We start from the raw sequence: 54755 nt of genomic DNA, 5'->3' as shown, positions 1-54755 counted from the left end.
GAGTGGTCGTAGGTTCAAGTCCTACAAGGTCCATTTTAGGGAGGATTACCCAAGTCCGGCTGAAGGGAACGGTCTTGAAAACCGTCAGGCGTGTAAAAGCGTGCGTGGGTTCGAATCCCACATCCTCCTTTTAAGATAATATTGACGCGGGATGGAGCAGCTAGGTAGCTCGTCGGGCTCATAACCCGAAGGTCGTAGGTTCAAATCCTGCTCCCGCAATAGAGATTTGGCTCGGTAGCTCAGTTGGTAGAGCAATGGATTGAAGCTCCATGTGTCGGCGGTTCGATTCCGTCTCGCGCCATTGGTATATTGATTTTTTGTCCAAGTTTTACTTGGGCGCGTAGCTCAGATGGTTAGAGCGCACGCCTGATAAGCGTGAGGTCGGTGGTTCGATTCCACTCGTGCCCATTCTATAAGGAGATGGAGAATTACTCAAGNGGCTGAAGAGGACGGTTTGCTAAATCGTTAGGTCGGGTAACTGGCGCAAGGGTTCGAATCCCTTATTCTCCGTGGTTAACGAGATTATCTTATGATATTCTCGTTTTATTGTATCTAAATGCGTGAGGAATTATTATGAATCGATACAAAAAGTCTAGATTAATTATGACAATCTCTTTCCTATTATTAATTTCTTTGTCTAGTTTGTTTTTTACTGTTTACCAAGGAGTACAGATTCCATATGTAACAAGTGGTGTAAGACAAATTTTTGCTGCTGTTGACTCAGTTATTGCAAAGCCTGTTCAATTTGTATCTGGTGAAAAAGATGAACTGTTACACTTGATTTCTGCTTATAAAGAGAATAAAGAACTAAAAGAAACAATTGCCCAACTTGAAAGTAAAGTTGCTGAAAACGAGGCTTTAATTGCCGAAAATGAAAGTTTACGCCAAGCTTTGCAAATAGATTCAATGGATGTGAATCAAGATATTGTATCTGCTCTTGTTGCTGTGCGAACTCCTAATGCTTGGAATCAAAAATTGATAGTAGATGCTGGTACAAATTCAGGTGTAAAAGAAAATATGTTTGCGGTTGCTAATGGTGGGTTGATTGGTGTAGTGAGTTCAGTAAATGATGATGCAACTACAGTTCGCTTACTTACCAATTCTGATGATTTTTCTAAGATTGCTGTAAAGATTTCAATGGATTCTGGGAATATCTATGGTATTTTGAATGGTTATGATACAGATAGTCATTCTTTTATCGTTAGTCAGTTAAATGAAAATGTGGAAGTTAAGCCTGGTAGTGCTGTTGTAACGAGCGATTTGGCTGGAAATTATCCTGCAAATATTCAAGTGGGAACAGTTTCTTCTGTTAAAAATCGTTCAAATAATTTAGACAGGGAATTGTTTGTTAAACCAGCAGCTAATTTTTCTAATATTTATGTTGTATCAATGATTGGAAAGTAGCTATGTTAAGAAAATCTATCAACTATTTGGCACCACTGCTTCTTCTAATTGCATTTTCATTAGATGGGCAGCTTACGACGTTGCTGATAAATTTGTCGCCGGGTGTCATTTCAATTTCTAGCCATCTCCTATTGATGGTGGGAATTTTTTGTTCATTTTATTTACCATTGTCTTATAGTCTCTTTCTATTTGCGATGTTAGGTTTCTTTTATGATATTTATTATATTGATGTGATTGGAATGGGAGTTACTTTATTTCCGTTGGTCATTTACCTTGTGTATTATTTTTATCAGTATTTAAAAATGAGACGGGTTACGAATCTGATTATTTTAATTGTCGTCATATTTGTGCTTAAATTTTCAATGTTTTTATTGGCAAGATTATTTCATATTTCAAATTTGTCAATGTTTCTCTTTGTTTTTTATGATTTAGCTCCTAGTTTGGTCTTTAATAGCATCCTGCTATTTTTATTACATCCAATGTTTGAAGCTCTTTTTGGATTTACAAATAAGACATAGAAATGTAACAAACGCGTAACATATTGGCGCGTTTTTTTTGTTAGAATAATATAGTCATAAAGAATAGAGGAGTTACACCTAGTTATGAAGAAAAAAATATTAGCAACACTATTATTAAGTAGCATTGTTTTATCAAATTTTGGAAATGTTGTAATAGTGAAAGCTGATGATACAGATAGCCAAATTGCTGTACAAGAAAATAAAATCAGTGAAATCTCTGCAAAACAAGCGACAGCTCAAGCAGAAGTAGATAAATTACAATCTCAAGTAGATACAATTCGTGCAGAACAAGATAAATTGACTGCTGAAAATGAAAAATTAGAAGCAGAGTCAAAAGCATTGAGTGCAGAAATTGAACAATTAGCTGCAGATATTGTTTCACGTGATGGTGCTTTAAAAGAGCAAGCACGTAGCGCACAAACAGATGCTTCAGCAACTAGCTATATCAACACTATCCTAGATTCTAAATCAATTGTTGATGCCATTTCTCGTGTTAATGCGATGCGTGAAATTGTTTCTGCTAATAACCGTATGTTAGAAAAACAAAAAGCTGATAAAGAAGTGATTGCAAAAAAACAACAAGAAAACCAAAAAGCAATCAATACTGTTTGGGATAACCAAAAGAAATTAGCTGATGATGCAGAAGCTTTGAAAGCACAAGAAGCAGCGCTTAAAGCAGCTCAATTGTCATTGGCTGCTGAAAAAGAAACAGCAGAAGGTAAAAAGGCAGAATTGCTTGAGCAAAAGGCAGCAGCGGAAGCAGCAGCTAAGGCAGCAGCAGCAGCGCAGGCTGCTTACCAAGCCAAGCAAGCTGCAGTAGCTCAACAACAACAGCAACAGCCTGTTGTCACAGCAGTAGCAGCTACACCAGTAGCTTCAACACCTGCACCTGCGCCTGCACAAACTAATACAGTAGCAACTCCAGTTCCAACACCTGCACCTGCACCGATTACATATAGTAGTGCTGGCAACACATATCCAGTTGGTGAATGCACTTGGGGTGCAAAACAAGCAGCTGGTTGGGTTGGTAACTATTGGGGGAACGCGAATATGTGGCCTGCTTCAGCTCGTGCAGCTGGATTTAGAGTAGGAAGTACTCCTGCAGTTGGTGCTGTTGCGGTTTGGCCATACGATGGTGGTGGTTACGGACACGTTGCAGTTGTCACAGCAGTGAATGGAGCACAAATTCAGGTTGTTGAATCTAACTATGCTGGTAATCGCTATGTAAGTAACTTCCGTGGATGGTTTAATCCAACTGCTGGTACATGGGGCGGAAGTGTTATGTACATCTATCCAAATTAAGAATAAGCTAAAAAATGTGGGAAACCACATTTTTTTTTGATTGAAAATTGTTACAAAAAGCGTTAAAATGGTATAGAAGAAAAAATAGGAGGCTATCATGGCGTTTTCTGACTTAAAGTTGTTTGCACTTTCGTCAAATCAGGAACTAGCAAAACAGGTTGCAGAACATATCGGACTTTCTCTTGGAAAATCTACTGTTCGTCAATTTTCAGATGGTGAAATTCAGGTGAATATCGAGGAATCCATTCGTGGAAGTCACGTTTATATTCTCCAATCAACAAGTTCACCAGTGAATGATAACTTAATGGAAATTTTAATTATGGTGGATGCTTTAAAGCGTGCATCCGCTGAGTCAGTGAATGTCGTTATTCCATATTATGGGTATGCACGTCAAGACCGTAAGGCACGTGCTCGTGAACCGATTACTTCTAAATTGGTGGCGAATATGTTAGAAACTGCTGGTGTGGATCGTTTGTTAACGATTGATTTGCATGCGGCACAGATTCAAGGATTCTTTGATATTCCAGTGGATCACTTGATGGGGGCTCCATTGATTGCGGATTATTTTGAACGCCGTGGGATGACTGGTGATGGTTATGTAGTCGTTTCTCCAGACCATGGTGGTGTCACTCGAGCTCGTAAGTTAGCCCAATTCTTAAAAACACCAATTGCGATTATTGACAAGCGCCGTAGTGTGGATAAGATGAATACATCAGAAGTCATGAATATCATCGGAAATATTGAAGGTAAAACTTGTATTTTGATTGATGATATGATTGATACGGCTGGAACTATTTGTCATGCAGCCGATGCCTTGGCTGAGGCAGGAGCTGTGGAAGTATATGCTTCTTGTACGCACCCTGTTCTTTCTGGACCAGCTATGGGAAATATTTCAAAATCTGCCATCAAGAAATTGGTAGTTTTGGATACGATTGAGATTTCTGAAGATCGTTTAATTGATAAGATTGAAACCATATCAACTGCAGAATTGTTAGCAGATGCGATTGTACGAATTCATGAAAAACGCCCATTATCACCACTATTTGAAACAGATAAATTTAAATAACAGCAAGAGTCATTGGGAAGCCAATGACTTTTTGTTGTGTTAATTTTTGAAAATACGTTATAATAAAACAGAAATGAGAAGTGTGTGAGGTGATAGTATGAATTTGAGCCAGCGTTTTAATAAGCAATTAGACCGAATTGAGGTATCAATGATTCGCCAATTTGATCAGTCCATATCAAATATCCCTGGGATTTTGAAATTAACCTTAGGTGAGCCTGATTTTGCGACAACGGATCATGTGAAGGAGGCTGCGAAAGCAGCAATTGATGCCAATCAAAGTCATTACACTGGGATGGCGGGTTTGTTGGAGTTGCGAGAAGCTGTTTCTGATTTTGTGAGAGAAAAATATCAGCTTGCTTATGCAGCAGAAAATCAGATTTTGATAACAATTGGTGCAACAGAAGCCCTATCTGCTTCCCTAGTTGCTATTTTGGAGGCAGGAGACCGTGTTTTGCTGCCAGCTCCTGCTTATCCAGGTTACGAGCCCATTGTGAAACTGATGGGAGCAGATGTGGTTGAGATTGATACAACTGCAAATAATTTTGTCCTGACACCAGAGATGTTAGAGAAAGCAATCATTGAACAGGGTGAGAAACTGAAGGCTGTGATTTTGAATTACCCAACAAATCCGACAGGTGTCACCTACTCTCGCAAGGAGATTCAGGCTTTAGCAGAGGTATTGAAAAAATATCCAATTTTTGTCCTGTCCGATGAAGTGTATGCAGAGTTGAACTACACGGGTCAACCCCATGTCTCTATTGCGGAGTATTTGCCGGAGCAGACAATCTTGATTCAGGGTCTGTCTAAATCTCATGCAATGACAGGTTGGCGGATTGGCATGATTTTATCTTCGCCAGAAATTATATCTCAAGTGATTAAGAGCCATCAATATTTAGTAACTGCAGCAGCTACATCGATGCAATATGGTGCGATTGAAGCGCTCAAAAATGGAAAAGATGATGCAGTACCGATGCGTGACGAATATAGGGTTCGTCGAGATTATCTGATGGAGAAAATGTCGGAATTAGGTTTTCAAATTATTCGGCCTGATGGGGCCTTCTATATCTTTGCCAAGATTCCAGAGGGCTATTCTCAAGATTCCTTTGCTTTCCTGCAGGATTTTGCGCGAAAAAAAGCAGTAGCTCTTATCCCAGGTGTGGCTTTTGGTCAATATGGGGAAGGCTATGTTCGAGTATCCTATGCAGCTAGTATGGAAGTCATTCAAGAAGCAATGAAACGGTTGAAGGAATATATGGAAGAATGCAAAGAGTAGAGACAAGGGGCCTGGTTTTATACAATCGAAATTATCGAGAAGATGATAAGTTGGTAAAAATATTTACAGAGCAGGCAGGGAAACGAATGTTTTTCGTGAAACATGCTTCGCACTCGAAATTGACCGCTGGGATTCAACAGTTGGTTGTGGCAGATTATATTGTTAAGTTGAATGAAGAAGGGCTTGGTTATATAGATGATGTGTCACAGATGAAGATGTTTAAACGGATACAGGCTGATATTTTTACACTTGCTTATGCTTCTTACGTGGTTTCATTGGCAGATGCCTGCATGCAGGATGGAATTATCGATGCAGCGTTGTTTTCTTTTGTTGAGAAAACGTTGGATTTGATGGAAGAGGGAATGGATGCAGAAATTCTCACCAACATTTTTGAAATTCAATTGTTGGGGCGATTCGGTGTATCATTGAATTTTCATGAGTGTGTATTTTGCCATCGTGTGGGTTTGCCATTTGATTATTCTTACAAGTATTCGGGAGTTTTATGCCCTCAGCATTATCAGGAGGATGAAAGGCGAAGCCATGTGGATCCTAATGTCCTCTATTTGTTGGATCAATTTCAGGCTATTTCCTTTGCAGAATTAGAAACTATTTCAATTAAACCTGAAATGAAGCGGAAGTTACGTCTGTTTATCGACCAGTTGTATGAAGAATATGTAGGCATTCACTTGAAGAGTAAGAAATTTATTGATAATCTGACAGATTGGGGTCAGATTATGAAAAAATAATGGTTATAAAAAGATTGGGAAAAATCTATTTTAGATATTCTTTCCAATCTTTTTTTGATAATTTTAGAATTTTTTTCGAATAGATAAAATGAGAGAGAAATCTTAATGATAATTTTAGGAGGAATCTTATGACAACACTATCAGAAATGTTTCAAGGTTATGTATTGGATTTGGAGAGAAAATATCAACATGTCATTGAAAATCGTTGGATGTGGTTTGTTTTTGGCTTAGTTGTCTTGGCGGGAATTGGTTTGTATGCTTGGTATTGTACTAGTCGAGGTAGAAGTTTTGCTTTTAATGTCAAATTCCATTGGCCAAAATCTGGACAAATGGGGATTGCATGTAACTAATTAAAAGAATAAGGGTGAGGTAGAAGTTGGTATTTGGAGGAAATTGATTTCTAAGCAAGTCTTCATTGTAAAATAAATACTCACTTAGACTAACTCCCTACTAAATGATTACATCAACCCTTTAAAACCATACGAGTTAGGAGATGGAGGTGCTTTTTCCAACCTCCTCTCTTTTTAGGAGGAAAATTTATGATTACTGTTACCAATTTATCTAAATCCTTTCAAAAAAAGACAGTTTTAGCTAATCTTTCCATACAATTTAAGCCTAAGGAAATTTATGTTATTGTAGGAATGAATGGTTGCGGAAAAACAACTTTCATGAATACAATGATGAATTTATTAAAAGCAGATAGTGGCACTATAATGTGCCATGGAGAGGTTGTAGGTACGAAGGATTACAAAAAATCAATCTTTTATATCCCATCTGATTTTTATCTGCCTGATTATCTTACTGCAGATGAATATTTAAAGTTAACCTTGAGGCATTATCCAAATTCAAGTGAGCAACAGGTAGATTTATTGTTTTCTATTTTTGATTTGGAAGATCATCGTTATCAATTATTAGAATCCTATTCCTTTGGTATGAAGAAAAAGATTCAGTTAATTGCTGCAATTGCAGCAAATACAGATTATGTATTTGCAGATGAATTGTTTAGTGGTTTAGATTTTGACACGGTTTTATTGGTACAGGAATTATTGCTTCACTTGAAAAGGACACGAAGTTTTATTGTTGTATCACATGACTTGAATACTTTGCAAAAATTTCCTGAAAATATTTATATTATGAATAAAGGGACTCTTACTAAATTTGAAGGAGAAGTTAATGCCATTAATGAACACGTGAAGGAGACAGGAGATATTGGTGAGAAAATCCGCAACATTCGTAAATATTTTATATCTGCTTAAATTATATCTTAAGGAATCTTTTCATGGCGTTTTACAGCAATCCTTTCTAAAAAATCCAAAAAGTCGACGGGGATCCTGCTGTTCGGTGTTGGAAGTTATTTATTCTATTTCTATCTTAATGTAGTAGAATTTGCAAAATTATCTCGTGTCGGGGAACTGTATAGTTTTGAGGAATTAAAGACGAATATCAGTCTTTCAATCGGTAGTTATAACAATTTATCACTGATAGCAGGAATTTTTATCTTCATACTAATGAATACAATTGTTTCTTTGCAAACTAGTTCCTTATTTCTAGCTAAAACACTACCATACAGTGAGACAGAGGTATATTGGTCCGTGAAGTTGTTCAAACTGGGCTTAGCTCTCTCTCTTTTTGAATTATTCTTTGTGATACTGATTCCAGGTCTCGGAGTTCTTCAGTCAGTTCCTATTGCTATTAGTTTGTTTTTATCTTGCCACTTTTTCTTTCTGATTAGTTATTTATTTTCAAATTTTTTGTATAATTTGATGATAAAATATATGGGATTTTCAGAAAGAAAAGGCCATGGAGCTATAACGTTATGTTATTTCCTGCTTGGTTTAAGTTATCTTTTTGTATTTAAATTCCATATTGAATTTTATCTGGTGAAAACGATAGAAAATCCGATTGAATTGGCACTTTTATTACTGGGAATATCTTGTGTGACACTGATTGTACTTCTTTTAGTAGATAGAACACAGTATGATGCTACATTCTTGCCAAAAAAGTTTCTTCCTATTCTATCAAATATTTCTTCGGGAAGAAGGATAGAAGCGGTCGCTTTAGCAATGATACGTACTAAATTCTTTCTTCATTCTGCTTTATTTCTTTTTTGTGTAGGCACATACTCGCTCTATATTGATGAGATAACCCTAGCAGGTCACAATATAATGGATTTTTGGCCACTTTTAGGGATGAGTTTTTTGCATTATGGGGATTCGACTGTAAGACATAGGAGAATGTATCCTCTTTTAAGATTTACTACAAAAAATGAATTTATTAGTTTATTACTATTTACAATTTTTTTAGCTTTGCCTTCCTTGTTATTAGGAGTTTATTTTGAAAATGGCTTATTGCCTTTTCTTCAGACTATGGCAGTCAGTTTGGTGAGTATCATTATTGGTTTTCTTTTTCCAAAATCAGCTAGTAGCATGAATGAGACGATATCCTTTGTGCTATTACTTCTTTCTGTTACTATGCTTTATATTTTGATGAAAGTTCCAATATTATTATTCCCTATTATGTTGGTGTTAATCACCATTTTAATGTATATTATCAAAACAGAAACGGAGACTGTAAAATGAAACAGTACTTACAACAATTTACATATGCTACTTTAACTTGGTTGTTTTTATTTGTAGTTGATTTTGGAGTAGAATTGTTCCAAATTTTTAATGAAACTAGAACAACGTTAATGGGGCTGGTTATTCAAAATATAGACACAAAAGAAACATTGACAAATGTCTTTTCTCTTGATGTACAATTTTATGTGATTTATGCAGTGTTTGTGACAATCTGGTTGACAGGTTATTTCTTATTAAAGAAACCTAGACGAGTTACCGCATGATTCTTTTCATATCTTTTCTAGGGATTGTAGGACTTGTTTTATTACATGAAACAATCCATTTGGTAGTGGCAATGATGTTAGGCTACAAACCGATTGTGAGAGCATCTATTCTTCTTCCAGCAATTTTTTATGAAAATAAACAGAATGATTTTCACAACCTGCTGATTGCTAGTTCTGCTCCACTTGTTCTTATTTTTCTAGGATTCCTGTTACCAGTGGAAAATGTACCGACGGTCTTAATACGTTTGTTTTGTTGGTTAAATATTTTGAATTTGCTACCAGTAACAAATGACGGAGAAATGATATTTCTATCATTGTGTCATTTATTAAGGAGGAAAAATGCATAAAAATAGCACCATTCCTTTCGTTATAAATAGTTTTTTCATAGTGTCTATTTTATTGGGAGTCCTACTTCTTTTATTTTTTAATCCAAGTTCAGAAAAAGACCAGTCCTTCTTAAAGGAACAATCAGTAGAGGTTGTCACTAGGGTACAAAATAAGAATCAGGGCTTGTATTATTTTGGTTTTGCCAGTTGGCCGTGGTGTCAGGATTTATTACCCATCTTAGAAGATGAATTGGTAGCCAGCCAAAGTAAGATATATACTGTTAATACAAAATCAAGTGATTTCTCAGAACATCAACGTTCAGTGATAACGGATGTTTTTAGAAAAAACATGGGAGGAGATAAGCTGTATGTTCCTTTTCTAGTAGCTATTAATAGTGCTGGAGAGGTTAAAACTCATACAGGAACTGTAGTAGGACATGATGCTAGTAAGGAAGGGTTGTCACTGAAGCAGCAAATAGAATTAAGGAAAATCCTAAAGAGTCTAATTGGACATGCAAAAAGTTAGTATTAGGAAATTTTTAAATGGTCAGAAGAGTTTTTAGTTGGAAATCTATTCTTACAAGTGAATAAAAGCGTATTTCGTGCTATAATGATGTTATTATCTTGTAGGAGAATAGTATGAAACGTATTGCAGTAGACGCTATGGGTGGAGATCATGCCCCTCAAGCGATTGTAGAGGGAGTAAATCAAGCCATTACAGCTTTTTCAGATATTGAAGTTCAATTATATGGAGATGAGGCTAAAATCCGTCAGTATTTGACAGCGACAGAGCGTGTGAGCATTATTCACACAGATGAGAAAATCAATTCTGATGATGAGCCTGCTAAAGCCATTCGTCGGAAGAAAAATGCTTCGATGGTTTTGGCAGCAAAAGCAGTTAAAGAGGGACAGGCGGATGCAGTCTTATCTGCTGGAAACACAGGGGCCCTTCTTGCGGCTGGTCTTTTTGTGGTGGGACGGATTAAAGGAATTGATCGTCCAGGCCTTCTGTCTACTTTGCCGACAACTGATGGTAAAGGATTTGATATGTTAGATTTGGGTGCAAATGCTGAAAGTACAGCTAAACATCTTCATCAGTATGCCGTTTTGGGTTCATTTTACGCTGAAAATGTGCGTAGCATTGCGAAACCTCGTGTCGGCTTGCTCAATAATGGTACAGAAGAAACAAAGGGAGATCCACTACGGAAAGAAGTTTTTGCCTTATTATCAGACGAGCCAGCTATCAACTTTATTGGTAATATCGAGGCGCGTGAGCTGATGAATGGCGTTGCAGATGTGGTGGTAACAGATGGTTTCACAGGAAACGCAGTACTTAAATCCATTGAAGGAACAGCTCTTGGTATTATGGGACAATTGAAAACTGCTATTGAGGGCGGCGGATTACGTGCGAAAATTGGCTATTTGTTCATGAAAAATAGTTTACGTACGTTGAAAAAATCGCTGGATTATTCAGATGCAGGTGGAGCTGTTCTCTTCGGACTCAATGCTCCAGTTGTAAAAGCGCATGGTTCAAGTGATGCGAAGACAATTTTGGCGACGATTCGACAAATCCGAACGATGTTAGAATCAGACGTTGTGGCGAAATCAGTCGCGAAATTTTCACCTGTGGAGGAAAGCGATGAATAAGGAGGCAATTTATCAACAAATCGTGGCTATTATTCTGGATTCAAAAGGAAGTGATTTTGAAGTAACACCTGCCACTTCTCTAAATGATAGTATTGCAGAAGATTCTGTTGAAATAATGGAATTTGTACTGTCTTTAGAAGATGCATTTGGAATTGAAATTTCTGACTCTGATATTGAGAGTTTTCGAACTGTAGAAGATATTACGAACTATATTTTTTCTATTTCTAAATAATAGCTAGAAGCATCTGTTAAAAACGGATGTTTTTTGTTTTAAGAAGAAATAAAATATGTTTTTTGTTTATTTTAGTCTATTTTTGTGATATAATCTAAAATGAATTCAAGCGAAAGGCGAACTATTTATGTCAAAACAACCGATTTATACGGGAAAGGCAAAAGATATTTATGAAACAGAAGACGAGAATGTGATTCGGTCCGTTTATAAGGATCAAGCAACGATGCTGAATGGTGCTCGCAAGGAGACAGTTGAAGGCAAAGGTATGCTTAATAATCAAATCTCGTCTCTTATTTTTTCAAAATTAAATGCTGCCGGTGTGGCAACACATTTTATTGAACAAATTTCTGATACTGAACAATTGAATAAAAAGGTGGAGATTATCCCACTTGAGGTTGTATTACGTAATGTAACAGCGGGTTCATTCTCGAAACGCTTTGGTGTGGAAGAAGGTATCATGTTAGACAGACCAATTGTAGAATTTTATTACAAGAAAGATGAGTTGGATGATCCTTTTGTGAATGATGAGCATGTGCAATTTTTAGGAGTTACCACAGAGGAACAGCTTGCTTATATAAAGACTGAGACGCGTCGTATCAATGAGTTGTTAAAAGATTGGTTTGCTCAGATTGGATTGCAGTTGATTGACTTTAAATTAGAATTTGGCTTCGATAAGGATGGTAATATTCTATTAGCTGATGAAATTTCGCCAGATAATTGTCGGCTTTGGGATGCAGATGGCAACCATATGGACAAAGACGTTTTCCGCCGTGACCTTGGAAGTTTAACAGATGTTTATCAAGTGGTGTTAGATCAGTTAAAAACACTAGCTTAGTAGGAATGTTTTTTTATATAAAGAAAGGAAAAGCGATTGGGCTGTTGAAACCTCTCGCAACTGGTACTTAGAAATGGACAAACGTATTTTCGTTGAGAAAAAAGCGGATTTTCAGGTGAAATCTCATGCCTTGGTGAAGGAATTGACACATAATTTGCAGTTGACAAGTCTTTCGTCTGTACGTATTGTACAAGTTTACGATGTTTTTAATTTAGCAGCAGATTTATTTGAAAGAGCGGAGAAACATATTTTTTCTGAGCAAGTGACAGATACCATTTTAGGTGAAGCAGATGTCACAGCAGCACTTGCCCAGTCAGCATTCTTTGCTATTGAAAGTTTACCAGGGCAGTTTGACCAGCGTGCGGCATCAGCTCAAGAAGCTTTGCTCTTACTTGGTAGTACAAATGACGTCGTGGTCAATACGGCTCAACTTTACTTAATCAATGAGGACATTGCTGAGGAAGAATTGGTAGCGGTGAAGAATTATCTTTTGAATCCAGTGGATTCACGCTTCAAGGATATTACAGTAGCCATTCAACCACAGGAATTTTCAAACTCGGACAAAACCATTCCAACTCTAGACTTCTTTGAGACCTATACGGCAGAGGATTTTGCGAAATATAAGGCAGAGCAGGGAATGGCCATGGAGGTGGCTGACCTTGTCTTTATCCAAGAATATTTCAAATCTATTGGGCGCGTACCAACAGAGACGGAATTGAAGGTGCTTGACACCTACTGGTCAGATCATTGCCGTCACACGACCTTTGAGACAGAGTTGAAGCACATCAATTTCTCTGAATCAAAATTCCAAGAGCAATTACAAGCAACTTATGATAAATATCTTGCTATGCGTGAAGAACTAGGACGCTCTGAAAAGCCACAAACTTTGATGGACATGGCGACGATTTTTGGGCGTTATGAGTGTGCCAATGGTCGCTTGGATGACATGGAAGTGTCAGATGAAATCAACGCTTGCTCTGTTGAGATTGAAGTAGATGTCAATGGTGTCAAAGAACCTTGGCTTCTCATGTTTAAGAATGAAACTCATAATCACCCAACGGAGATTGAACCTTTTGGTGGCGCGGCTACCTGTATCGGTGGTGCGATTCGTGATCCATTGTCAGGACGTTCTTATGTTTATCAAGCCATGCGGATTTCTGGTGCTGGAGATATTACAGCGCCGATTGCTGCAACACGTGAAGGGAAATTGCCACAACAGGTCATTTCAAAGACTGCAGCACATGGGTATTCATCTTATGGAAACCAGATTGGACTTGCGACAACTTATGTTCGTGAATACTTCCATCCAGGTTTTGTAGCCAAAAGGATGGAACTCGGTGCAGTAGTTGGTGCAGTGCCGAAGGGAAATGTGGTGCGTGAGAAACCAGAAGCGGGCGATGTAGTCATCCTTCTTGGTGGAAAGACAGGCCGTGATGGTGTCGGTGGTGCGACAGGTTCTTCTAAGGTGCAAACCGTTGAATCGGTAGAAACAGCTGGCGCTGAGGTCCAAAAAGGGAATGCCATTGAAGAGCGGAAGATTCAACGGCTCTTCCGCAATGGTGAGGTGACTCGTCTGATCAAGAAATCCAATGACTTCGGAGCTGGTGGTGTCTGTGTGGCCATTGGTGAATTGGCAGATGGACTTGAAATTGATTTGGATAAGGTGCCCCTCAAATACGCTGGTCTAAACGGTACAGAAATTGCGATTTCAGAATCCCAAGAGCGGATGTCTGTTGTTGTTCGACCAAGTGATGTGGATGCCTTTATCGCAGCCTGTGCGACAGAAAATATTCACGCCGTTGCGGTTGCGACTGTGACAGAAAAACCAAATCTGGTTATGACTTGGAATGGTCAAACGATTGTAGATATTGAGCGCCGTTTCTTGGATACCAACGGTGTGCGTGTGGTAGTAGATGCCAATGTTGTGGACAGTCAGGTTGAAGTGCCTGAGATACGTATCACTTCTGCTGAAACGTTGGAACAAGATGCAGTTGCGGTGCTATCAGACCTCAATCACGCCAGTCAAAAAGGTTTACAGACCATTTTTGACAGCTCTGTTGGTCGTTCAACAGTCAATCATCCTCTTGGTGGACGTTATCAAGTCACACCAACGGAGGCTTCAGTTCAGAAATTGCCTGTTCAGCATGGGGTCACCACAACAGCTTCTGTGATGGCACAAGGCTTTAACCCGTACATTGCAGAATGGTCACCTTATCATGGAGCAGCCTATGCGGTTATTGAGGCGACAGCTCGATTAGTGGCAACTGGCGCTAACTGGTCTAAGGCTCGTTTCTCTTACCAAGAATATTTCCAACGCATGGACAAACAAGCCGATCGCTTTGGTCAGCCGGTTGCAGCCTTGCTTGGTTCCATCGAAGCACAAATCCAATTGGGTCTTCCATCAATCGGTGGGAAAGACTCTATGTCTGGCACTTTTGAAGAATTGACAGTGCCCCCAACGCTTGTCGCTTTTGGTGTCACAACCGCAGATAGTCGCAAGGTACTCTCGCCAGAATTTAAGGCAGCAGGCGAAAATATTTATTACCTTCCAGGTCAGGCCATTTCAGTCGACATTGATTTTGAAGGGATTACGAAAAACTTTGAAACCCTCTCAGCTATTCAAGAAAAATATGAACTGACTTCGGCTTCAGCCGTTAAATATGGTGGGGTGCTTGAAAGTCTTGCACTAGCAACATTTGGGAATCGTATCGGTGCTTCTGCAGAAATAGAGAAGCTTGAGAGCAGCTTGACAGCTCAACTTGGTGGTTTCATCTTTACATCTAAGGAAGAAATTGCTGGAGCAGTAAAAATCGGTCAAACAATTGCTGGCTTTACACTCCTTGTCAACGGTGTCAACCTTGATGGAGACAAGCTTTTGACAGCCTTTGAAGGTAAATTGGAAGATATTTACCCCACAGAATTTGAACAGGACACGAACTTAGAAAACGTCCCAGCAGTTGTGACGGACACAGTAACAAGAGCTAAAGAAGTTGTAGAACAACCATTGGTGTACATTCCTGTCTTCCCAGGAACCAATTCGGAATATGATTCAGCTAAGGCCTTTGAACAAGCTGGGGCCCAAGTAAACTTAGTACCGTTTGTGACCTTGGATGGGGAAGCAATTCAGCAGTCTGTTGAGGATATGGTAGAAAATATTTCCAAAGCTAATATTCTCTTCTTTGCAGGTGGTTTCTCAGCAGCGGATGAGCCAGATGGTTCTGCTAAGTTTATTGTCAATATCTTGCTCAATGCGAAAGTTCGCAAGGCGATTGACAGTTTTATCGAACGCGGTGGTCTCATTATCGGTATCTGTAACGGATTCCAAGCTCTTGTCAAATCTGGTTTACTCCCGTATGGCAATTTTGAAGAGGCAACCGAGGCCAGTCCAACTCTCTTCTACAACGACGCCAACCAGCACGTGGCGAAAATGGTGGAGACGCGGATTGCCAATACCAATTCGCCATGGCTTGCAGGAGTTCAAGTGGGTGACATCCATGCCATTCCAGTGTCACATGGTGAAGGCAAATTCGTCGTAACGGCTGGAGAATTTGCGGAACTTCGAGACAATGGTCAAATCTGGAGCCAATACGTGGACTTTGACGGTCAACCAAGCATGGGCAGCAAGTATAATCCAAATGGTTCTGTTTATGCCATCGAAGGAATTACCAGCAAGAACGGACAAATCATCGGTAAGATGGGGCACTCAGAGCGCTGGGAAGATGGACTCTTCCAAAATATTCCAGGAAACAAAGACCAAAAACTCTTTGAAAGCGCAGTGAAATACTTTACAGGGAAATGAAAAGGTTCAGTGAATCTTTTCCTCCCTCGCTAAAGAAGAGTGACACGACCTTCTAAGAAGGTTACAAAAAGGAAAATCTAAAATGACATACGAAGTAAAATCATTAAATGAAGAATGTGGCGTTTTCGGCATTTGGGGACATCCGCAAGCAGCTGAAGTAACCTATTTTGGACTCCACAGTTTGCAACACCGTGGTCAAGAAGGTGCGGGAATTGTCTCAAATAACAATGGCGAATTAAGAGGCCATCGTGATACAGGTCTTTTGTCAGAAGTCTTTAAAAATGCTGCTGATTTGGAACAGTTAACTGGTACAGCAGCCGTTGGGCATGTTCGTTATGCAACAGCTGGTGCAGCGGATATTCGCAATATCCAACCCTTTCTTTATAAATTTCATGATGGACACTTTGCTTTAGCTCACAATGGGAATTTAACTAATGCAATTTCTTTACGGAAAGAATTGGAAGGGCAGGGAGCAATTTTCAATGCTTCATCAGATACAGAAATTTTGATGCATCTCATTCGTCGTAGCCACAATCCTAGTTTTATGGGCAAGGTGAAAGAAGCTCTTAATATCGTAAAAGGTGGATTTGCCTATCTTTTATTGACAGAGGATAAATTGATTGCAGCTCTTGATCCAAATGGTTTTCGCCCGCTTTCTATCGGTAAAATGAAAAATGGAGCTTGGGTAGTATCCTCTGAAACCTGTGCCTTTGAGGTGATTGGTGCCGAATGGGTCCGTGATGTGAATCCAGGTGAGGTGATTATCATTGACGATAATGGAATCCAGTACGACACCTTTACTACTGACACTCAACTTTCAATCTGCTCTATGGAGTATGTGTACTTTGCTCGTCCTGACTCGACAATTGCTGGGGTAAATGTCCATACGGCTCGTAAAAATATGGGAAAAAGGCTGGCGCAGGAATTCAAGCATGAAGCAGATATTGTGGTCGGTGTTCCAAATTCATCCTTGTCAGCAGCCATGGGCTTTGCAGAAGAATCTGGTTTACCAAATGAGATGGGCTTGGTCAAAAATCAATATACCCAACGGACCTTCATTCAACCAACGCAAGAATTGCGTGAGCAGGGTGTCCGTATGAAATTGTCTGCGGTATCGGGTGTTGTCAAAGATAAGCGAGTTGTGATGATTGATGATTCGATTGTTCGTGGAACAACCTCACGTCGCATTGTTCAATTACTGCGTGAGGCAGGTGCTAAGGAAGTCCATGTGGCCATTGGCAGTCCAGAATTGAAATATCCATGTTTCTATGGGATTGACATTCAAAATCGTCGTGAGTTGATTTCGGCTAACCATAGCGCGGAGGAAGTTCGAGAAATTATTGGAGCAGATAGTTTGACCTACTTGTCACTTGAGGGATTGATTGAGTCAATTGGTCTGGAAACAGATGCTCCAAATGGTGGACTGTGTGTCGCTTATTTTGATGGGAAATACCCAACTCCATTGTACGACTATGAAGAAGAATACATTCGTAGCCTCAATGAAAAGACAAGTTTTTACATTGAGAAAGTGAAATAATGGCAAAAGTCATCAAAGATTTACATCGGTTAATGCTTGCAATTGGTATTGTTTTGTTACCCTTGTTGAGTTTTTTGTCCCTTGTATCATTGATTGAGAAACATTTTTTGGCAAGCTTAGGTTATGGTATAGCAGTTTTCGCTTGGATTTATGTCCTTTATCAACTTGTTAACATAGCCAAGCTTTTAAAAGATGATAAAGAATAGTAGCTCTGCTATTTCCAAAAAACTTGACAATTGATTGACAGTAAATTGACGAGGTTGACAAAGTTGTCAATATAAAAAGGAGAAAGAAATGTCTGAAAATAAAAATGCGTATGCTCAGTCTGGTGTGGATGTCGAAGCGGGTTATGAAGTTGTTGAACGCATCAAAAAACACGTAGCACGTACTGAACGTCTTGGGGTAATGGGAGCTCTTGGTGGCTTCGGTGGGATGTTTGATTTAACCACTACAGGTGTCAAGGAGCCAGTCCTTATCTCAGGAACAGATGGTGTAGGAACCAAACTCATGCTAGCCATCAAGTATGATAAGCATGACACGATTGGTCAGGACTGTGTGGCCATGTGTGTCAACGACATCATCGCAGCAGGTGCGGAGCCTCTCTACTTCCTTGATTATATTGCGACTGGTAAAAATGAACCTGCCAAATTAGAGCAGGTCGTGGCTGGTGTGGCAGAAGGCTGTATGCAAGCTGGGGCTGCTCTTATTGGTGGAGAAACCGCTGAAATGCCTGGAATGTACGGCGAAGACGACTATGATTTAGCTGGTTTTGCAGTAGGGATTGCTGAGAAGTCTCAGATTATTGATGGCTCAAACGTTAAAGCAGGCGATGTTCTTCTTGGACTTGCTTCTAGCGGGATTCATTCGAATGGGTATTCTCTTGTTCGCCGTGTCTTTGCAGATTACACAGGTGACGAAGTATTACCTGAGTTAGAGGGGCAAAAACTGAAAGATGTTCTTCTTGAACCAACCCGTATCTATGTCAAAGCTGCTCTGCCATTGATCAAAGAAGAACTGGTTAATGGGATTGCCCACATTACTGGCGGTGGTTTCATCGAAAATGTACCTCGTATGTTTGCGGACGACTTGGCTGCAGAAATTGATGAGGATAAAATCCCAGTTTTGCCGATTTTCAAAGCTCTTGAGAAATACGGTGAGATTAAGCATGAAGAAATGTTTGAAATCTTCAATATGGGGATTGGGCTCATGTTAGCGGTTAGTCCTGAAAATGTGGCGCGTGTGACAGAGCTTTTGGATGAACCTGTTTATGAGATTGGTCGTATTGTGGAAAAAGCTGACGCAAGTGTGGTGATTCGCTAATGGCAAAAAAAATAGCAGTATTTGCTTCGGGTAACGGTTCTAACTTTCAGGTCATTGCAGAGCAATTTCCCGTTGAGTTCCTCTTCGCTGATAAACGAGAGGCCTATGTCCTTGAACGTGCTCAGAACTTGGGTGTGACCAGTTATACCTTTGAACTTAAGGAATTTGAGAACAAGGCTGCTTATGAAGAAGCGATTGTGGAATTGCTTCGTAAGCATGAAATTGACTTGGTTGTATTGGCTGGCTATATGAAAATTGTCAGTAGGACCTTGTTGTCGGCCTATGAAGGACGAATCATCAATATCCACCCTGCCTATCTACCAGAATTTCCTGGGGCTCACGGCATCGAAGATGCGTGGAAAGCCGACGTTTCTCAGAGTGGTGTGACGGTTCATTGGGTGGATGCAGGTGTGGATACAGGTCAAATTATCAAACAAGTCCGAGTGCCTCGTTTAATAAATGATACCATCGAAACCTTTGAAGCTCGCATCCATGAAACGGAGTACAAATTGTATCCAGAGGTGATTAGGGAGCTGGTTTGACATTCTTTTGGGTGAGTGATAGACTGAGGTTGATTAAATCTCAGTTCTACTCATAGGAGGAATGACATATGCTAGCTTCAAAGAAAACGACGGCTTATCTGTTTATGGCCTATTTGCTTTTATTGACGTGGGGGATTTTATTTAAGTTTGAAACTCGGTTGGAATACATTACTCCATTTATGAATGTTCGTCATATCAACTGGATGCCATTCTCGGATCCTCTCATTGTCAATGGAGAAGTTGTTTTTGCTGAAATGGTAATAAACCTCCTTTTCTTCATACCGTTAGGAGTTTGCCTACCTCTGATAAAACCAGAGTGGTCAATTTGGCGCATGATGGCATCAGGCTTATTCCTAAGTCTGTTATATGAAAGCCTACAATTTCTTTTAGCTATTGGTATGACAGATATTACCGATGTTCTCCTAAATACATCAGGGGTTTTGCTTGGTTTGGTGATTCATTACTTATTTGCGAAGTTTTTACAGACACATGCAAGAAAATGGATTAACATCATAGGAATCCTTGTTGTCATGCCACCGTTCATCATTTTAATTAGTTTATTTATACTTGGTTTGTTTCATTAATTAAGAAAGGAGTTGTGGATTATGATGCACCTCTCTGTCCCAATTCTCGCAGAAACTCTTTTTTCTGATTGGCAAGAAACCATGATTTGGTCTTGCTTGCAGGGAGTGATGGGAGAGATTTGGGTTGATGACTCTGACAACCCCCAATCAGCCTTGGCAAAACTAGGAAGACTCGCTTCTTTTGGTTTTCTAGCAGGCCAACCAAATATAGAATTGCTCGAATCTTGTCAAGGAGAGGACATTATTCTTGTTCCTCAGCATCAAGGATGGTCGGATTTGATAGAAGCAATATATGGATCAAAAGCTCATGCTTTTACTCGCTATGCAACTAAGAAGGACACCCAATTTGACTGTGAGCAGCTAGCACAGTTAGCAACTAATTTGCCAGTAGATTTTGAATTGCAATTGATTGATGAACAGCTATATAAAGCTTGTTTGGTTGAAGAATGGTCGCAAGATTTGGTCGCGAATTACGATGATTATAAGCACTACGCTCAACTTGGATTAGGAGTTGTTGCCATTTACCAAGGAAAGCTAGTAGCTGGGGCCTCGTCCTACTCAACCTATAAAAATGGGATTGAAATTGAGATAGATACTCACCCTGATTTTAGGCGAAAGGGTCTGGCAAAAGCTGTCGCAGCTGAACTAATATTAACCTGTTTAGATAGAGGGCTTTATCCTAGTTGGGATGCCCATATGAAGATTTCGTTAGATTTAGCAGAAAAACTCGGCTATGAATTTTCACATGAATACAGAGCTTATGAAATGGATTGGTAGAAATAGAAACATTGGAAGTAGGACAAATAAATGAAAAAATTCTTTGTAAGTTTGTTGATGACAATGACTGTTTTCATCGTTGTATTTTGGATAGCTGTTCTTGTTTTTAACGAACTTGGATTTTGGCATATATTTGTTGCAGCATTTATTGCTAGTGGTATTTTGACAATAATCAGAAAATATATAGATAGGAAATAGACATCATGACAAAACGTGCACTGATCAGTGTATCTGACAAAGCGGGCATTGTGGACTTTGCCCAAGAATTGACAGCCCTTGGTTGGAAGATTATCTCAACTGGTGGCACAAAAACTGCTCTTGATAATGCTGGGGTAGCTACTATCGCTATCGACGATGTGACAGGTTTCCCTGAAATGATGGATGGTCGTGTTAAGACCCTCCATCCGAAAATCCACGGTGGACTGTTGGCTCGCCGTGATTTGGACAGTCATTTGCAAGCTGCTAAGCAACATGAGATTGGTTTGATTGACCTTGTGGTGGTCAACCTTTATCCATTCAAAGAGACCATCTTGCGTCCAGATGTGACCTATGATTTGGCCGTGGAAAATATCGACATCGGTGGACCTTCTATGCTCCGTTCAGCAGCGAAAAACCATACTAGCGTAACTGTTGTCGTGGATCCAGCTGATTATGCGGTGGTGCTAGATGAACTCAAGGCAGATGGTGAAACGACTTACGCTACTCGTCAACGTTTGGCAGCTAAAGTTTACCGTCACACAGCAGCTTATGATGCCTTGATTGCGGATTATTTCACAGCTCAAGTCGGTGAAACCAAGCCTGAAAAATTAACCATCACTTACGACCTCAAACAGCCAATGCGCTACGGTGAAAATCCACAGCAGGATGCGGATTTCTATCAATCTGCGATTCCGACGGATTATTCGATTGCGTCAGCCAAGCAGCTCAACGGTAAGGAGCTTTCATTCAATAACATCCGCGATGCCGATGCGGCCATCCGTATTATCCGTGACTTTACTGACCGTCCGACAGTTGTGGCGCTCAAGCACATGAACCCTTGTGGCATCGGTCAGGCGAACACCATTGAAGGAGCTTGGGACAATGCTTACGCTGCTGACCCAGTTTCGATTTTCGGTGGAATTGTCGTTCTCAACCGTGAGGTGGATGCGGCTACCGCTGAAAAAATGCATCCGATTTTCTTAGAAATCATCATTGCACCAAGTTATTCAGCAGAAGCGCTAGCTATTTTGACCAATAAAAAGAAAAACTTGCGTATCCTCGAATTGCCATTTGACGCGCAAGAAGCGAGTGAAGTGGAAGCAGAATACACAGGTGTTGTGGGCGGTATGTTGGTGCAAAACCAAGATGTCATCAAGGAAAATCCAGCTGACTGGCAAGTTGTGACTAAACGTCAACCAGATGCGCGTGAGCAAGTCGCTCTTGAGTTTGCCTGGAAAGCCATCAAGTATGTCAAATCAAACGGTATCTTGATTGCCAACGACCACATGACCCTCGGTGTCGGACCTGGTCAGACCAACCGTGTGGCGTCAGTCCGTATCGCGATTGAGCAAGCCAAAGACCGCCTTGACGGCGCAGTCCTCGCCTCAGATGCCTTCTTCCCATTTGCGGATAACATCGAAGAAATCGCAGCCGCAGGCATCAAAGCCATCGTCCAACCGGGCGGCTCCGTCCGCGACCAAGACTCCATCGACGCGGCAGACAAGCACGGCATCACCATGGTGTTTACAGGTGTGAGACATTTTAGACATTAAGATTCAGTAAATAGCAGAGCACCCCAGCATTCTTGCTGGGGTATTTTTCTCCCCCAATTCCGAATAAAGTAAGTATAAGAAACTTTTGACAAAGGGAGGAGAATGTCTTACAATGAGAATACAAAGTATTCAAGAGGTAAAAAATATGGCAACAATGACACTACGTATCAATGACCAAGATGGTGAATTGATTAAGAAATATATCCAAGTACACGGTTTGACCATTTCAGAATTTGCGCGTCAGGCCATGTTGGAGAAAATCGAAGATGAATATGACCTACAAGTACTTCGTCAAGCGATGGCAGAGGATGATGGGGTGAGAATTTCCCATGAAGAACTGATGAAGGAATTCGGTCTATGAGTTATCAGGTAACTTATACCAAAAAAGCAGTCAAGCAACTCAAGAAATTAGATGCTTTCACTCGTTCTACAATTTTGTATTGGATTGATAAGCATTTAGCGAATACTGATAACCCTCGCCAGCATGGCAAAGGTTTAGCTGCTAATTGCTCCTATAAGAGGCACTATCGTGTCGGACTTTATCGCATCCTAGCCAAGATTTATGACGATGACATTGTGATTGAAATTTTTGCAGTCGGACATCGTAAAGAAATCTACTAAAACAAGCTGTCTGGCTTGTTTTTTGCTATAATGAAACCAGAAACTCACAGGAGGTCATCATGACAGAAACTAAACAGTACAACTGGGCGACATTGGGGACGGGTGTGATTGCGAATGAGTTAGCGCAAGCTTTGGAGAGTCAAGGCAGAAAACTTTACTCGGTTGCCAACCGGACCTATGATAAGGGTGTAGCTTTTGCCCAAAAATATGGGATTGAGAAAGTTTATGAAGTGATTGATGAGGTTTTTGAGGATCCTGAGGTGGACATCATTTACATCTCAACGCCGCATAACACCCATATCAATTTCTTGCGAAAGGCTTTGGCAAATGGGAAACATGTGCTTTGTGAGAAGTCGATCACGCTGAACTCGGAGGAATTGGCAGAAGCGATTGCTTTAGCAGAAGAAAATCATGTGGTATTGGCGGAGGCTATGACTATTTTCCATATGCCGATTTACCGTAAGCTGTCAGAAGTGGTGGCTTCTGGCAAGTTGGGTGAGCTCAAGCTGATTCAGATGAACTTTGGTAGCTATAAAGAATATGACATGACCAATCGCTTTTTCAGCCGAGAGCTAGCAGGCGGTGCTTTACTTGACATCGGTGTTTATGCGCTTTCTTTTGTCCGTTGGTTCATGAGTTCTACCCCAAATCAGATGGTTTCTCAAGTCAAGTTGGCGCCGACTGGTGTGGATGAGCAGGTGGGGATTCTTCTGACCAATGCTGAAGGGGAGATGGCGACGATTGCGCTTAGCCTTCACGCCAAGCAGCCAAAACGTGGAACCATCGCTTACGATAAAGGTTACATCGAGCTCTACGAGTACCCTCGTGGGCAAAAGGCGGTCATTACTTACACTGAGGATGGTCACCAAGAAGTGATTGAAGCTGGTGACACCGCACAGGCCCTTTCTTATGAAGTGGCGGATATGGAAAAAGCTGTCGCAGGTATTGAAAATCACATGTATCTTGATTATACCCGTGATGTCATGGCGATGATGACACAGCTCCGCAGGGAATGGGGCATGACTTACCCAGAGGAAGAAAACTAGAGAAGTAGAACTTGCATTTATTTGCTCATAAATCAGTCTGTAGTCTGTCTCCCAATTTTTAATAGAGTGATTGAATCCTAGTTCTTACGAATTAGGATTTTTAAGTAAAAAAATCCCAACTCAGTGAATTGGGATTTATGGTAACAGTTTCATTAAGAAGTTTGTCATCTCACTCGGGCTTTCTTTTTTACCATTACTGATCCAAGCTTGACAGATTCCGACGATGGCATGAGAGAAATAAATGCTTGTATAGTCTTTTTCGGTGGGATCTAGAATATGAGGATTAAATGTTTTCCCTAAATCTTTAGATAGGAGCAGGCGGACTTTATTGAGGATAAAATTTTGTAATTCTTGCGTTCCATTAGGGCTTAAAAGAGCGGATAATAATTCATCTTTTGCTAAAAGAGTAAACATCTCTAAGAGAGCGGTGGCTTTGTCGCCATCATGGGATAGGATGATGTCCTCCAACTTTGTAAAAAAAGTTTGCTGATAGTGTTCAACCATATCATACTTATCTTTATAATGAGTATAAAAGCTTGATCGGCTGATTCCTGCAGTTCGGGCTAATTCGATGGTGGTAATGTCATTAAAATTCTTCTTTTCTAAGCAAGTTACCATCGCATGAAGAAGTGCTTTTTTGGTATTTTCTTTTCGATTGTCGCCGGTCATATTTCTTTCCTATTCCACATTTTTGTACAGAGTGTCTAAAAAGTTTAGTTGACACTTGATTCTTCTTTTTGAACTTGTATAATAGAGTCTATCATAAAATGGACACGGCGTCCAAAAAAGGAGTGGTGATTGTTGAAAAAGTTAGAAAAACTAAAAAAGATTAAATTGTGGGTGACCATCATAGGTATCTCGCTTATTCCTGCTCTTTACAATTTAATTTTTCTGTCGTCTATGTGGGATCCCTACGGACGCTTAGATCATTTACCAGTAGCAGTCGTTAATCAAGACCAATCTGCACAATTGAATGGTCAGACATTGACGATTGGTACAGATATGGTTAGAAAAATGAAAGATAGTAAAGAGTTAGATTTTCACTTTGTCTCAAAAAATGAGGCAGAGGCTGGTTTAAAATCAGGCGATTATTATATGATTGTGACCTTACCTCGGGATCTTTCTACAAAGGCGACAACTTTATTGACAGAGAATCCTCAGAAGTTAGAGATTGTGTATCAAACTTCAAAGGGGCATAGTTTTGTTGCAGCAAAAATGAGTGACTCTGCAATGACATCACTCAAAGAGACAGTTTCAGAGACAATTACGGAAACATATACTGGTTCTGTTTTTCAAAGTTTACAACATCTGCAGTCTGGCATGAAGGATGCTAGTGCGGGTGGTGACAAACTTTTATCTGGTAGCCAGCGTTTGCAAAGTGGTCAGCTGGAGTTAGGAAATGGTCTATCTACTTTAACGCAAGGGACGGTTACTGTATCCGAGGGGGCTAGTCGTTTGGGAGATGGATTGACGACGTATACACATGGTGTGGCACAATTAGCACCAGGAGCAGAGCAATTATCCAACGGTGTGTCACGTTATACTGACGGAACGACTCAATTGGCAGTAGGTGTACAAAAAATCAGCGAAAATTCCGCAGCACTGTTAAATGGGGCTCATCAATTGACGAAAGGATCAACTGAGATGCAACCGTTGGTAGATGGGACTACTCGGTTAGCAAGTGGCTTGACTCAATTATCGCAAGCAAGTAACGTATCCCAAGAAGAGCGTGAGCAAATTCATCAATTAATTGATGGTTTACCGGCATTACAAGCTGCTATCACACAATTATCAACATCTGTTTCAGGGATGACAGGTCAAGTTGACAGTGGGAGTGTATCGGAGATGTTAACGGATATAGCGACTCAGGCACAAGGAATTCTATCAGCTGCGGAAGCAGATAAGAGAGCGAGTTTATCCGCTGTCCAAGCTACCAGTGCCTATCAAGCCCTGACTGCTGACCAGCAAGCAGAAATGAGCACTGCTATTTCTCAAAGTCCTTCTAGTCTAGCAGATCAAGCTCAGGCTATCTTAGAAGATGTTGGAACAATGAAAGAATCTCTAAGTATTATTGAGCAAGTGAGTGTTCAATTGTCACAGCTTCAAGCGGGGATTCGTCAAATCGATGGTCAATCTCAGAAAGCCTTACCGGGTGCTACGACTGCTTTAGGAAAATTACTGGCTGGATTGGACCAAGTTCATACTGCAGTGAGTGAACAAATTAGTCCCGCGAGCCAACAAGTCGCAACAGGTGTAGGACTTCTTCAAGAGAAGGTGACTCAAGGGACGATCCAATTAGAAAATGGATTGACAGTCTATTCAAGCGCCGTTGATCAATTGGCAACAGGAGGTCAGAAATTAGTGAGAAATGGCGGAGAATTGACGACTGGGAGTCAGAAACTATCGTCTGGTTTAGATAAATTAAACGAGAATTCTATAATCTTGGTGAACGGCAGCCGAAGCTTGGTAGATGGAGCGAATCAACTCACTGGCGGAACAGGGCAATTAGAAAATGGAAATCGACAGTTAAGTGAGGGACTTGTTAGTCTGGCAGGAGGGCTTGGTGCATTGAGTGATTCGTTACAAGATGCTAGTAACCAACTGTCTCTTGTATCGATATCAGAGAACAATGCCAAGGCAGTCTCAGCTCCCGTGAAGACAAGGAAGAGAGATGGGGATCAGGTTGCAACCAATGGCGTTGGTTTAGCTCCATACATGATGGCAGTCTCTCTGATGGTAGTGGCCATATCTGCTAATGTCATTTTTGCCAAATCATTGGATGGAAAGAACTTCTCTAATCGTTTCACGTGGGCTAAAAGCAAGCTATTCTTTAATGGTGCGATTGCCACAGCTGCTGCTATTCTGTTATTTGGAGCCATCTATTTGATGGGTATCAAACCAGCGCATTCTTTTGAAACACTGTGCTTTACTATTTTAATTGCATGGACGTTAATGGCCTTAGTAACTGCTCTAATCGGTTGGAATAGTCGTTATGGATCCTTTATAGCGATGATTCTCCTATTACTTCAGTTGGGTTCTAGCGCTGGCACCTATCCTATCCAATTGAGTCCAACGTTCTTTGAACGTATTCAACCGTTCTTACCTATCAGCTATGCTGTTTCAGGACTTCGTCAAACGATTTCTATGTCAGGAGATATTGGAGGGCAGGTCGCTGCTTTGGTAGCATTCTTTGTAGGTTTCTGCGGACTAGGCTTAGCTATTTTCCAAAAAGAAGCCGAATAAAAGATAGATTAGTAGATAGATGCTATTAGAAAAGACTGGGTTTGATATTTTTCCCAGTCTTTTTAGTGTACTTAATTTGGATAGATATAGGTGTGCGGTCCGTCATTAAAGGGGTTGAACCAGCCGCGGAAATCACCGACATAGCTTCGTCCAGCGTAGTTTGATTCTTTTACACGAATACGAGTTGGACTAGCGACTTCTGTGACCACAGCCACATGTCCATAACGGCCGTTTGACCATGAAATGACGGCACCAACTTTTGGTGTATTTCCTGTTTTCAAGTTTAGCCTGCGAGCTGTAGCTGGCCACATTTTGGCGTCTCCCCACCAATTTCCGACCCATGGTGCAATTTCCTTAACTCCCCAAGTACATTGGCCAACGGGATAAGTATTCGGTTCACGTACTCGTTGGTCTTGGCTAATATGCATAGTAAATGCTCCCAATCCTTTATTCCCTTGGTAGACATGAACATGGTATTTTCCAGTACCAACATGATTGCTTAGAGGAATGTTTCCAGTAAAAGTTTTGTCTGAAGCTTTTGTAGCTGCATACCATTTGAGGTCATCTTGTCCATTAGCGTCAGACCAAACAGCGTAGTTGACAGTTTGGTCACTGTAAATATTTTTTAGAGTAATACTCATATTTCCAGTGTGACTTAGTTGATTGGAGAATTGTACCGGTAATCGAGAGGTTGATAAATCAACCGTTTCAGCTATATATCCAACCCGACTTCCATCCTCATAGGTGACATAGACGTGATTTTGATAGTGTCCAGTTAGTCCTTGATGTTCTTGGAAGTTGACAGAAGTGATGTAATCCTCGTTTTGAAGACTAGCATGACGCCATTTTAAATTGCTTTGGTTGGCAGTTGACCATGTTGCGATATCGACTTTTTTGATTTTTTTAGTGTTAGCCTGTTCTTTCACAACAACTGTATAGGACCCCGCAGCTTTGTTGACGTCTTTCAAGAAGATAGAGGGAGCTTGCTGTGCAGGGATGTGGGCTTTTTCCACAGTCATGTTAGACTCGGTAATATAGTTTAGTTTAGAAGTGGGGGTTTCCTTGGCATATAGATGGATAGAGTAGGTGCCAGTGTCAAATTTATGATTTTTTAGGAATACACGAACAGAATAGGTGCCATCCTCGTTGTAGTGTGCAGTGTACCATTGTAACTCATCTTGCCCATTTTGATTAGACCAGATAGGCACGCGTACCTCTGCAAGATTTGCTGGTAAGTGCTGAATGTGAACGTCTACTATTCCAGGTTCTGCAATAGCGGTTGTGATACTTGGATTGGGTTTGGTGATAGTTGGGCGATTTTCCTCTAAGAAAATCATTCGATCCTGAACTGTAATGTAGGAATGGATCATGTATTGCCCTTCACCTTTATGTGCAGAGAGGGGGATATCTGTTTGTTCTTCTCCAGCAACGTACCATTTGAGGTCATCCTGCCCATTTTCAACAGACCAGACAGCATAGTGAATGGTTGCTCCTTTTTGTTCTTCTGATCGATTGTAGAAGATGGAAAGAGTTTGGCCATTTTGTTGTGTTGTCATGGGAGAATGAACCATACTGATTGTTTGTGGAGCTTGAGGAGCCAATTCTGTTATAGCAGAAACAGCGGTTGTTTCTGTTGTAGCAGGCTGTGAAACCTCATGTGAGACTTCAGTTGAGACTTGAACCGTGGTCGCTTCACTTGTGCTTGTCACTGTACTTGTTGTGGTATGGGCAGAGACAAGAGAGTTTTGAGCAAGGCTGGCGAGTAAGACAGCCGACGATAACAATAATGTCGAATATTTTTTCATTTAATTCCTCCTACTTAACCTATTCGCAGATGGAAAGAGAAAATGAAAATTTTTTTGGAATAAGAGTGGTAACTTTCAAAGGAATAATAATGAAGGAAAAATAGATAATGATCATTAAAAATTTTTATCTCAAATTTTGAAGACTTATTACTTCAAATCTGCATATACCCGAACAAATGTGGTATAATATATTTATATAATTCGTAAATACAAACCAGTTCTGGTTTTCTTAGTTCCGTTATGTTCAAAGTGAGGTAGTGAAGGATGAAATTACTTGTTGTTGGTTCGGGTGGTCGTGAACACGCTATTGCAAAGAAGCTTTTGGAGAGTCCTCAAGTTACAGATGTCTTTGTTGCTCCAGGAAATGATGGCATGACCTTGGATGGTTTGCAATTGGTTAATATCGTAATTTCCGAACATTATGCGCTGATTGATTTTGTAAAGACTAATGACATTGCTTGGACCTTTATTGGACCAGATGATGCTTTGGCAGCTGGCATCGTTGATGATTTTAATCAGGCGGGACTCAAAGCCTTTGGGCCATCACGTTTAGCAGCGGAGCTGGAGTGGTCAAAAGACTTTGCCAAGGAAATCATGGTCACATACGGTATTCCGACAGCAGCCTATGGCACATTTTCCGACTTCGAAAAAGCAAAAGCCTACATCGAAGAAAAGGGTGCACCCATCGTGGTGAAGGCGGACGGCCTAGCGCTCGGTAAGGGTGTGGTTGTAGCGGAAACCGTGGAACAGGCGGTTGAGGCGGCGCGTGACATGCTTTTGGACAATAAGTTCGGCGACTCGGGTGCGCGTGTGGTGATTGAGGAGTTTCTGGACGGTGAGGAATTTTCGCTCTTTGCCTTTGTTAACGGCGAGCAGTTTTACCTCATGCCGACAGCTCAGGATCATAAACGTGCCTTTGATGGCGATAAGGGGCCAAATACGGGTGGTATGGGGGCTTATGCGCCAGTTCCTCATCTCCCTCAAAGTGTTGTGGACACAGCGGTTGAGACCATCGTGAAGCCAGTCCTCAAGGGGATGATAGCTGAAGGACGTCCTTACCTTGGGATTCTCTACTGTGGCTTGATTTTGACAGCTGACGGACCGAAGGTCATCGAGTTCAACGCTCGCTTTGGCGATCCCGAGACTCAGATTATCCTCCCTCGCCTAACCTCAGATTTTGCGCAGAATATCAAGGATATTTTAGAGGGCAAACCAGCCAACATCACGTGGCACGAAGACGGGGTGACTCTCGGTGTTATCGTTGCTTCTAATGGCTACCCGCTCGATTACGAAAAAGGCGTAGTCCTTCCAGAAAAGACGACTGGAGATATTATCACCTACTATGCAGGGGCTAAGTTTTCGGAAAATAGCAGAGCACTGCTATCCAATGGTGGACGGGTTTATATGCTCGTCACCACAGCCGATACCGTCCCAGCAGCGCAGGAAAAAATCTATACCGAACTCGCTAACCAAAATATCGAAGGCCTCTTTTACCGAAATGACATCGGAAGCAAAGCCGTGAAATAAGCGATAGCATCCAGAGACCTCAGGTCGCAATGATAATAATAATTTATTATCGGCGAGCGGAAGCGAGCCACAAACCGATAATCGTCGCAGTAGTGAAAAAACTAAAATAGAAAGGACTGTTTAGTTCATGTGCTGAACTGAACACGGGACTAAATTCCTAGGAAAAAAGATAAAACTGCCTAGACGCAAGCGTCGTCGTTAGTTTTCCTATTTTTCTACGGAATTTTTCGCAAGCGAAACGTCCCTTTGTATCTTAATTATGAAACCAATTATTTCCATTATCATGGGCTCAAAATCTGACTGGGCGACCATGCAAAAAACAGCTGAAGTCCTCGACCAGTTTGGCGTAGCCTACGAGAAAAAAGTCGTCTCTGCCCACCGCACACCAGACCTTATGTTTAAGCACGCAGAGGAAGCACGCGGTCGTGGTATTAAAATCATCATCGCAGGTGCTGGCGGGGCAGCTCACTTACCTGGTATGGTCGCAGCCAAGACGACACTACCCGTCATCGGTGTACCTGTTAAGTCTCGTGCCCTCAGTGGTCTCGATTCCCTCTATTCCATAGTCCAGATGCCAGCAGGTGTGCCTGTGGCAACCATGGCCATTGGAGAAGCGGGAGCTACCAATGCGGCGCTGACTGCTCTCCGTATCCTGTCTATCGAAGATAGCGGTATCGTAGACCAACTAGCCAGCTTTGCTATTGAACAAGGAAAAATCGCGGAGGCTATGAGCGATGAACTCAACTAAAATCATCGGGATTATCGGAGGCGGTCAACTGGGTCAGATGATGGCCATTTCTGCTATCTATATGGGACACAAGGTCATTACGCTAGACCCAGCAGCGGATTGCCCGGCTTCGCGCGTGAGTGAGGTGATTGTGGCACCTTACAGCGATGTGGAGGCTTTGCGACAACTAGCAGACCGTTGTGATGTCTTGACCTATGAGTTTGAAAATGTGGACGCAGATGGTCTGGACGCTGTAATAAAAGAAGGTCAACTTCCGCAGGGGACTGACCTTCTTCGTATTTCGCAAAACCGGATTTTTGAAAAAGATTTCTTAACTAATAAGGCTGGCGTGGCAGTATCATCTTATCGTGTGGTGACCTCTAGCCTTGATTTGGAAAATCTTGACTTCTCAAAAACCTATGTCCTCAAAACTGCCACAGGTGGCTATGATGGCCACGGTCAAGTCGTTATTCGCTCTCGCGCCGACCTTGAAGCAGCCAACAAGCTGGCTAATGCTACCGAGTGCGTCCTGGAGGAGTTCGTCAATTTTGACTTGGAAATCTCAGTCATCGTATCTGGCAATGGCAGAGATGTCACCGTCTTTCCCGTTCAGGAAAATATCCACCGTAACAATATCCTGTCAAAAACCATCGTCCCAGCCCGCATTTCAGACGACTTGAGCGCGAAAGCGCAGGCTATGGCAGTCAAAATCGCAGAGCAGCTCAACCTGTCTGGCACCCTCTGTGTGGAAATGTTTGTGGCAGGCGATGAGATTCTGATCAATGAAATCGCCCCACGCCCCCACAACTCAGGGCATTACTCTATCGAAGCCTGTGATTTTTCACAGTTCGATACCCATATCTTAGGCGTACTCGGCCAACCTTTGCCAACTATCAGACTCCATGCCCCAGCCGTCATGCTCAATATCCTCGGCCAACACATAGAACAAGCTAGAAGCTATGTTGCAGAAAACCCTAGCGCCCACCTCCACCTCTATGGTAAAATAGAAGCAAAGCACAACCGCAAAATGGGACACGTGACGGTGTTGGGGGAAGATGCGGAAAGTGTGGAGGAGTTTTAAAAGTATTATACTAGTTGCATATATAAATGTAAGGGGAGTAAGGATGATGAAGTATTTTAAATTGTTGATAACAAAAGATGATTTATTCAATTTAGTTATAATTATAGTGTCTATAATTTTATCCTGGTTTGGTACATCAACTGCTTTTAATCAAAAACTTGATTTAAACTCTCAATACCCAATTTTTTTATTTACAACAATTGCAACTTTAACTTCTGCCATTCTTGATCCGTTGTTTGAGCTATTTAAGGTGGAAAGTAAAAAGAAAAAACTAGTTACCATAGCAATTGGTGTAATCACTGCTCTTATTGCTTGGATAATTAGCTTCCATGATAATTCTGTATTTCAACTTCTTCAATCAATTTCAAAAAGAGGAGGCTTTTCAGCTGTATCAATTTCGCTTTTATTATTAAATCTTGTATATATAAACTATCAGTTGCAAAATTTAAAAGAAAATGAATTTATACAAGAGAAGGAAAAGAGGTTACGCCTATTGAAAGAGAATAAGGAACTTAAGGAGAAAATTAAGGAAAGAAGTGGAGAGGTCAATGACAAATAAATTAAAATTGAAATTATCTGCTCAAAAAGATAATCATACGCTTTATACAAATTGGCAAATCGCAAAATTATCTAATGATTTTAGTGAATTTTATTATAAAACAATATTATTGAATGATCTCGCTGATTATCTTAGCAAAGGAACTCAATGGAATGAAGTCATTATTATTAATTCATCTATAAATATTAATAATTTATATACAAAATATAAAGATCCTATTTTAAATTTGAATAATTCTAATGATGTTTTGAAGTACTATCATCTAGGTTCTCCCGTACCTTTGATTTTCAACAAACAAATTTTGGTAGTACATGAATTTTTCGAAGCATATCGACGCTATTATTCTATTGTTAACAAGCATAAATTATTCATTGGAAGTAAAAAAGAAGATTTATCAAAGCTTTATGAAATATCAAAAAGAGAAAATATTATAAAATTCAATCTTATCGACTTTTTTGTAAATTCTGTTACAGATAATAACATTATTGATAGCGATAATAGAAAAAAATGTATCCAAGAAATAAAGAATGTGTTTAAAATTTTTAACCGAGAATTTCAGAAATCATTAGAAGAATCTGTAGAGTATAAATCTGGTCAGTTTAACTATATATTTAACAGATTCGAGCGTCCAATTATTGGGATAAAAATGGCAGATGACAAGATAAAGCTGCTAGGGAGTGACTTTTTTGTACAGTCTAAGTTTACCAATTCAAATAGCCGCTTTTTGGAAACAAATTTAATAAAACAAAATAGTCCACTAGAGATGATACTGACAATGTCTCCAGTTGTTCTTCCAAGCATCATACTTATATTAAGGGAGAAGAGGAACTGGATGATAAGACAAAATAAAAAAGGAGAATTAGACCAAGAAATATTACATATTGAAAAAGAAATTAGGGAACTAGAAGATAAAAGTCAACAAGAGGGTATTTCTACTAATATCTCTTCTCAGGCTCCAAATAGTTTGATAGATGCTGTTAGCAGAAAAGGCAAACAAGTCTTTGATGAGCTTGATGTTGAAGTAGTATAAGGAGCAAAAAAAATGATCGAACGTTATTCCCGCCCTGAGATGGCGAACATTTGGAGTGAAGAGAACAAGTACCGTGCTTGGTTGGAGGTGGAAATCCTAGCTAGCGAGGCATGGGCTGAGTTGGGTGAGATTCCCAAGAAAGATGTGGAGAAGATTCGCGGCAATGCCAGCTTTGACATCGGCCGTATTTTAGAGATTGAAGAGGAGACGCGTCACGATGTGGTGGCTTTCACCCGTGCGGTGTCTGAAACCCTCGGTGAGGAGCGCAAGTGGGTGCACTATGGCTTGACCTCTACTGACGTGGTGGATACGGCTTACGGCTACCTCTATAAGCAGGCTAACGACATTATCCGTCGTGACCTTGAAAACTTTACCAATATCGTGGCTGAAAAGGCCAAAGAGCACAAGATGACCATCATGATGGGTCGTACTCACGGTGTGCATGCGGAGCCAACGACCTTCGGTCTCAAATTGGCGACTTGGTACAGCGAAATGAAGCGCAACCAAGAGCGTTTTGAGCGCGCAGCAGCTGGTGTTGAGGCTGGAAAAATCTCTGGTGCCGTTGGAAACTTTGCCAACATTCCTCCATTCGTCGAGGAGTATGTTTGTGATAAGTTGGGCATCCGTCCGCAGGAGATTTCGACCCAGGTCTTGCCTCGTGACCTCCATGCCGAATATTTTGCGGTTCTCGCTAGCATCGCGACATCTATTGAACGCATGGCAACGGAGATCCGTGGTCTGCAAAAGTCTGAACAACGTGAAGTTGAAGAGTTCTTTGCAAAAGGCCAAAAAGGCAGCTCTGCTATGCCTCACAAACGTAACCCAATCGGTTCAGAAAACATGACAGGGCTTGCGCGTGTCATTCGTGGGCACATGGTGACAGCTTATGAGAATGTGGCGCTTTGGCATGAGCGTGATATTTCGCACTCATCAGCGGAGCGGATCATCACACCAGACACAACGATTCTCATCAACTACATGCTCAACCGCTTTGGCAACATCGTCAAGAACTTGACGGTCTTTCCTGAAAACATGATTCGCAACATGAACTCTACCTTTGGCTTGATTTACAGCCAACGTGTCATGTTGAAACTCATTGAAAAAGGGATGACGCGTGAGGAAGCTTACGACTTAGTACAGCCAAAAACAGCCTATTCATGGGATAACCAAGTGGACTTCAAACCGCTGCTTGAAGCAGACGAAAAAGTCACTGCCAAACTCACCCAAGACGAAATTGACGAACTCTTCAACCCGGTTTATTATACAAAACGAGTGGATGATATTTTCAAACGTTTGGGACTAGACTAATCACTAACGAAACTGATGGCAAAAGCTGTCAGTTTTTATGTTTTTTAAAAACTATATTAAGAATATTTAGTTTAGATAAAGATTTTATTAAATTTACATAAGGAATGACAAATACCTATTTAAAATGACAAAAATATTGGTAAAATATAGGTAATAGAATTTGATGTAGACTGGAGATAAAAACATTATGCCACAACGTTTTGGAACAAGAGTGCGGAAGTTACGCGAGGAGAAAGGTATAACACGTGAGGAATTCTGTGGAGATGAGTCAGAGCTATCTGTTAGGCAATTGGCTCGAATTGAAATGGGTAAAAGTTTACCTAGAATTAGTACGGTATTCTTTATCGCAGATGTCTTAGAGGTAAAAGTTGGGCAGCTAACAGATGGTGAAGAAATGGCTTTACCGAAACGTTATCAAGAGTTAAAATATTCTATTCTTCGAACTCCGGTTTATATGGATCCAAAACGAGTATCTGAACGTGAAGCACAGTTTGATGAAATTTCAGAATGTTTTTATGAAGAATTACCAGAAGATGAAAAATTGACTATTGATTGCCTACAAGCTGTTTTAGATACTTTTAGTACAAAAAGTATTGATTTTAGTAAGGGGCTTTTAGAAGAATATCTGGAACAAATAAAAATTAAGAAACAATATGGGATGAATGACTTGATTTTACTTCATTTGTATTTATCCGGTTTAAAATGGAATGAGATTGGAGGGGTAGAAAAAGAGTTTGTGTTGAGCTTACTCAATAAACTTTTTTTAAATTATAATCAATACACAGTTGAAGAATTATTTATGTTGAATGTTTTATTAGTTAACTTATGTTCAATTTATTTAATTGAAAAATCAAAAAAAGAGATAGAATTTGTTCTCGAAAAAACAAAAGAGATTATGAATAAAATTCAAGATTTTAATAAAATGCCTATCATCAGTCTTTTGGAATGGAAATATAGTTTGACTTGTCTGGATGATGCTGTACGTGCTAAAAAATGTTATAAAAAGGCAGATATGTTTGCAGGTATGATGGGAGATATTTATCTTCAAAAACAATTAAAAGAAGAATGGGAAAAAGATAGCCGAGAGATATGACATCTATGTCCTGTAAATGTTCATGAAAATTTCTTAAAATATTTCTGTATAAAACATAATTACAGGAGAAGCAACATGGAAAAATTTTTAAAACTTCGTTATCTTTTATTACTATCATTGCTATTTGTCACAAAATTTGTTAGCGAATCAGCAGCGCTTGGTTATGAGTGGTGGAAAATTTAAAAAGAGGCAGTGCCTCTTTTTTTCTACTATTCATTTCTGTGTTATAATATCACCATGAGTAGAATTTTAGATAACGAATTGTTGGGTGATGAAGAGTATGCTGAACGGACTCTGCGCCCGCAAAAATTAAATGAATATATTGGGCAGGACAAGGTGAAAGATCAGCTCAAGGTCTTTATTGAGGCCGCAAAGCTACGGGATGAAGCCTTGGATCACACCCTCCTTTTTGGCCCCCCGGGTTTAGGGAAAACGACTATGGCTTTTGTCATTGCCAATGAGCTCGGAGTCAATCTTAAGCAAACTTCTGGACCTGTCATCGAAAAAGCAGGCGATTTAGTAGCGATTCTGAACGATCTGGAGCCCGGTGATGTGCTCTTTATTGATGAAATCCACCGAATGCCGATGGCGGTGGAAGAAATTCTCTATAGTGCCATGGAGGATTTTTACATCGACATCATGATTGGGGCAGGGGAAGCCAGTCGTTCTGTGCACCTAGAATTACCTCCGTTCACTTTGATTGGAGCAACGACTCGCGCAGGAATGCTCTCGAATCCATTGCGTGCTCGCTTTGGTATTACTGGACACATGGAATACTATGAGTTGGACGATTTGACTGAGATTGTAGAGCGGACAGCAGACATCTTTGATATGGAAATCACGCATGAAGCAGCCATTGAGTTGGCGCGTCGCAGTCGCGGGACTCCTCGTATTGCCAATCGCTTGCTCAAACGGGTGCGGGACTTTGCGCAGATTATGGGAGATGGTCTGATTGATGATCAGATTACAGATAAGGCCCTATCTATGCTAGATGTGGATAGCGAAGGACTGGACTATGTCGATCAGAAAATTCTACGTACCATGATTGAGATGTACAATGGTGGACCTGTTGGTTTGGGAACATTATCCGTCAATATTGCAGAAGAACGAGATACGGTTGAAGATATGTACGAACCCTATCTGATTCAGAAAGGATTTATCATGCGGACGCGGACAGGTCGTGTTGCCACTGCAAAAGCCTACGAACACCTTGGCTATCCTTATCAGGAGAAATGAGAAAATACATGGAAGAAAATCTGACGTTTATCTGGGATTTGGATGGGACTTTGTTAGATTCCTATGATGCGATTTTGGCTGGCTTGGAAGAAACCTATGAACGATTCCAGTTGACCTTTGACAGAGAAAAGGTGAAAAATTATATCTTACGTTACTCTGTAAAGGACTTGTTGCGGGAAGTAACAGCGGAGGTGGGACTTGACTTTGACGAAGTATCAGCCTTTCGAGCAACTTCTTTGCGTGAGAAAAATGTGTCTGTTCAGTTGATGGCTGGTGCGCGTGAAGTATTGGACTGGACAGTGGCCCAAGGGATTCGTAACTTTATATACACGCATAAAGGGAATAATGCCTTTGCGCTTTTGAAAGAGTTGCAGGTAGACCAATACTTTACAGAAGTCATCACATCGGAATCAGGCTTTCAGCGAAAATCGAATCCGGAAGCCTTAGCGTATTTGCTTGAAAAGTACCAATTGGATAAGAGTAAGACGTATTACATTGGGGATCGTCAATTAGATGTAGATACCGCAAAACGGGCAGGAATTCCTAGTATCAATTTGATGATTGAAGCGGGTAATGGGAATCAAAAAATTGACACATTGCTAGATATTCTAAAAATAGTTTAACTTTAAGAAAAAATTAAGGAAGAATTTGTATACTAAACGTATCTTTTTCATATATCTCCAGAAAATCCTTGCATCATCATGCAGGGATTTTCTTGTCTGTGTTATACTAGGTATATGATGTGGACAGAAAAAGAAATTCGTTGCGCCTTATTTAAGGACAAGGATATACGCAAAATTTTACAGATTTTAGTGGAGTTGCAATTGAAAGACAGTTGGATTTGTGCAGGGACTGTGCGTAATTTTATTTGGAACCTATTGTCGAATCAAGAAGGCTTTGATAAAGAAACCTGTCAGATAGAGTTGGAGTTGAAAAAGAAATACCCTCAATACAAATGGGAAGTGAAAAATCAGGTCTACATGCACGTTCACAGCCCGAATACACTTCCCTATACTAGTTCACAGGATGCCATAACAAAATATCCTGAAACCTGTACAGCGGTCGGGATTCGTCTGTCTAATGATGGAGAACTGGAATTATTCTGCCCCTATGGCTTAGAAAGTATCACCTCATTTGCCGTACGCCCAACGCCCCATTTTCAGGTAGACGAAAAGCGAATGGTCACTTATCGCCAAAGACTGGCAAAAAAAGATTGGTTTCGGAAGTGGCCACGGTTACATGTCTATGAAACATAAAGTTTCTTCTATAATATAAGATATTAAACACAAGATTGCTAAAAAGGAATCTTGTGTTTTTGAAAAAAACACATCAAATCTCTTGCAATCATAAATGGTTTTTGATATACTAATCGGGTGCCGTAAAAAATACGGCTGTAGCTTTGATGCAAGAGGTTGCGACACGCTCGGTTGCATTGCCACGCAACTCGTGTTGGTTTTCTTGTGGAGCTAGCCTATTATCTTAAATAGACGAAAAGGAGAAAAAGATGGCAAACAAAAAAATTCGCATCCGCTTGAAAGCGTACGAACACCGTACACTTGATACAGCAGCTGCAAAAATCGTAGAAACTGCTACTCGTACAGGTGCAGAAGTTGCTGGTCCAGTACCGCTTCCAACTGAACGTAGCCTCTACACAATCATTCGTGCGACTCACAAGTACAAAGATTCTCGTGAGCAATTCGAAATGCGTACACACAAACGTCTTGTTGACATTATCAACCCAACTCAAAAAACTGTTGATGCGTTGATGAAACTTGACTTGCCAAGTGGTGTAAACGTAGAAATCAAATTGTAATTTGATTAGGAGCACAAAAAACGCTCGTTAAAAACTTTTTTGAGCACAAAAAACGCTCATTAAAAACTTTTTAAAACTAAAATTAAGAAAAGGAAATTTTCTCATGACAAAAGGAATCTTAGGGAAAAAAGTGGGAATGACTCAAATCTTCACTGAATCTGGTGAATTTATTCCTGTTACTGTCATCGAAGCGGCTCCAAACGTAGTGCTTCAAGTGAAAACAGTTGAGACAGACGGTTATGCGGCTGTTCAAGTTGGTTTTGATGACAAACGTGAAGTGTTGAGCAACAAACCTGCCAAAGGCCATGTAGCGAAAGCTAACACAGCTCCTAAGCGCTTCATTCGTGAATTCAAAAACATTGAAGGCTTGGAAGTTGGTGCAGAAATCACTGTTGACACATTCGTGGCTGGAGATGTTGTTGATGTAACTGGTACATCTAAAGGTAAAGGTTTCCAAGGTGTTATCAAACGCCATGGTCAATCACGTGGTCCAATGGCTCACGGTTCTCGTTACCACCGTCGTCCAGGTTCAATGGGACCTGTAGCGCCTAACCGTGTGTTTAAAAACAAACGCTTGGCAGGACGTATGGGTGGCAACCGTGTAACAATTCAAAATCTTGAAGTTGTACAAGTTGTTCCAGAAAAGAACGTTATCCTTATCAAAGGTAACGTACCAGGTGCTAAGAAATCTCTTATCACTATCAAATCAGCAGTTAAAGCTGGTAAATAATAAGGAAAGGGGAAATCAGTCGAAATGGCAAACGTAACATTATTTGACCAAACTGGTAAACAAACTGGTGAAGTTGTATTGAACGATGCAGTATTTGGTATCGAGCCAAATGAAGCAGTTGTCTTTGATGTCATCATCAGCCAACGTGCAAGTCTTCGTCAAGGTACTCACGCAGTGAAAAACCGTTCAGCAGTTTCAGGCGGTGGTCGCAAACCATGGCGCCAAAAAGGAACTGGACGTGCTCGTCAAGGTTCTATCCGCTCACCACAATGGCGTGGCGGTGGTGTAGTCTTCGGACCAACTCCACGTTCTTACGCTTACAAACTTCCACAAAAAGTTCGTCGTTTGGCACTTAAATCTGTTTATTCAGAAAAAGTTGCTGAAAGCAAATTTGTAGCTGTTGATTCACTTACATTTGCAGCTCCAAAAACTGCTGAATTTGCAAAAGTTCTTGCAGCATTGAGCGTTGATTCAAAAGTCCTTGTTATTCTTGAAGAAGGCAACGAATTCGCAGCTCTTTCAGCTCGTAACCTTCCAAATGTGAAAGTTGCTACAGCTACAACTGCAAGCGTACTTGACATCACAAGTGCAGATAAACTTCTTGTAACTCAAGCAGCTATCTCTAAGATCGAGGAGGTTCTTGCATAATGAATTTGTATGATGTTATCAAAAAACCTGTCATCACAGAAAGCTCAATGAGCCAACTTGAAGCAGGCAAATACGTATTTGAAGTGGACACTCGTGCACACAAACTCCTCATCAAACAAGCAGTAGAAGCAGCGTTTGAAGGTGTGAAAGTTGCAAATGTCAACACAATCAATGTGAAACCTAAAACAAAACGTGTTGGACGTTATGTAGGTCGCACAAACAAAGTTAAAAAAGCTATCATCACTCTTACAGCTGATTCAAAAGCAATCGAGTTGTTCGCAGCTGAAGCTGAATAATCAAAGGAGGAATTAACGTGGGTATTAAAGTTTATAAACCAACGACAAATGGCCGTCGTAACATGACTTCTTTGGATTTCGCTGAAATCACAACAAGCACACCTGAGAAATCATTGCTTGTTTCTTTGAAGAAAACAGCAGGTCGTAACAACAACGGTCGCATCACAGTTCGTCATCATGGTGGTGGCCACAAACGTCATTACCGCTTGATTGACTTCAAACGTAACAAAGACGGTGTTGAAGCAGTTGTTAAAACAATTGAATACGATCCAAACCGTACAGCAAATATTGCTCTTGTACACTACACTGACGGTGTGAAAGCATACATCTTGGCTCCTAAAGGTCTTGAAGTAGGTCAACGTATCGTTTCAGGCCCAGAAGCTGATATCAAAGTTGGTAACGCACTTCCATTGGCAAATATTCCTGTTGGTACAGTTGTACACAACATCGAATTGAAACCAGGTCGTGGTGGCGAATTGGTTCGTGCTGCTGGTGCTTCTGCACAAGTGCTTGGTCAAGAAGGTAAATACGTTCTTGTTCGTCTTCAATCAGGCGAAGTTCGTATGATTCTTGGTACTTGTCGTGCAACTGTTGGTACAGTGGGTAACGAACAACACGGACTTGTTAACCTTGGTAAAGCAGGACGTAGCCGTTGGAAAGGTATCCGCCCAACAGTTCGTGGTTCTGTAATGAACCCTAATGATCACCCACACGGTGGTGGTGAAGGTAAAGCACCAGTTGGACGTAAAGCGCCATCTACTCCTTGGGGTAAACCTGCGCTTGGTCTTAAAACGCGTAACAAGAAAGCGAAATCTGACAAACTTATCGTTCGTCGTCGCAATGAAAAATAATGCAGCTAATTAGCTGTTAAACATCCGCCAGCTCGGTAGCCCGCTTAGCGGGCAGGCCGCTGTGGTACATATTTTAAAGGAGAAAACTACAAAATGGGACGTAGTCTTAAAAAAGGACCTTTCGTCGATGAGCATTTGATGAAAAAAGTTGAAGCTCAAGCAAACGACGAAAAGAAAAAAGTAATCAAAACTTGGTCACGTCGTTCAACGATTTTCCCAAGTTTCATCGGTTATACAATTGCAGTTTACGATGGTCGTAAACATGTGCCTGTATATATTCAAGAAGACATGGTAGGTCACAAACTTGGTGAATTCGCACCAACTCGTACTTACAAAGGTCATGCTGCAGACGACAAGAAAACTCGTCGTAAATAATTTAGGAGGAAAACACAATGGCAGAAATTACTTCAGCTAAAGCAACTGCTCGCACAGTACGTGTTTCACCTCGTAAATCACGTCTTGTCTTGGACAATATTCGTGGTAAAAGTGTAGCAGACGCAATCGCAATCTTGAAATTTACTCCAAACAAAGCAGCTGGAATCATCGAAAAAGTGTTGAATTCAGCAGTTGCTAACGCAGAAAACAACTTTGGTTTGGAAAAAGCTAACTTGGTAGTCAGCGAAGCATTCGCAAACGAAGGACCAACTCTTAAACGTTTCCGTCCACGTGCGAAAGGTTCAGCTTCACCAATTAACAAACGCACAGCTCATATTACAGTAGTTGTGGAAGAAAAATAAGGAGGTAAAAACGTGGGACAAAAAGTACATCCAATTGGTATGCGTGTCGGCATCATCCGTGATTGGGATGCTAAATGGTATGCTGAAAAAGAATACGCGGATTACCTTCATGAAGATCTTGCAATCCGCAACTTTATCAAGAAAGAATTGGCTGACGCATCAGTTTCAACTATCGAGATCGAACGTGCAGTTAATAAAGTAATCGTGAGTGTTCACACAGCTAAACCTGGTATGGTTATCGGTAAAGCAGGTAGCAATGTAGACGCACTTCGTGCACAACTCAACAAATTGACTGGAAAACAAGTTCACATCAACATCATTGAAATCAAGTCTCCAGATCTTGATGCTCATCTTGTTGGTGAATCAATTGCTCGTCAATTGGAACAACGTGTTGCTTTCCGTCGTGCTCAAAAACAAGCCATCCAACGTGCAATGCGCGCTGGTGCAAAAGGTATCAAAACACAGGTTTCTGGCCGTTTGAATGGTGCAGATATCGCCCGTGCTGAAGGTTACTCAGAAGGAACTGTTCCTCTTCATACCCTTCGTGCTGATATCGATTACGCTTGGGAAGAAGCTCTTACAACTTACGGTAAACTTGGTGTTAAAGTTTGGATTTACCGTGGCGAAGTTCTTCCTGCTCGTAAAAACACTAAAGGAGGTAAATAACAAATGTTAGTACCTAAACGTGTGAAACACCGCCGTGAATTCCGTGGAAAAATGCGCGGTGAAGCAAAAGGTGGTAAAGAAGTATCATTTGGTGAATATGGTCTTCAAGCTACTACAAGCTCATGGATTACAAACCGCCAAATCGAAGCTGCTCGTATCGCGATGACGCGTTATATGAAACGTGGTGGTAAAGTTTGGATCAAAATCTTCCCTCACAAATCATATACAGCAAAAGCTATCGGGGTTCGTATGGGTTCTGGTAAAGGGGCACCTGAAGGTTGGGTTGCACCAGTTAAACGTGGCAAAGTGATGTTTGAAGTTGCAGGCGTTTCTGAAGAAATCGCTCGTGAAGCATTCCGTCTTGCTGGCCACAAATTACCAGTTAAAGTTAAATTCGTAAAACGTGAAGCAGAATAAGGAGAAGACATGAAACTTCAAGAAATTAAAGATTTTGTTAAAGAACTTCGTGGCCTTTCTCAAGAAGAACTTGCTAAGAAAGAAAACGAGTTGAAGAAAGAACTCTTCGACCTTCGTTTCCAAGCCGCTGCTGGTCAACTTGAGCAAACTGCTCGTTTGAACGAAGTGAAAAAACAAATTGCACGTATCAAAACTGTGCAATCTGAAATGAAATAATAGATTGGGAAAGGAGAATTTCAATGGAACGCAATAATCGTAAAGTTCTTGTTGGGCGCGTAGTGTCTGACAAAATGGACAAAACCATCACAGTTGTAGTTGAAACAAAACGTAACCACCCAGTCTATGGTAAACGTATTAACTACTCTAAAAAATACAAAGCTCATGATGAAAACAATGTTGCCAAAGAAGGCGATATCGTACGTATCATGGAAACTCGCCCACTTTCAGCTACAAAACGTTTCCGTCTTGTAGAAGTTGTGGAAGAAGCGGTTATCATTTAATCAAACTGAAAGGAGAAAACGAAGATGATTCAAACAGAAACTCGTTTAAAAGTTGCTGACAACAGTGGCGCACGTGAAATCTTGACAATTAAAGTTCTTGGTGGATCAGGCCGCAAATTCGCCAACATCGGTGATGTAATCGTTGCTTCAGTAAAACAAGCTACTCCTGGTGGTGCGGTTAAAAAAGGTGACGTTGTAAAAGCAGTTATCGTTCGTACTAAATCAGGCGCTCGTCGTGCAGATGGTTCATACATCAAATTCGACGAAAATGCAGCAGTTATTATCCGTGAAGACAAAAACCCTCGCGGAACTCGTATCTTTGGCCCAGTGGCACGCGAATTGCGTGACGGCGGTTTCATGAAAATCGTTTCATTGGCACCAGAAGTACTTTAATCTGCTAAGTTTATTCTTGTAACGAAGAAATATATATAAAACAAACTAAGTCCCCTAGGTTTTTATCCTAGGGTGCCCGTTAGGGCGTAAGAAATAATAGGAGAATCAAATGTTTGTAAAAAAAGGCGACAAAGTTCGCGTAATCGCTGGTAAAGACAAAGGCGTTGAAGCAGTTGTTGTATCAGCACTTCCAAAAGTAAACAAAGTTGTTGTTGAAGGTGTCAACATCATCAAGAAACATCAAAAACCAAACAACGAAAACCCTCAAGGTGCTATCGTAGAAAAAGAAGCACCAATCCATGTGTCAAACGTTCAAGTTCTTGACAAAAATGGCGTTGCAGGTCGTGTTGGTTACAAATTTGTAGACGGCAAAAAAGTGCGTTACAACAAAAAATCAGGCGAAGTGCTTGATTAATCACGAAGGAAAGGAGAAGTATAATGGCAAATCGTTTAAAAGAAAAATATCTTAATGAAGTAGTTCCTGCTTTGACTGAACAATTTAACTATTCTTCAGTAATGGCTGTACCAAAAGTTGATAAGATCGTTTTGAACATGGGTGTTGGTGACGCTGTTTCTAACGCTAAAAACCTTGAAAAAGCTGCTCAAGAATTGGCGCTTATTTCAGGTCAAAAACCACTTATCACAAAAGCTAAGAAATCAATCGCCGGCTTCCGTCTTCGTGAAGGGGTTGCTATCGGTGCGAAAGTAACACTGCGTGGCGAACGTATGTACGAATTCTTGGATAAATTGGTTACAGTTTCACTTCCTCGTGTACGTGATTTCCACGGTGTTCCAACAAAATCATTTGATGGACGTGGTAACTACACGCTTGGTGTGAAAGAGCAATTGATCTTCCCAGAAATCAACTTTGATGATGTTGATAAAACTCGTGGTTTGGATATCGTTATTGTTACAACTGCTAACACTGACGAAGAGTCACGTGCATTGCTTACTGGCCTTGGAATGCCGTTTGCGAAATAAAAGGGAGAGAATAAATGGCTAAAAAATCTATGATCGCTAAGAACAAACGCCCAGCTAAGTTCTCAACTCAAGCTTACACACGCTGTGAAAAATGTGGACGTCCACACTCAGTTTACCGCAAATTCAAACTTTGCCGTGTATGCTTCCGCGACTTGGCTTACCTTGGACAGATTCCTGGCGTAACAAAAGCATCTTGGTAAAATTATGATGTGAGAGCGTTAAGCTACCAAAGCAAAAATAGGAAATCTAACGACGAACGCTTGCGTTCTAGGAGGATTTATCTTTTTTGCACAGGTAGTAGCTCGAACTCAAATAACATGATACGAGTGCGTTAAAAGTTCACAGTGAAAATCTATCTTTTTCACACTGATTTTAGTCCGTGCTCAAATAACAGATGTGAAGAAACTCATATCAGCCTTCGGGCATCATTAACTGGTAAGTGAATCAATCATACTGCCAGTAAGAGGAGAAATAAAAAATGGTTATGACTGACCCAATTGCAGACTTTTTGACACGTATCCGTAATGCGAACCAAGCAAAACATGAAGTGCTTGAAGTGCCTGCATCAAACATCAAAAAAGGGATTGCTACAATCCTTAAAAACGAAGGTTTTGTAAAAAACGTTGAATTCATCGAAGATGACAAACAAGGCATCATCCGTGTATTCTTGAAATACGGACCAAACGGTGAAAAAGTTATTACAAACTTGAAACGTATCTCAAAACCAGGTCTTCGTGTTTACTCAAAACGTGAAGATATTCCTAAAGTTCTTAACGGACTTGGAATTGCCATCATTTCTACATCAGAAGGTCTTTTGACAGATAAAGAAGCTCGTCAAAAGAACGTTGGTGGAGAAGTATTGGCTTACGTTTGGTAATCTCGCAAGAGGTACCAACAAACTTGCTCATTTGAACACGGGCTAAAACCTGTGTGAAAAAGATAAACTTTTCTAGAAACCTGAGTTTCTGCATCAAGTTTCGTATTTTCACTTTGGTTTTGACGCCCTTTGTATCATGAGCACCCCGTGAAAACTAGCCGCTTGTCGGCTTGACAATCTAACAGGAGAAAATAGAATATGTCACGTATTGGTAATAAAGTAATCACATTGCCTGCTGGAGTTGAGATTTCTCAAAACAACGGCGTGGTTACTGTAAAAGGACCTAAAGGGGAATTAACTCGTGAATTCCCAACAGCTATTGAAATCAAAGTAGAAGGTACAGAAGTAACACTTCACCGTCCAAATGATTCAAAAGAAATGAAGACTATCCACGGTACAAGCCGTGCCAACCTCAACAACATGGTTGTTGGTGTTTCTGAAGGCTTCAAAAAAGAACTTGAAATGCGTGGTGTCGGTTACCGTGCTCAATTAGCAGGGAACAAATTGACACTTGCGGTTGGTAAATCACATCCGGATGAAGTGGTTGCACCAGAAGGGATTACATTTGAAGTTCCAGCACCAACACAAATTATCGTGTCTGGTATCAATAAAGAAGTTGTTGGTCAAACAGCAGCTTACATCCGTAGCCTTCGCGCTCCTGAGCCATATAAAGGTAAGGGTATTCGCTATGTTAGTGAATTTGTTCGCCGCAAAGAAGGTAAAACAGGTAAATAATATTTTTTTGAGAAAGGTATTCGCCTTTCTCGGGGATCTATTTTCAGAAACGAGTCTCGTGTGAGACGAAATCAAAATAAAGAGGTGAAAATTGTGATTTCAAAACCAGATAAAAACAAAATCCGCCAAAAACGCCATCGTCGTGTTCGCGGTAAAATCTCTGGAACTGCTGCTCGCCCACGTTTGAACATTTTCCGTTCTAATACAGGCATCTACGCTCAAGTGATTGATGACGTAGCGGGTGTAACGCTCGCAAGCGCTTCTACTCTTGATAAAGAAGTTTCAAAAGGAACTAAGACAGAACAAGCCGTTGTTGTAGGTAAGCTCGTTGCAGAACGTGCGGTTGCTAAAGGTATTTCTGAAGTGGTCTTTGACCGCGGTGGATATCTCTATCACGGACGTGTGAAAGCTTTGGCTGACGCAGCTCGTGAAAACGGATTGAAATTCTAATAGGGAGGACACTAAGAAATGGCATTTAAAGATAACGCAGTTGAATTTGAAGAACGCGTAGTAGCCATCAACCGTGTTACAAAAGTTGTTAAAGGTGGACGTCGTCTTCGTTTTGCAGCTCTTGTGGTTGTTGGTGACCGTAACGGACGTGTAGGTTTCGGTACTGGTAAAGCTCAAGAAGTACCAGAAGCTATCCGTAAAGCAGTTGAAGCTGCTAAGAAAAACTTGATCGAAGTACCAATGGTTGGTACAACAATCCCTCACGAAGTTCGTTCAGAATTTGGTGGAGCAAAAGTATTGTTGAAACCTGCTGTAGAGGGTGCTGGGGTTGCTGCTGGTGGTGCAACACGTGCCGTTATTGAATTGGCTGGTATTGCTGATGTGACATCAAAATCACTCGGTTCAAACACACCAATCAACATCGTTCGTGCAACTGTTGAAGGTTTGAAACAATTGAAACGTGCTGAGGAAGTTGCTGCACTTCGTGGCATCTCAGTTTCAGATTTGGCATAAGAAAGGGGAACTCATGGCTCAAATTAAAATTACTTTGACGAAGTCTCCAATCGGCCGTATTCCATCACAACGTAAAACAGTTGTGGCGCTTGGTCTTGGCAAATTGAACAGCTCAGTCGTTAAAGAAGATAATGCAGCTATCCGTGGTATGGTCAACGCCGTATCTCACTTGGTAACTGTAGAAGAAGTTAATTAAGACAAGAAATTAAAAACGTTAGTTTTTTGGTCCAGTTTTTAAATCCAGCACCATTAATGCTTATCAAGATGGGTAGTTGGTAATTGTTCATAGAAATGTTTTTAAGTCGTGTGAAGAATCGCACGACTTAAAGTTCATTCGTATAGGCGAGTTTTTCAATTGAGGCCTTACCCAATTGAGAGGCGCTAGCATTTTACACATAAGGAGAAAATTAATAATGAAACTTCATGAATTACAACCTGCTACAGGTTCACGTAAAGTTCGCAACCGTGTAGGTCGTGGTACATCATCAGGTAACGGTAAAACATCTGGCCGTGGTCAAAAAGGTCAAAAAGCACGTAGTGGTGGCGGCGTACGTCTTGGTTTTGAAGGTGGACAAACTCCATTGTTCCGTCGTATTCCAAAACGTGGTTTCACTAACATTAATGCAAAAGAATATGCAATCGTTAACCTTGATCAATTGAACGTCTTTGAAGATGGTGCTGAAGTAACACCAGTTGCTCTTGTTGAAGCTGGTATTGTTAAAGCTGAAAAATCAGGAATCAAAATTCTTGGTAACGGTGAATTAACAAAGAAATTAACAGTAAAAGCTGCTAAATTCTCAAAATCAGCTGAAGAAGCAATCACTTCAAAAGGTGGTTCTGTGGAAGTCATCTAAGGGGTGACCGCCTATGTTTTTTAAGCTATTAAAAGATGCGCTGAAAGTTAAAAATGTACGAAATAAAATTTTATTTACCATTTTTATTCTTTTGGTTTTCCGAGTAGGGACGCATATTACAGTGCCAGGTATCAACGCAAAAAGCCTAGACGCCTTGTCGAGTCTTCCATTTTTGAACATGTTGAGTCTCGTATCGGGGAATGCTCTGAAAAATTTCTCAGTATTTGCCCTCGGGGTTAGCCCATATATTACTGCTTCGATTATTGTTCAGTTATTGCAAATGGATATTTTACCGAAGTTTGTTGAATGGGGGAAACAAGGTGAGGTTGGTCGTCGTAAACTGAATCAAGCAACACGCTATATCTCGCTTGCACTGGCTTTTGTTCAGTCGATTGGGATTACTGCAGGCTTCAATGCTTTGTCAGGAGCGCAGTTGACAACCATGGAACTCAATTGGCAAACGTACCTTTTGATTGGTAGTATCTTGACGACTGGTTCTATGATTGTTACTTGGTTAGGCGAACAGATCACTGATAAAGGTTACGGAAACGGAACCTCTATGATTATCTTTGCAGGGATTATTTCGTCTTTACCAACAACTATCTCAGAAATTTACGAAGACCGTTTTGTCAATATTGACTCGAGTCGTATCGGAGAGTCTATCCTCTTCGTAGCGATCTTAGTCGTTGCTGTTTTGGCGATTGTTTACTTTACAACGTATGTGCAACAGGCTGAGTATAAAATTCCGATTCAATATACAAAACGAGCACAGGGCGCACCGTCTAGCTCATACCTACCATTGAAATTAAATCCAGCTGGAGTTATTCCTGTTATTTTTGCGGGATCTATTACGGCGATTCCAACATCGATTGTACAGTATTTTGCAAGTCAAAATCAAAGTTACTCATGGCTATCAGCTGTTCAAGAGTTCTTTGATTATACTACTGTAAAAGGAATGATTGTATATGCAGTGTTAATTATTCTGTTTACTTTCTTCTATACATTTGTACAAGTGAATCCTGAAAAAACAGCAGAAAATCTACAAAAGAGTGGTGCTTACATTCATGGAGTTCGTCCAGGGAATGGAACAGAAAAGTATTTCTCTACTTTATTGATCCGATTAGCAACTGTCGGGGCACTCTTCTTAGGTTTTGTAGCATTGTTACCGATTTTGGCGCAAAACATCTTAGGACTTTCTTCCAATATTGCCTTTTTAGGTACAAGTTTAATTATCGTTATTATGACAAGTATTGAAGGTATCAAACAATTGGAAGGCTATCTTTTGAAGCGAAAATACGTTGGTTTCATGGATATAACAGAATAGAATACAGGTTGACATTGTCAACCTTCTATTTTGTTTTTAGATAAGTTTGTCAGCCGGGCGAATTTATGTGAAAACAAAACACAAACAGTGCCCAACTAATCATTAGTTGGGTTACACTTACGTACTACTTTTAAGGAGTTATCATGAATCTTTTGATTATGGGCTTGCCTGGTGCTGGGAAAGGCACACAAGCTGCGAAAATTGTTGAAAAATTTGGAGTTGCACACATTTCTACTGGAGATATGTTCCGTGCTGCTATGGCAAACCAAACTGAAATGGGTATGCTTGCAAAATCATACATTGACAAGGGAGATTTGGTCCCTGATGAAGTCACAAACGGAATTGTAAAAGAACGCCTAGCGCAAGAGGATATTAAAGAAAAAGGATTTTTGCTAGATGGCTATCCACGTACAATCGAACAGGCTCACGCTTTGGATGCTACGTTAGCAGACCTCGGGACTCAATTGGAAGGGGTTATCAATATTGAAATTGACCCATCTAAACTCTTGGAACGCTTGAGTGGACGTATCATCCACAAAAAAACAGGTGAAACGTTCCATAAAGTCTTCAACCCACCAGCAGCTGGTTATGATGAAAATGATTACTATCAACGTGAAGATGACAAACCTGAATCAGTGAAACGTCGTCTTGAAGTGAATATTGCTCAGGGAGAACCAATTATTGCTCATTATCGTGAAAAAGGATTGGTACATGATATCGAGGGTGACCAAGATATTGACGTCGTCTTTTCAGAAATTGATAAAGTTTTATCAAAACTATCATAATTAAAGGGATTTGGCTTGCTTTTTTTGAAACAAAATGATAAAATGGCTTAGTCTGACTTATAATTGTTACCTCTGTGCTCAGAGGACATCAAATCGAAATTTAGAGGGGGAAACTTTTGCATGGCAAAAGAAGATGTGATTGAAATTGAAGGTAAGGTAGTTGATACCATGCCAAACGCTATGTTTACTGTTGAGTTGGAAAATGGACACCAAGTCTTGGCAACTGTCTCAGGTAAAATCCGCAAAAATTACATTCGTATTTTGGTGGGAGACCGAGTGACTGTCGAACTTAGTCCATATGATTTAACACGTGGACGTATCACATACCGCTTTAAATAGTCGAAATACTTGGAGGGATTAAAATGAAAGTAAGACCATCGGTCAAACCAATTTGCGAATACTGTAAAGTCATTCGTCGTAATGGTCGTGTTATGGTAATTTGCCCAGCAAACCCAAAACACAAGCAACGTCAAGGTTAAGAATAGAAAGGAGAAAACATGGCTCGTATTGCTGGAGTTGATATTCCAAATGATAAACGTGTAGTAATTTCATTGACTTACGTGTACGGAATCGGTCTTGCAACATCTAAGAAAATTCTTGCAGCAGCAGGCGTTTCAGAAGATGTTCGTGTAAAAGATTTAACATCTGATCAAGAAGATGCTATCCGTCGTGAAGTAGATGCGATTAAAGTAGAAGGTGACCTTCGTCGTGAAGTGAACTTGAACATTAAACGTTTGATGGAAATCGGTTCATATCGTGGTATTCGTCACCGTCGTGGCTTGCCAGTTCGTGGACAAAACACTAAAAACAATGCTCGCACTCGTAAAGGTAAAGCTGTTGCGATTGCAGGTAAGAAAAAATAAAATAGGAGGTAGAAAAATTGGCTAAACCAACACGTAAACGTCGCGTGAAAAAGAATATCGAATCTGGTATTGCACACATCCACGCAACATTTAACAACACTATTGTTATGATTACTGATGTGCATGGTAACGCTCTTGCTTGGTCATCAGCTGGTGCTCTTGGTTTTAAAGGTTCTCGTAAATCTACACCATTCGCAGCCCAAATGGCTTCAGAAGCTGCAGCTAAATCAGCACAAGAACACGGTCTTAAAACAGTTGAAGTTACAGTAAAAGGTCCAGGTTCAGGTCGTGAGTCTGCTATTCGCGCTCTTGCAGCTGCTGGTCTTGAAGTGACTGCAATTCGTGATGTGACTCCTGTACCACACAATGGTGCTCGTCCTCCAAAACGTCGCCGTGTATAATCATACAAACGATACACAGCTTTTCGTTTAAGAGGGAGTAAGAAATGATTGAGTTTGAAAAACCAACTATAACAAAAATTGATGAAAATAAAGATTACGGCAGATTTGTTGTTGAACCATTAGAACGTGGTTACGGAACAACTCTCGGGAACTCACTTCGTCGTGTACTTCTTGCATCACTACCAGGTGCTGCAGTGACATCAATTAAAATTGATGGTGTACTCCACGAATTCGACACAGTTCCAGGTGTCCGCGAAGATGTGATGCAAATTATTTTGAACATCAAAGGCATTGCTGTAAAATCTTATGTCGAAGACGAAAAGACAATTGAACTTGATGTAGTAGGACCAGCAGAAGTAACTGCAGGTGATATTTTAACGGACAGTGATATTGAAATTGTAAACCCTGACCACTATCTTTTTACCATTAGCGAAGGTGCTACATTTAAAGCTACTTTGACTGTAAACACAGGACGTGGGTATGTACCAGCTGAAGGGAATAAAAAAGATGAAGCTCCAGTGGGAACGCTGGCTGTAGATTCTATCTACACTCCAGTAGTAAAAGTCAATTACCAAGTTGAACCAGCTCGTGTTGGTAGCAATGATGGTTTTGACAAATTAACACTTGAAATTATGACAAACGGGACTATTATCCCTGAAGATGCACTCGGACTTTCAGCGCGTATTTTGATGGAACATTTAGGTTTGTTTACAGATCTCACAGATGTTGCTAAAGCTGCGGAAGTGATGAAAGAAACAGAGACTGCATCGGATGATAGAATGTTGGATCGTACAATCGAAGAATTAGATTTATCTGTTCGCTCATACAACTGTTTGAAACGTGCAGGCATCAACACCGTCTTTGATTTGACCGAAAAAACAGAACCTGAAATGATGAAAGTACGCAATCTTGGACGCAAGAGTTTGGAAGAAGTCAAAGTTAAATTGGCAGATCTTGGTCTAGGATTAAAAAAAGATAAATAATAGAGGAGGAACTAATGGCATACCGTAAACTAGGACGCACTAGCTCACAACGTAAAGCAATGTTGCGCGATTTGACAACTGACCTTTTGATCAACGAATCAATCGTAACAACTGAAGCACGTGCAAAAGAAATCCGTAAAACAGTTGAAAAAATGATTACACTTGGTAAACGTGGCGATTTGCATGCTCGTCGTCAAGCAGCGGCTTATGTTCGCAACGAAATTGCATCTGAAAGCTATGATGAAGCAACTGATAAATACACATCAACTACTGCGCTTCAAAAATTGTTCTCAGAAATTGCACCTCGTTATGCAGAACGTAACGGAGGATACACTCGTATTCTTAAAACTGAACCACGTCGTGGTGATGCTGCACCGATGGCAATTATTGAACTTGTATAAAATCATCAATTTTGTTGAGTGTTATGATGATGGAGTCTATTTAGATTCTTAGTCTAGCTCTGGTCTACCGCCGATTTATTCGGCGGTAACACTCATCATATTGAAAAAAACGTAACGCTTGTTTATGAAATGATTTCTGATATGGAATCATTTCATAAGCAGGCGTTTTTTGTCTCAAATGCACCTTAAAAACATTGAAATTTATCTGATTGAATAGAGTCTGTCAATATTTTCCAAAAAGTAAATATGTGATCGTTGGAAAATATGTAAACAGAAAATCTCAGATTAAGACTGAAAAGACTGCTTTATACTGTGTTGTCAGCGCAGGTTGATGATAAAAATTTGAGAAAATTACTCACGTATTAACATTCTCAGTATCTCCCAAGCTGATAGTTTCAGTTATACTAGGATCACCTTCCTAATCAGAAAAGTATTTTATTTGTACCAAGAAATCTTTATTCTACTGTGTTTTTATACTTTAGGACAAAAATGTCCTGTACGAACCCTTATGTAGGAAGTAGACTAGAGAGGAAGGAGTGGAAAGATGGAATTTAAGACAATCTATTCAAAGGTAAGCGGGATAGTGGAGAAAGCCCGGAAGGAATACTACGTGAAGTCATGGGAGCACGAGGATTGGGAACAAGAAGGGATGCTGGTATTGTATGAATTACTATCAAGCGATGCAAGCATCACGGAAGACATGAGTCGCTTATATGTGTACTATAAGGTTAAGTTCCGGAATCACGTAAAAGACAAGATA

At 40.5% G+C, this 54755-nt stretch carries 68 protein-coding genes, 6 tRNA genes and 1 pseudogene (1 of these 75 running past the window's edge); 73 read left to right on the top strand and 2 right to left on the bottom strand.

Translation table 11 applies throughout. The features are described from left to right. The 32 genes from A3I9_RS0104005 to A3I9_RS0103845 all read left to right on the top strand — a co-directional run. Positions 1 to 33 (top strand) — tRNA-Ile (locus tag A3I9_RS0104005); it begins 41 nt to the left of the window's first position. A 6-nt stretch (positions 34 to 39) separates the two neighbouring features. Then, positions 40 to 129: transfer RNA gene (locus A3I9_RS0104000), tRNA-Ser, on the top strand. 16 nt (positions 130 to 145) lie between these two features. After that, positions 146 to 219: transfer RNA gene (locus A3I9_RS0103995), tRNA-Met, on the top strand. A 9-nt stretch (positions 220 to 228) separates the two neighbouring features. Beyond that, positions 229 to 301 (top strand) — tRNA-Phe (locus A3I9_RS0103990). A 33-nt stretch (positions 302 to 334) separates the two neighbouring features. Further along, positions 335 to 408: transfer RNA gene (locus A3I9_RS0103985), tRNA-Ile, on the top strand. Between the two features lie 14 nt (positions 409 to 422). Next, positions 423 to 510 (top strand) — tRNA-Ser (locus A3I9_RS0103980). Between the two features lie 63 nt (positions 511 to 573). Then, positions 574 to 1404 (top strand): rod shape-determining protein MreC, encoded by an 831-nt coding sequence (gene mreC / locus A3I9_RS0103975; protein WP_018377781.1) that lies wholly within the window; start codon positions 574 to 576, stop codon positions 1402 to 1404. A 2-nt stretch (positions 1405 to 1406) separates the two neighbouring features. Next, on the top strand, positions 1407 to 1922 hold the full coding sequence (mreD, locus tag A3I9_RS0103970; RefSeq protein WP_018377780.1) for a rod shape-determining protein MreD: 516 nt from the start codon (positions 1407 to 1409) through the stop codon (positions 1920 to 1922). An 84-nt stretch (positions 1923 to 2006) separates the two neighbouring features. Beyond that, on the top strand, positions 2007 to 3224 hold the full coding sequence (gene pcsB / locus A3I9_RS0103965; protein ID WP_018377779.1) for a peptidoglycan hydrolase PcsB: 1218 nt from the start codon (positions 2007 to 2009) through the stop codon (positions 3222 to 3224). A 97-nt stretch (positions 3225 to 3321) separates the two neighbouring features. After that, positions 3322 to 4290, top strand: a complete 969-nt coding sequence (locus A3I9_RS0103960) for a ribose-phosphate diphosphokinase (protein ID WP_018377778.1) — start codon at positions 3322 to 3324, stop codon at positions 4288 to 4290. A gap of 97 nt (positions 4291 to 4387) precedes the next feature. Further along, complete coding sequence (locus A3I9_RS0103955) at positions 4388 to 5563, top strand: pyridoxal phosphate-dependent aminotransferase (RefSeq protein ID WP_018377777.1); 1176 nt, start codon at positions 4388 to 4390, stop codon at positions 5561 to 5563. Then, positions 5551 to 6309: a DNA repair protein RecO gene (gene recO, locus A3I9_RS0103950; protein ID WP_018377776.1), complete on the top strand. Its 759-nt coding sequence runs from the start codon at positions 5551 to 5553 to the stop codon at positions 6307 to 6309. The genes A3I9_RS0103955 and recO overlap by 13 nt, the downstream gene beginning before the upstream one ends. A 128-nt stretch (positions 6310 to 6437) precedes the next feature. Further along, positions 6438 to 6659 (top strand): hypothetical protein, encoded by a 222-nt coding sequence (locus A3I9_RS0103945; RefSeq protein WP_018377775.1) that lies wholly within the window; start codon positions 6438 to 6440, stop codon positions 6657 to 6659. A gap of 189 nt (positions 6660 to 6848) precedes the next feature. After that, positions 6849 to 7565 (top strand): ATP-binding cassette domain-containing protein, encoded by a 717-nt coding sequence (locus tag A3I9_RS0103940; protein WP_018377774.1) that lies wholly within the window; start codon positions 6849 to 6851, stop codon positions 7563 to 7565. A gap of 519 nt (positions 7566 to 8084) precedes the next feature. Further along, entirely contained in the window at positions 8085 to 8888 is an 804-nt protein-coding gene (locus A3I9_RS0103935; RefSeq protein WP_156809163.1) for a hypothetical protein, read from the top strand. Continuing rightward, entirely contained in the window at positions 8885 to 9151 is a 267-nt protein-coding gene (locus tag A3I9_RS0103930; RefSeq protein ID WP_018377772.1) for a hypothetical protein, read from the top strand. The genes A3I9_RS0103935 and A3I9_RS0103930 overlap by 4 nt, the downstream gene beginning before the upstream one ends. A gap of 339 nt (positions 9152 to 9490) precedes the next feature. Continuing rightward, positions 9491 to 10003: a thioredoxin domain-containing protein gene (locus A3I9_RS0103920; RefSeq protein ID WP_018377770.1), complete on the top strand. Its 513-nt coding sequence runs from the start codon at positions 9491 to 9493 to the stop codon at positions 10001 to 10003. Positions 10004 to 10116: 113 nt separating this feature from the next. After that, positions 10117 to 11124: a phosphate acyltransferase PlsX gene (plsX, locus tag A3I9_RS0103915; RefSeq protein ID WP_018377769.1), complete on the top strand. Its 1008-nt coding sequence runs from the start codon at positions 10117 to 10119 to the stop codon at positions 11122 to 11124. After that, a complete protein-coding gene (locus A3I9_RS0103910) occupies positions 11117 to 11356 on the top strand; it encodes a phosphopantetheine-binding protein (RefSeq protein ID WP_018377768.1) in 240 nt (79 codons plus the stop codon). Before plsX ends, A3I9_RS0103910 begins: the two co-directional genes overlap by 8 nt. A 127-nt stretch (positions 11357 to 11483) precedes the next feature. Further along, positions 11484 to 12191 carry a phosphoribosylaminoimidazolesuccinocarboxamide synthase gene (gene purC, locus A3I9_RS0103905; RefSeq protein WP_018377767.1) on the top strand — a complete coding sequence of 236 codons (708 nt, stop codon included), beginning with the start codon at positions 11484 to 11486 and terminating at the stop codon, positions 12189 to 12191. Positions 12192 to 12264: 73 nt separating this feature from the next. After that, positions 12265 to 15990, top strand: coding sequence for a phosphoribosylformylglycinamidine synthase (locus A3I9_RS0103900; RefSeq protein ID WP_018377766.1), 3726 nt, complete (start codon positions 12265 to 12267; stop codon positions 15988 to 15990). An 82-nt stretch (positions 15991 to 16072) separates the two neighbouring features. Then, a complete protein-coding gene (gene purF / locus A3I9_RS0103895) occupies positions 16073 to 17527 on the top strand; it encodes an amidophosphoribosyltransferase (protein ID WP_018377765.1) in 1455 nt (484 codons plus the stop codon). Further along, positions 17527 to 17733, top strand: coding sequence for a hypothetical protein (locus tag A3I9_RS0103890; protein WP_018377764.1), 207 nt, complete (start codon positions 17527 to 17529; stop codon positions 17731 to 17733). The genes purF and A3I9_RS0103890 overlap by 1 nt, the downstream gene beginning before the upstream one ends. An 88-nt stretch (positions 17734 to 17821) precedes the next feature. Continuing rightward, positions 17822 to 18847: a phosphoribosylformylglycinamidine cyclo-ligase gene (purM, locus tag A3I9_RS0103885; RefSeq protein WP_018377763.1), complete on the top strand. Its 1026-nt coding sequence runs from the start codon at positions 17822 to 17824 to the stop codon at positions 18845 to 18847. Then, positions 18847 to 19389 (top strand): phosphoribosylglycinamide formyltransferase, encoded by a 543-nt coding sequence (gene purN / locus A3I9_RS0103880; protein WP_018377762.1) that lies wholly within the window; start codon positions 18847 to 18849, stop codon positions 19387 to 19389. The genes purM and purN overlap by 1 nt, the downstream gene beginning before the upstream one ends. A gap of 68 nt (positions 19390 to 19457) precedes the next feature. Beyond that, on the top strand, positions 19458 to 19973 hold the full coding sequence (locus A3I9_RS0103875; RefSeq protein WP_018377761.1) for a VanZ family protein: 516 nt from the start codon (positions 19458 to 19460) through the stop codon (positions 19971 to 19973). Between the two features lie 21 nt (positions 19974 to 19994). Then, positions 19995 to 20750, top strand: a complete 756-nt coding sequence (locus A3I9_RS0103870; RefSeq protein WP_018377760.1) for a GNAT family N-acetyltransferase — start codon at positions 19995 to 19997, stop codon at positions 20748 to 20750. A gap of 30 nt (positions 20751 to 20780) precedes the next feature. Continuing rightward, positions 20781 to 20948, top strand: a complete 168-nt coding sequence (locus A3I9_RS13355) for a hypothetical protein (protein ID WP_018377759.1) — start codon at positions 20781 to 20783, stop codon at positions 20946 to 20948. Positions 20949 to 20953: 5 nt separating this feature from the next. Then, entirely contained in the window at positions 20954 to 22501 is a 1548-nt protein-coding gene (purH, locus tag A3I9_RS0103860) for a bifunctional phosphoribosylaminoimidazolecarboxamide formyltransferase/IMP cyclohydrolase (RefSeq protein WP_018377758.1), read from the top strand. Between the two features lie 145 nt (positions 22502 to 22646). Beyond that, positions 22647 to 22862, top strand: a complete 216-nt coding sequence (gene relB, locus A3I9_RS0103855; RefSeq protein ID WP_026217316.1) for a type II toxin-antitoxin system RelB family antitoxin — start codon at positions 22647 to 22649, stop codon at positions 22860 to 22862. Continuing rightward, positions 22859 to 23122 (top strand): type II toxin-antitoxin system RelE family toxin, encoded by a 264-nt coding sequence (locus tag A3I9_RS0103850; RefSeq protein ID WP_018377756.1) that lies wholly within the window; start codon positions 22859 to 22861, stop codon positions 23120 to 23122. Before relB ends, A3I9_RS0103850 begins: the two co-directional genes overlap by 4 nt. 59 nt (positions 23123 to 23181) lie before the next feature. Continuing rightward, positions 23182 to 24168 (top strand): Gfo/Idh/MocA family protein, encoded by a 987-nt coding sequence (locus A3I9_RS0103845; RefSeq protein WP_018377755.1) that lies wholly within the window; start codon positions 23182 to 23184, stop codon positions 24166 to 24168. A gap of 135 nt (positions 24169 to 24303) precedes the next feature. On the opposite strand, the gene A3I9_RS0103840 is transcribed toward A3I9_RS0103845, so the two are convergent. Continuing rightward, positions 24304 to 24837 carry a TetR/AcrR family transcriptional regulator gene (locus A3I9_RS0103840; protein WP_018377754.1) on the bottom strand — a complete coding sequence of 178 codons (534 nt, stop codon included), beginning with the start codon at positions 24835 to 24837 and terminating at the stop codon, positions 24304 to 24306. A 129-nt stretch (positions 24838 to 24966) separates the two neighbouring features. Here A3I9_RS0103840 and A3I9_RS0103835 point away from each other — a divergent pair, with 129 nt between their 5' ends. Continuing rightward, positions 24967 to 27411 (top strand): YhgE/Pip domain-containing protein, encoded by a 2445-nt coding sequence (locus A3I9_RS0103835; RefSeq protein ID WP_018377753.1) that lies wholly within the window; start codon positions 24967 to 24969, stop codon positions 27409 to 27411. Between the two features lie 71 nt (positions 27412 to 27482). Here the strand turns inward: A3I9_RS0103835 and A3I9_RS0103830 are convergent, their stop codons facing one another. Further along, positions 27483 to 29216 carry a GBS Bsp-like repeat-containing protein gene (locus A3I9_RS0103830; protein WP_018377752.1) on the bottom strand — a complete coding sequence of 578 codons (1734 nt, stop codon included), beginning with the start codon at positions 29214 to 29216 and terminating at the stop codon, positions 27483 to 27485. Positions 29217 to 29480: 264 nt separating this feature from the next. Here A3I9_RS0103830 and purD point away from each other — a divergent pair, with 264 nt between their 5' ends. From purD to A3I9_RS0103630, 40 genes and pseudogenes are all read left to right on the top strand, one after another. Then, positions 29481 to 30743 (top strand): phosphoribosylamine--glycine ligase, encoded by a 1263-nt coding sequence (purD, locus tag A3I9_RS0103825; RefSeq protein WP_018377751.1) that lies wholly within the window; start codon positions 29481 to 29483, stop codon positions 30741 to 30743. Positions 30744 to 31002: 259 nt separating this feature from the next. Continuing rightward, positions 31003 to 31491, top strand: a complete 489-nt coding sequence (gene purE, locus A3I9_RS0103820; protein WP_018377750.1) for a 5-(carboxyamino)imidazole ribonucleotide mutase — start codon at positions 31003 to 31005, stop codon at positions 31489 to 31491. Continuing rightward, positions 31478 to 32551 (top strand): 5-(carboxyamino)imidazole ribonucleotide synthase, encoded by a 1074-nt coding sequence (gene purK / locus A3I9_RS0103815; RefSeq protein ID WP_018377749.1) that lies wholly within the window; start codon positions 31478 to 31480, stop codon positions 32549 to 32551. The genes purE and purK overlap by 14 nt, the downstream gene beginning before the upstream one ends. A 43-nt stretch (positions 32552 to 32594) precedes the next feature. Further along, a complete protein-coding gene (locus A3I9_RS0103810) occupies positions 32595 to 33110 on the top strand; it encodes a hypothetical protein (protein ID WP_018377748.1) in 516 nt (171 codons plus the stop codon). Next, the gene (locus A3I9_RS0103805; RefSeq protein WP_018377747.1) at positions 33100 to 34140 is read left to right on the top strand and encodes a hypothetical protein; all 1041 of its coding nucleotides are present in this window, start codon (positions 33100 to 33102) and stop codon (positions 34138 to 34140) included. Before A3I9_RS0103810 ends, A3I9_RS0103805 begins: the two co-directional genes overlap by 11 nt. Positions 34141 to 34152: 12 nt before the next feature. Next, a complete protein-coding gene (gene purB, locus A3I9_RS0103800) occupies positions 34153 to 35448 on the top strand; it encodes an adenylosuccinate lyase (protein ID WP_018377746.1) in 1296 nt (431 codons plus the stop codon). A gap of 187 nt (positions 35449 to 35635) precedes the next feature. Next, positions 35636 to 36541, top strand: a complete 906-nt coding sequence (locus A3I9_RS0103795; RefSeq protein ID WP_018377745.1) for a helix-turn-helix domain-containing protein — start codon at positions 35636 to 35638, stop codon at positions 36539 to 36541. Between the two features lie 237 nt (positions 36542 to 36778). Beyond that, positions 36779 to 37777 (top strand): Holliday junction branch migration DNA helicase RuvB, encoded by a 999-nt coding sequence (ruvB, locus tag A3I9_RS0103785; protein ID WP_026217315.1) that lies wholly within the window; start codon positions 36779 to 36781, stop codon positions 37775 to 37777. Continuing rightward, positions 37774 to 38400 carry an HAD-IA family hydrolase gene (locus A3I9_RS0103780; protein WP_018377742.1) on the top strand — a complete coding sequence of 209 codons (627 nt, stop codon included), beginning with the start codon at positions 37774 to 37776 and terminating at the stop codon, positions 38398 to 38400. The genes ruvB and A3I9_RS0103780 overlap by 4 nt, the downstream gene beginning before the upstream one ends. Positions 38401 to 38517: 117 nt before the next feature. Next, entirely contained in the window at positions 38518 to 39033 is a 516-nt protein-coding gene (locus A3I9_RS0103775) for a nucleotidyltransferase family protein (RefSeq protein ID WP_018377741.1), read from the top strand. Between the two features lie 248 nt (positions 39034 to 39281). Beyond that, positions 39282 to 39590, top strand: coding sequence for a 30S ribosomal protein S10 (gene rpsJ / locus A3I9_RS0103770; RefSeq protein WP_018166196.1), 309 nt, complete (start codon positions 39282 to 39284; stop codon positions 39588 to 39590). 103 nt (positions 39591 to 39693) lie between these two features. Continuing rightward, positions 39694 to 40320: a 50S ribosomal protein L3 gene (rplC, locus tag A3I9_RS0103765; RefSeq protein WP_018377740.1), complete on the top strand. Its 627-nt coding sequence runs from the start codon at positions 39694 to 39696 to the stop codon at positions 40318 to 40320. A gap of 24 nt (positions 40321 to 40344) precedes the next feature. Then, the gene (gene rplD / locus A3I9_RS0103760) at positions 40345 to 40968 is read left to right on the top strand and encodes a 50S ribosomal protein L4 (RefSeq protein ID WP_018377739.1); all 624 of its coding nucleotides are present in this window, start codon (positions 40345 to 40347) and stop codon (positions 40966 to 40968) included. Beyond that, a complete protein-coding gene (locus A3I9_RS0103755) occupies positions 40968 to 41264 on the top strand; it encodes a 50S ribosomal protein L23 (protein ID WP_018377738.1) in 297 nt (98 codons plus the stop codon). The genes rplD and A3I9_RS0103755 overlap by 1 nt, the downstream gene beginning before the upstream one ends. A 17-nt stretch (positions 41265 to 41281) precedes the next feature. Beyond that, on the top strand, positions 41282 to 42115 hold the full coding sequence (gene rplB / locus A3I9_RS0103750; RefSeq protein WP_018377737.1) for a 50S ribosomal protein L2: 834 nt from the start codon (positions 41282 to 41284) through the stop codon (positions 42113 to 42115). 93 nt (positions 42116 to 42208) lie between these two features. Continuing rightward, positions 42209 to 42490 (top strand): 30S ribosomal protein S19, encoded by a 282-nt coding sequence (rpsS, locus tag A3I9_RS0103745; RefSeq protein ID WP_000533766.1) that lies wholly within the window; start codon positions 42209 to 42211, stop codon positions 42488 to 42490. A gap of 17 nt (positions 42491 to 42507) precedes the next feature. Then, on the top strand, positions 42508 to 42852 hold the full coding sequence (rplV, locus tag A3I9_RS0103740; protein WP_018377736.1) for a 50S ribosomal protein L22: 345 nt from the start codon (positions 42508 to 42510) through the stop codon (positions 42850 to 42852). Between the two features lie 12 nt (positions 42853 to 42864). Continuing rightward, on the top strand, positions 42865 to 43518 hold the full coding sequence (gene rpsC / locus A3I9_RS0103735) for a 30S ribosomal protein S3 (RefSeq protein ID WP_018377735.1): 654 nt from the start codon (positions 42865 to 42867) through the stop codon (positions 43516 to 43518). A gap of 3 nt (positions 43519 to 43521) precedes the next feature. Continuing rightward, on the top strand, positions 43522 to 43935 hold the full coding sequence (gene rplP / locus A3I9_RS0103730; protein ID WP_018166204.1) for a 50S ribosomal protein L16: 414 nt from the start codon (positions 43522 to 43524) through the stop codon (positions 43933 to 43935). Between the two features lie 9 nt (positions 43936 to 43944). Then, positions 43945 to 44151, top strand: a complete 207-nt coding sequence (gene rpmC / locus A3I9_RS0103725; protein WP_018377734.1) for a 50S ribosomal protein L29 — start codon at positions 43945 to 43947, stop codon at positions 44149 to 44151. A gap of 23 nt (positions 44152 to 44174) precedes the next feature. After that, the gene (gene rpsQ, locus A3I9_RS0103720; protein WP_000440801.1) at positions 44175 to 44435 is read left to right on the top strand and encodes a 30S ribosomal protein S17; all 261 of its coding nucleotides are present in this window, start codon (positions 44175 to 44177) and stop codon (positions 44433 to 44435) included. Between the two features lie 24 nt (positions 44436 to 44459). After that, positions 44460 to 44828, top strand: a complete 369-nt coding sequence (gene rplN / locus A3I9_RS0103715) for a 50S ribosomal protein L14 (RefSeq protein ID WP_018377733.1) — start codon at positions 44460 to 44462, stop codon at positions 44826 to 44828. A 109-nt stretch (positions 44829 to 44937) separates the two neighbouring features. Continuing rightward, positions 44938 to 45243, top strand: a complete 306-nt coding sequence (rplX, locus tag A3I9_RS0103710; protein WP_018377732.1) for a 50S ribosomal protein L24 — start codon at positions 44938 to 44940, stop codon at positions 45241 to 45243. A gap of 23 nt (positions 45244 to 45266) precedes the next feature. Then, the gene (rplE, locus tag A3I9_RS0103705) at positions 45267 to 45809 is read left to right on the top strand and encodes a 50S ribosomal protein L5 (protein ID WP_018377731.1); all 543 of its coding nucleotides are present in this window, start codon (positions 45267 to 45269) and stop codon (positions 45807 to 45809) included. A gap of 14 nt (positions 45810 to 45823) precedes the next feature. Further along, positions 45824 to 46009: a type Z 30S ribosomal protein S14 gene (locus tag A3I9_RS0103700; RefSeq protein WP_002936651.1), complete on the top strand. Its 186-nt coding sequence runs from the start codon at positions 45824 to 45826 to the stop codon at positions 46007 to 46009. A 278-nt stretch (positions 46010 to 46287) separates the two neighbouring features. Then, positions 46288 to 46686, top strand: coding sequence for a 30S ribosomal protein S8 (gene rpsH / locus A3I9_RS0103695; protein WP_018377730.1), 399 nt, complete (start codon positions 46288 to 46290; stop codon positions 46684 to 46686). 198 nt (positions 46687 to 46884) lie between these two features. Continuing rightward, on the top strand, positions 46885 to 47421 hold the full coding sequence (gene rplF, locus A3I9_RS0103690) for a 50S ribosomal protein L6 (RefSeq protein WP_018377729.1): 537 nt from the start codon (positions 46885 to 46887) through the stop codon (positions 47419 to 47421). A 93-nt stretch (positions 47422 to 47514) separates the two neighbouring features. Beyond that, the gene (gene rplR / locus A3I9_RS0103685; protein ID WP_026217314.1) at positions 47515 to 47871 is read left to right on the top strand and encodes a 50S ribosomal protein L18; all 357 of its coding nucleotides are present in this window, start codon (positions 47515 to 47517) and stop codon (positions 47869 to 47871) included. An 18-nt stretch (positions 47872 to 47889) separates the two neighbouring features. Then, positions 47890 to 48384, top strand: a complete 495-nt coding sequence (gene rpsE, locus A3I9_RS0103680; protein ID WP_018377727.1) for a 30S ribosomal protein S5 — start codon at positions 47890 to 47892, stop codon at positions 48382 to 48384. A 13-nt stretch (positions 48385 to 48397) separates the two neighbouring features. Beyond that, positions 48398 to 48580, top strand: a complete 183-nt coding sequence (gene rpmD / locus A3I9_RS0103675; RefSeq protein ID WP_018377726.1) for a 50S ribosomal protein L30 — start codon at positions 48398 to 48400, stop codon at positions 48578 to 48580. Positions 48581 to 48797: 217 nt separating this feature from the next. Further along, complete coding sequence (rplO, locus tag A3I9_RS0103670) at positions 48798 to 49238, top strand: 50S ribosomal protein L15 (protein ID WP_018377725.1); 441 nt, start codon at positions 48798 to 48800, stop codon at positions 49236 to 49238. Positions 49239 to 49251: 13 nt separating this feature from the next. Beyond that, positions 49252 to 50562, top strand: a complete 1311-nt coding sequence (gene secY, locus A3I9_RS0103665; protein ID WP_018377724.1) for a preprotein translocase subunit SecY — start codon at positions 49252 to 49254, stop codon at positions 50560 to 50562. Positions 50563 to 50705: 143 nt separating this feature from the next. After that, positions 50706 to 51347: an adenylate kinase gene (locus tag A3I9_RS0103660; RefSeq protein ID WP_018377723.1), complete on the top strand. Its 642-nt coding sequence runs from the start codon at positions 50706 to 50708 to the stop codon at positions 51345 to 51347. A gap of 120 nt (positions 51348 to 51467) precedes the next feature. Next, positions 51468 to 51686 (top strand): translation initiation factor IF-1, encoded by a 219-nt coding sequence (gene infA / locus A3I9_RS0103655; RefSeq protein WP_002936627.1) that lies wholly within the window; start codon positions 51468 to 51470, stop codon positions 51684 to 51686. Positions 51687 to 51709: 23 nt separating this feature from the next. Continuing rightward, a complete protein-coding gene (rpmJ, locus tag A3I9_RS13150; protein WP_001808836.1) occupies positions 51710 to 51826 on the top strand; it encodes a 50S ribosomal protein L36 in 117 nt (38 codons plus the stop codon). A gap of 18 nt (positions 51827 to 51844) precedes the next feature. Further along, on the top strand, positions 51845 to 52210 hold the full coding sequence (gene rpsM / locus A3I9_RS0103650) for a 30S ribosomal protein S13 (protein ID WP_018377722.1): 366 nt from the start codon (positions 51845 to 51847) through the stop codon (positions 52208 to 52210). Positions 52211 to 52227: 17 nt separating this feature from the next. Beyond that, positions 52228 to 52611: a 30S ribosomal protein S11 gene (gene rpsK, locus A3I9_RS0103645; RefSeq protein WP_018166218.1), complete on the top strand. Its 384-nt coding sequence runs from the start codon at positions 52228 to 52230 to the stop codon at positions 52609 to 52611. A 44-nt stretch (positions 52612 to 52655) separates the two neighbouring features. After that, the gene (locus A3I9_RS0103640) at positions 52656 to 53594 is read left to right on the top strand and encodes a DNA-directed RNA polymerase subunit alpha (RefSeq protein WP_018377721.1); all 939 of its coding nucleotides are present in this window, start codon (positions 52656 to 52658) and stop codon (positions 53592 to 53594) included. Between the two features lie 14 nt (positions 53595 to 53608). Then, complete coding sequence (gene rplQ / locus A3I9_RS0103635; protein ID WP_012677215.1) at positions 53609 to 53995, top strand: 50S ribosomal protein L17; 387 nt, start codon at positions 53609 to 53611, stop codon at positions 53993 to 53995. 544 nt (positions 53996 to 54539) lie between these two features. Beyond that, a pseudogene (locus A3I9_RS0103630) lies at positions 54540 to 54755 on the top strand (sigma-70 family RNA polymerase sigma factor); the annotation flags it as partial.

Origin of the sequence: Streptococcus ovis DSM 16829, from assembly GCF_000380125.1 — a bacterium.
Classification (GTDB): Bacteria; Bacillota; Bacilli; order Lactobacillales; family Streptococcaceae; genus Streptococcus; species Streptococcus ovis.
The sequence above is the reverse complement of the archived record's forward strand: the minus strand, read 5'-3'. Positions and strand labels throughout refer to the sequence as shown.

What these genes read in the sequence shown, in the direction of transcription:
- A3I9_RS0103845 (WP_018377755.1), top strand. Translation starts at nt 23,182, where the DNA reads ATGACAGAAACTAAACAGTACAACTGGGCGACATTGGGGACGGGTGTG.
- rplE (WP_018377731.1), top strand. Translation starts at nt 45,267, where the DNA reads ATGGCAAATCGTTTAAAAGAAAAATATCTTAATGAAGTAGTTCCTGCT.
- A3I9_RS0103810 (WP_018377748.1), top strand. Translation starts at nt 32,595, where the DNA reads ATGATGAAGTATTTTAAATTGTTGATAACAAAAGATGATTTATTCAAT.
- A3I9_RS0103920 (WP_018377770.1), top strand. Translation starts at nt 9,491, where the DNA reads ATGCATAAAAATAGCACCATTCCTTTCGTTATAAATAGTTTTTTCATA.
- purH (WP_018377758.1), top strand. Translation starts at nt 20,954, where the DNA reads ATGACAAAACGTGCACTGATCAGTGTATCTGACAAAGCGGGCATTGTG.
- A3I9_RS0103945 (WP_018377775.1), top strand. Translation starts at nt 6,438, where the DNA reads ATGACAACACTATCAGAAATGTTTCAAGGTTATGTATTGGATTTGGAG.
- rplF (WP_018377729.1), top strand. Translation starts at nt 46,885, where the DNA reads ATGTCACGTATTGGTAATAAAGTAATCACATTGCCTGCTGGAGTTGAG.
- rpsS (WP_000533766.1), top strand. Translation starts at nt 42,209, where the DNA reads ATGGGACGTAGTCTTAAAAAAGGACCTTTCGTCGATGAGCATTTGATG.
- rpsQ (WP_000440801.1), top strand. Translation starts at nt 44,175, where the DNA reads ATGGAACGCAATAATCGTAAAGTTCTTGTTGGGCGCGTAGTGTCTGAC.
- pcsB (WP_018377779.1), top strand. Translation starts at nt 2,007, where the DNA reads ATGAAGAAAAAAATATTAGCAACACTATTATTAAGTAGCATTGTTTTA.
- A3I9_RS0103875 (WP_018377761.1), top strand. Translation starts at nt 19,458, where the DNA reads ATGCTAGCTTCAAAGAAAACGACGGCTTATCTGTTTATGGCCTATTTG.
- rpsJ (WP_018166196.1), top strand. Translation starts at nt 39,282, where the DNA reads ATGGCAAACAAAAAAATTCGCATCCGCTTGAAAGCGTACGAACACCGT.
- rplX (WP_018377732.1), top strand. Translation starts at nt 44,938, where the DNA reads ATGTTTGTAAAAAAAGGCGACAAAGTTCGCGTAATCGCTGGTAAAGAC.
- purM (WP_018377763.1), top strand. Translation starts at nt 17,822, where the DNA reads ATGTCTGAAAATAAAAATGCGTATGCTCAGTCTGGTGTGGATGTCGAA.
- A3I9_RS0103890 (WP_018377764.1), top strand. Translation starts at nt 17,527, where the DNA reads ATGGCAAAAGTCATCAAAGATTTACATCGGTTAATGCTTGCAATTGGT.
- infA (WP_002936627.1), top strand. Translation starts at nt 51,468, where the DNA reads ATGGCAAAAGAAGATGTGATTGAAATTGAAGGTAAGGTAGTTGATACC.
- rplC (WP_018377740.1), top strand. Translation starts at nt 39,694, where the DNA reads ATGACAAAAGGAATCTTAGGGAAAAAAGTGGGAATGACTCAAATCTTC.
- A3I9_RS0103840 (WP_018377754.1), bottom strand. Translation starts at nt 24,837, where the DNA reads ATGACCGGCGACAATCGAAAAGAAAATACCAAAAAAGCACTTCTTCAT.
- A3I9_RS0103910 (WP_018377768.1), top strand. Translation starts at nt 11,117, where the DNA reads ATGAATAAGGAGGCAATTTATCAACAAATCGTGGCTATTATTCTGGAT.
- A3I9_RS0103795 (WP_018377745.1), top strand. Translation starts at nt 35,636, where the DNA reads ATGCCACAACGTTTTGGAACAAGAGTGCGGAAGTTACGCGAGGAGAAA.
- A3I9_RS13355 (WP_018377759.1), top strand. Translation starts at nt 20,781, where the DNA reads ATGAAAAAATTCTTTGTAAGTTTGTTGATGACAATGACTGTTTTCATC.
- A3I9_RS0103640 (WP_018377721.1), top strand. Translation starts at nt 52,656, where the DNA reads ATGATTGAGTTTGAAAAACCAACTATAACAAAAATTGATGAAAATAAA.
- rplQ (WP_012677215.1), top strand. Translation starts at nt 53,609, where the DNA reads ATGGCATACCGTAAACTAGGACGCACTAGCTCACAACGTAAAGCAATG.
- A3I9_RS0103755 (WP_018377738.1), top strand. Translation starts at nt 40,968, where the DNA reads ATGAATTTGTATGATGTTATCAAAAAACCTGTCATCACAGAAAGCTCA.
- rpmD (WP_018377726.1), top strand. Translation starts at nt 48,398, where the DNA reads ATGGCTCAAATTAAAATTACTTTGACGAAGTCTCCAATCGGCCGTATT.
- purC (WP_018377767.1), top strand. Translation starts at nt 11,484, where the DNA reads ATGTCAAAACAACCGATTTATACGGGAAAGGCAAAAGATATTTATGAA.
- rpmJ (WP_001808836.1), top strand. Translation starts at nt 51,710, where the DNA reads ATGAAAGTAAGACCATCGGTCAAACCAATTTGCGAATACTGTAAAGTC.
- A3I9_RS0103940 (WP_018377774.1), top strand. Translation starts at nt 6,849, where the DNA reads ATGATTACTGTTACCAATTTATCTAAATCCTTTCAAAAAAAGACAGTT.
- A3I9_RS0103775 (WP_018377741.1), top strand. Translation starts at nt 38,518, where the DNA reads ATGTGGACAGAAAAAGAAATTCGTTGCGCCTTATTTAAGGACAAGGAT.
- relB (WP_026217316.1), top strand. Translation starts at nt 22,647, where the DNA reads ATGGCAACAATGACACTACGTATCAATGACCAAGATGGTGAATTGATT.
- ruvB (WP_026217315.1), top strand. Translation starts at nt 36,779, where the DNA reads ATGAGTAGAATTTTAGATAACGAATTGTTGGGTGATGAAGAGTATGCT.
- mreD (WP_018377780.1), top strand. Translation starts at nt 1,407, where the DNA reads ATGTTAAGAAAATCTATCAACTATTTGGCACCACTGCTTCTTCTAATT.
- rpsE (WP_018377727.1), top strand. Translation starts at nt 47,890, where the DNA reads ATGGCATTTAAAGATAACGCAGTTGAATTTGAAGAACGCGTAGTAGCC.
- A3I9_RS0103780 (WP_018377742.1), top strand. Translation starts at nt 37,774, where the DNA reads ATGAGAAAATACATGGAAGAAAATCTGACGTTTATCTGGGATTTGGAT.
- purK (WP_018377749.1), top strand. Translation starts at nt 31,478, where the DNA reads ATGAACTCAACTAAAATCATCGGGATTATCGGAGGCGGTCAACTGGGT.
- purF (WP_018377765.1), top strand. Translation starts at nt 16,073, where the DNA reads ATGACATACGAAGTAAAATCATTAAATGAAGAATGTGGCGTTTTCGGC.
- A3I9_RS0103850 (WP_018377756.1), top strand. Translation starts at nt 22,859, where the DNA reads ATGAGTTATCAGGTAACTTATACCAAAAAAGCAGTCAAGCAACTCAAG.
- secY (WP_018377724.1), top strand. Translation starts at nt 49,252, where the DNA reads ATGTTTTTTAAGCTATTAAAAGATGCGCTGAAAGTTAAAAATGTACGA.
- A3I9_RS0103900 (WP_018377766.1), top strand. Translation starts at nt 12,265, where the DNA reads ATGGACAAACGTATTTTCGTTGAGAAAAAAGCGGATTTTCAGGTGAAA.
- purE (WP_018377750.1), top strand. Translation starts at nt 31,003, where the DNA reads ATGAAACCAATTATTTCCATTATCATGGGCTCAAAATCTGACTGGGCG.
- A3I9_RS0103660 (WP_018377723.1), top strand. Translation starts at nt 50,706, where the DNA reads ATGAATCTTTTGATTATGGGCTTGCCTGGTGCTGGGAAAGGCACACAA.
- rplO (WP_018377725.1), top strand. Translation starts at nt 48,798, where the DNA reads ATGAAACTTCATGAATTACAACCTGCTACAGGTTCACGTAAAGTTCGC.
- mreC (WP_018377781.1), top strand. Translation starts at nt 574, where the DNA reads ATGAATCGATACAAAAAGTCTAGATTAATTATGACAATCTCTTTCCTA.
- purB (WP_018377746.1), top strand. Translation starts at nt 34,153, where the DNA reads ATGATCGAACGTTATTCCCGCCCTGAGATGGCGAACATTTGGAGTGAA.
- rpsH (WP_018377730.1), top strand. Translation starts at nt 46,288, where the DNA reads ATGGTTATGACTGACCCAATTGCAGACTTTTTGACACGTATCCGTAAT.
- rpmC (WP_018377734.1), top strand. Translation starts at nt 43,945, where the DNA reads ATGAAACTTCAAGAAATTAAAGATTTTGTTAAAGAACTTCGTGGCCTT.
- A3I9_RS0103700 (WP_002936651.1), top strand. Translation starts at nt 45,824, where the DNA reads ATGGCTAAAAAATCTATGATCGCTAAGAACAAACGCCCAGCTAAGTTC.
- plsX (WP_018377769.1), top strand. Translation starts at nt 10,117, where the DNA reads ATGAAACGTATTGCAGTAGACGCTATGGGTGGAGATCATGCCCCTCAA.
- A3I9_RS0103960 (WP_018377778.1), top strand. Translation starts at nt 3,322, where the DNA reads ATGGCGTTTTCTGACTTAAAGTTGTTTGCACTTTCGTCAAATCAGGAA.
- rplP (WP_018166204.1), top strand. Translation starts at nt 43,522, where the DNA reads ATGTTAGTACCTAAACGTGTGAAACACCGCCGTGAATTCCGTGGAAAA.
- rplD (WP_018377739.1), top strand. Translation starts at nt 40,345, where the DNA reads ATGGCAAACGTAACATTATTTGACCAAACTGGTAAACAAACTGGTGAA.
- A3I9_RS0103870 (WP_018377760.1), top strand. Translation starts at nt 19,995, where the DNA reads ATGATGCACCTCTCTGTCCCAATTCTCGCAGAAACTCTTTTTTCTGAT.
- A3I9_RS0103805 (WP_018377747.1), top strand. Translation starts at nt 33,100, where the DNA reads ATGACAAATAAATTAAAATTGAAATTATCTGCTCAAAAAGATAATCAT.
- A3I9_RS0103930 (WP_018377772.1), top strand. Translation starts at nt 8,885, where the DNA reads ATGAAACAGTACTTACAACAATTTACATATGCTACTTTAACTTGGTTG.
- recO (WP_018377776.1), top strand. Translation starts at nt 5,551, where the DNA reads ATGCAAAGAGTAGAGACAAGGGGCCTGGTTTTATACAATCGAAATTAT.
- purD (WP_018377751.1), top strand. Translation starts at nt 29,481, where the DNA reads ATGAAATTACTTGTTGTTGGTTCGGGTGGTCGTGAACACGCTATTGCA.
- A3I9_RS0103955 (WP_018377777.1), top strand. Translation starts at nt 4,388, where the DNA reads ATGAATTTGAGCCAGCGTTTTAATAAGCAATTAGACCGAATTGAGGTA.
- A3I9_RS0103830 (WP_018377752.1), bottom strand. Translation starts at nt 29,216, where the DNA reads ATGAAAAAATATTCGACATTATTGTTATCGTCGGCTGTCTTACTCGCC.
- A3I9_RS0103935 (WP_156809163.1), top strand. Translation starts at nt 8,085, where the DNA reads ATGGGATTTTCAGAAAGAAAAGGCCATGGAGCTATAACGTTATGTTAT.
- purN (WP_018377762.1), top strand. Translation starts at nt 18,847, where the DNA reads ATGGCAAAAAAAATAGCAGTATTTGCTTCGGGTAACGGTTCTAACTTT.
- rpsM (WP_018377722.1), top strand. Translation starts at nt 51,845, where the DNA reads ATGGCTCGTATTGCTGGAGTTGATATTCCAAATGATAAACGTGTAGTA.
- rplV (WP_018377736.1), top strand. Translation starts at nt 42,508, where the DNA reads ATGGCAGAAATTACTTCAGCTAAAGCAACTGCTCGCACAGTACGTGTT.
- rplN (WP_018377733.1), top strand. Translation starts at nt 44,460, where the DNA reads ATGATTCAAACAGAAACTCGTTTAAAAGTTGCTGACAACAGTGGCGCA.